Here is a 53524-nt window from a genome sequence, read left to right on the forward strand (position 1 = left end):
TCAAAATTAAAAAAATATTTTTCAATCAAGTCAATCAACAAGTGCCCACACAGATTGTCTGATAAATTGTTAAAGAACAAAAAGAAACGACGCACCGAATTCAACTTTTAAATGTTCACAACAGTGCGTCGTTGTGTGCTGCGTATTATAGGGAAAAACAAAAACAACGCAAGCGGTTTTTGTAAAAAATTTGAAAAAAGATCTTTTTTGCAGATATTTAATACAAAACGATCGTTTTATCGGCAAAATTTCTAATATTTGCAAATTTTCTTATAAATTCGACCGCTTGTTAGCATATTAAAAATGAAAAGACCATCTGCTTTATACAAGATGGTCTTTCTCATTTAAATCTGCACGACTGCGATGATTACTAGAATTGTGTATAAGATAGACAATCCGTAGAAAATCACATTACCTGCTGGCGTGTGAACTTTCAGGTCGTGTAATCCATGATGGATACGGTGCATTCCTGCCCACATAGGGAAAATCGCTAATACCATAATAGCGAGCTTGCCGATCCAAGTATGGGCAAAGGAAATGATATTATCTGGTGATACTAACCCGAATGGCAGTAATAAACCGATAATAAAGATTACCACAGGGAAAAATAATGCACTTACCATTCCCCCAGCACTAAAAAGCAACCATACCGGCGGTTCATTTGAACGTTTTGGGTTTTGATCAAGACTCATTTTCTTCCCCTTCTTAAATATAAACCAAGATTAATGCAATTACGCTAATTACGCCTGTTGCTGCCCAAAGAATATTTCTTCCAACCGAGACTGGTAAGTGTTTACCTTTAACCATCACGGACATGACGGCAGGTGTCATCACAAAAAGTGTTGCCGCATGATATAACATTGCTGCCAATGAAATTATGTTTAGGATAACAACTAACGGATTTTGTAAGAAATCCACAAAATCGGTAGCAAATGTTCCTTTACTTAACGCAACTGCTCCATAAAATAATACAATGCAGAACCAAACAGTTGGAAGACAGGTAGCTTCACGCACCATATACATTTTATAGAAGTCGAGTTTTTTCCACCAGCTGGCTTTCATTCCCCTTACATAAGGTCTACGTTTTGTTGCTGACATTTCTTCCTCCTATCTCGGTTTGATCATTGAGATAACATAATCTTTCGCACTTTCAAGTTTACCTTGGTTTACAGCCGAAGCAGGGCCGACGTGTTTCGGACAGACTTCCGAGCAGTAACCCACGAAAGTACAGCTCCAAACACCGTTTTTGCTGCTGAGTAGCTTCATACGCTCTTCACGACCATTATCACGGTTATCCAAGTTATAGCGGTGAGCCAATGTAATCGCAGCAGGTCCGATAAATTCAGGGTTCAAACCAAATTGTGGGCAAGCCGCATAACATAAACCGCAGTTGATACACATTGAGAATTGACGATATTTCTCTAATTGTGCCGGCGTTTGTTTAGTACGCTGTCCTTCCGGTGCTTTATTATCAATAATATAAGGTTTAATTGCCTCGATGCTATCAATAAAGTGGCTTAAATCCACTACTAAGTCACGCTCAATCGGGAAGTTCGCCAGCGGCTCAATTCGCATAAAACCGCTGTAATCACGCAGGAATGTTTTACAAGCTAACTTCGGCTTACCGTTTACCATCATTCCGCAAGAACCACAAATCGCCATACGGCAAGACCAGCGATAAGAAAGTTCCGGTTCTAATTCGTCTTTAATGAAGCCCAATGCATCTAAAAGTGAAGTTTGGCTGTCATACGGCACTTCATATCTGTCTAAATGTGGCTCGCTATCTGATTCAGGGTTGTAGCGTAGCACTTCGATGGTCATTTTATCTAAATTTGCCATTTTACTACTCCTTCTCTATTGTTGTGCTTGAGCTTCTGCTGCTTTTTTGACTTTTTCTTGGGCTTCAGCCTCTGCACCATACACACGTTTAGCCGGTTGTGATTTAGTGATTTTCACATCGCTGTATTTAATCGTCGGTGTACCCTCTGCATTGTAGTACGCTTGTGTGTGTTTTAAGTAGTTCACATCATCACGCTCAACATAGTCTAAACGTTGGTGAGCCCCACGAGATTCTTTACGCTCTACCGCAGAGCAAGCAATGGATTGAGCCACATCTAAAATGAAGCCTAATTCAATTTTGTAGAGTAAATCAGTGTTAAACACACTTGATTTATCTTTTACGCTGATGTTTTTATAACGCTCTTTTAGCTCTTGGATTTTGTTTACAGTCGCTTCCATACTTTCTTGGGTACGGTAAATACCACAACCTTCTTCCATCGCATCACCCATTTGGTTACGGATATCCGACCAAGATTCATTACCCTCTTGGTTCGCTAATGCGTGCAAGCGAGCCACCACATCTTTTGCTTGTGCATCAATTTGTGGCTGGTTGCGAGCAGTCACTTCTAACGCACGGCGAGCCGCATTTTCACCGGCAACTTTACCGAACACCACAAGCTCTGCTAATGAGTTAGAACCCAAACGGTTCGCACCGTGCAAGCCTGATGAAGCACATTCACCTACTGCGAATAAGCCTTTAATTGAGGTTTCCGCATTCATATCCACTTCAATACCACCCATCGTGTAGTGAACCACCGGGCGAACAGGAATCGGCGCTTTAGCCGGATCGACCCCTTCATAGGCTTTCGCTAATTCACAAATAAACGGTAAACGCTCAAGTAAATATTTTTCACCTAAATGGCGTAAATCTAAGTGAACTACGTCCACGCCTTTTGCGGTTTTTAAGGTGTTCCCTTTACGCCATTCTTGCCAGAATGCTTGTGAAACCTTATCACGAGGGCCTAATTCCATATATTTGTTTTCCGGTTTGCCGATTGGTGTTTCCGGTCCTAAACCATAATCTTGCAGGTAACGGTAGCCATCTTTATTAACTAAAATACCACCTTCACCACGACAACCTTCTGTCATCAAAATACCGGTATTTGGCAAACCTGTTGGGTGATATTGTACGAACTCCATATCACGCAAAGCCACACCGTGACGATACACCATTGATAAACCGTCGCCGGTTACAATACCGCCGTTAGTGTTAAAGCGATAAGTACGGCAGCCGCCACCGGTTGCAATCACAACTGCATTTGCATTGATTTGAACAAGTGTGCCTTCCATCATATTCATTGCCACACAACCACGAGCTTCACCGTTGTCGGTGAGAATATCCAGCACAAAATGCTCATCAAAACGCACAATATTCGGATATTTAATCGAAGTTTGGAACAAAGTATGCAAAATGTGGAAACCGGTTTTATCCGCCGCAAACCAAGTACGCTCAATTTTCATTCCTCCAAAACGGCGAACATTCACTTCACCGTCTTCACGACGACTCCAAGGGCAACCCCAGCGTTCTAATTGTGTCATTTCAATCGGCGAATGCTCTACAAAATACTCCACAATATCTTGCTCACATAACCAGTCACCACCACCGACGGTATCATTAAAGTGATTGTCGAAAGAGTCGGTATCTTTAATTACCGCCGCTGAACCACCTTCTGCTGCAACCGTATGGCTACGCATTGGGTAAACTTTTGAAATTAAAGCAATTTTTAGATTTGGATTTGCTTCAGCCGCCGCAATAGCAGCACGCAAGCCACCACCACCGGCACCTATAATCGCGACATCAAAATTAACACTTTGCATAATGCACTCCGAAAGTTAAATAACTTAATTCATTAAAAAGTAATCATATTGTGCCACTATTTGAGCAATGAGATAACCTATTTTTACAAATTTGTAACATAAAAAATGTAATTTTGTGATCTACCTCAAAAAAGGTAATAAAGCTTATAAAGGTATTGAGAATGGCTCTTAATTGGACAGTGATAGAAAGAAAATTTCTAATGTTTAAAATGAGAAAATTTAATTTGTTGCAAAAAAGTTAAAACCCTCTCTTTATTTTTCTTGATCGGTAACTAGGGCAACTCACTTTTTTAGGCTAAAATAGCCTCACATTTTCAAGCGGTCATTTTTTATGAACAATTTACAACTCGATAATATTGATTGGCAACCAACAGCCTCTATTCCTCACCTGATCCAACGTTCAAAAATCATTACGGAAATCCGCAAGTTCTTTACCGATCGAGGGCTTTTAGAGGTAGAAACCCCGATTTTAAGCGAATTTTCGGTGACAGACGTTCATCTTTCGACTTTCAATACGCAGTTTCAATCGCCTTTTTCCCCTGAGGCGAAAACACTCCATCTGATGACCAGCCCGGAATATCATATGAAGCGACTACTTGCTGCTGGGAGTGGACCGATTTTCCAACTGTGTAAAGTATTTCGCAACGAGGAAGCCGGTAAGCGACACAACCCTGAATTTACGATGCTGGAGTGGTATCGCCCGCATTTTGATATGTATCGCTTAATCAATGAAGTGGATGATTTACTGCAACAAATTTTGGACTGCGAACCGGCAGAATCATTCAGCTATCAATTTGTGTTCCAAACCTATGTCGGATTAGATCCGCTTTCTGCCACCAAAGCACAACTTGTGGAAAAAGCCCGAAAACACGGCTTGCAATGTGATGATGATGAACAGCGTGACACCTTGTTACAATTTTTATTCAGCGAGGTTGTCGAAGCCAATATCGGGCAAGAAAGACCAACTGCCGTTTATCATTTCCCTTCCACCCAAGCGGCATTAGCTCAAATTAGCTCGGAAGATCACCGTGTTGCCGAACGTTTTGAGTTTTACTACAAAGGCTTGGAACTCTGTAACGGCTTCCACGAATTAGACGATGCTGATGAGCAAATTCATCGCTTCGAGCAAGATAATCTGCAACGTGAAAAAATGGGGCTGGAGCCACAGCAACTAGATGTGCGTTTTCTTGCCGCACTCAAAGCGGGTTTTCCAAACTGCTCAGGTGTCGCCCTTGGGGTTGATAGGCTGTTAATGCTGGCAATGGATGCGGAAAAAATTGAAGAGGTTATTTCTTTCGGCATTGAAAAAGCCTAATTTTTTATGCCGTTTTGTGATTTGCAATTTGCAAAAAAATCGACAAATATGACCGCTTGTACACTCGTTTAGGAAAGCAAAATGAATATTTCAGGCAAATTACAGGGTTGGCACTATGCCCTACTGTGCTACTTAACTTGGGGAACCTTTCCGATTTATTGGTATCCGATCAACCAATCGGGAATGCCTGCCGAGCAAATTTTGGCTCAACGGGTGCTTTGGGCTGCCCTATTTGCTGTGTTTCTGCTGCTGATTTTCCAACAAGGGCGAGCGGTTATTAATGCCTTTAAACAGCCAAAGGTACTCGGGCTGTTCGTGCTTTCTTCTTTTATGATTGGCGTGAACTGGCTGGTTTACTTATGGGCAATCGTCAATGAGCATATTTTAGATGCCAGTCTAGGTTATTTTATCAACCCCATTTTCAACGTGTTTGTCGGTAGGCTTATTCTAAAAGAGCAACTGAATAAAGCCCAATTATTGGCTCTGCTGTTTGCAATTAGCGGCATTTTATGGCTTGCTATTCCTGCCGGACAAATTCCGTGGGTCGCATTGATTCTAGCCGCCAGTTTCTGTATTTACGGGCTGATTCGTAAACTTGCCCCAATGGAACCTTTGTCTGGTTTGGCGTTAGAAACTTTGCTGATGTCGCCTTTTGCCATCACCTATCTCTGCTTTTGTTACCACCAAAACATTTTGGTATTCAGTGAACTCAATCCTTTACAAATGGCAGTGCTACTCTGCTCCGGCATTGCCACTACCTTACCATTGCTATGGTTTGCAATGGGTGCAAGACGCATTTCAATGTCGCTACTCGGTATGCTGCAATATATTTCACCTACCCTGCAATTTTTATGCGGTGTGCTGATTTTTAATGAGACACTTTCCGCCGAACGTGCTGTAGGCTACATTCTGGTTTGGATTGGGGTGGGGGTTTTCTTATTGGGTATGAAAAAAGCTGGTGTCAAACGCTAAAAATAAAACGTTAAATATTTCGTTTTGGTAGCCCTAATGCAGCAAAACCAAGTAGTGGCAAATAGGCACAGGCTTTAAAAATACTCTCCAAGCCATATTCATCCGCCAAAAAACCCAATACGGCGGCACTTAAGCCGCCAATACCAAACATTAAACCGAACATTGTGCCGGAAATCAGCCCTACTCTGCCTGATACGGCTTCTTGAGCATAAACCACCATAGCGGAGAACGCTGATGACATAATAAAACCGGCAAAAATCGCACACACAATCGTCCAAAAGAGATCTGCGTGAAGCAACAACAAAGCAAAAGGTGCCATACCTAAGAAAGAGAACCAAATCACCGCATTTCGTCCAATCTTATCGCCAATCGGCCCGCCGACAAAAGTGCCTAAAGCAACTACACCTAAAAAGGTAAATAGAGAGAGCTGTGCCATTGCTATATTGAGTTGGAATTTTTCCATTAAATAAAAGGTGAAATAGTTACTGAGGCTCGCAATATAAATAAATTTCGCTAACATCAATAAAGCGATAATTAATAATGCTCTGGCTAATAATTTACCGTGTAAGCGTTGTTGAATATGGTTTGGTGAAATAATGAGCGGTTTGGCTTCATATTTCACCCAACGGCTTACTTTATATAAAACCCATCATAATGCCAATAATACAAATGCAACAACCCAAATCACCGCACTTTGCCCTAACGGCACAATAAATAATGCAACTAAGAGCGGACCTAACGCCGATCCACTGTTTCCACCTACTTGGAAAAGCGACTGAGCTGTACCAAATTTACCGCCCGATGCCATTCGAGCCACCCGAGAGGCTTCAGGGTGAAAAATGGCAGAGCCTATCCCCATTAACGCAGCGGCTATCAGTAACACGCCAAAATTCAGCGAAAAGGCAAGTAAAATCACGGAAAGAAGCGTAATCAGCATACTGACGGGCAATAAATTCGGTTTTGGGTATTTATCGGTATAAAGCCCAATACCCGGCTGAATAATAGATGCGGTAATTTGATAAATGAGTGAAATCATACCAATTTGAGCAAAACTCAGTTGGTAATTTTCTTTTAGCATTGGATAGATCGAAACCATTACTGCTTGAACTAAATCATTCAACAAATGAGAAAGGGAAATCAGCAGTAAAATGGGCAAAACCATTTTTTGAGCGTTATGTTGTGTGTGCATTCTTTATTCGTTTTTTATAAATGAAAAATATTCTACTCGCAAATAATGAATGTGCAAGCGGTCAAATTTCCCGATTTTTTTACCAAACCCATTAGGTTGCAATATTATTACCAATACGTCTTAAATTTGTTATTTTTATATCTTTTTGCTATATTCAAGCCTCTAACCATTCAAAAATAGAGGAAATAGCATTGGATTTAATCAAAAAATTAAACACAGGAAGTACCTTTAGGATACCGATTTTCCTACCGAGTTTACTCTTTGTCAGCTTTGTTGCCGTTTTCTGTATCATCTTTCCACAGCAAGCACAAACCTCACTTGATACCATCAAAAATAGTCTCTTCCAACATTTTAGCTGGTTCTATATTTTTGCAGGCTCTATCTTTTTCCTGTTTCTAATTTTTCTCTCTTTCAGCCGATTGGGTGATATTAAATTAGGGGCAGATACCGATGAGCCTGAATTTGGTTTTGGCTCTTGGATTGCGATGTTATTCGCCGCCGGAATGGGGATCGGGTTAATGTATTTTGGGGTAGCAGAACCTATTTTGCATTACCTTAAACCCGTCCAACAAAATTTAACTGAGCCGGAGCGTATGAAAGAAGCGATGATGACAACGTTCTATCATTGGGGTATTCACGCTTGGGCAATTTATGGTGTGATTGCCTTAGCTCTTGCTTATTTTGGCTTCAGATATAAGTTAGCACTCACTATTCGTTCCGGATTTTATCCCTTACTAAAACATCGTATTTCAGGCTTCTGGGGGCATTTAATTGATATTATTGCCCTTTGTAGCACGATTTTCGGTTTAACGACTACACTTGGCTTTGGGGTGATGCAGGTCAGTGCTGGCTTTAACAATCTAGGTTTAATTGAACAGAGCAATTTTACTGTTCTTGCGATTATCGTAACAGTAGCAATGGCTCTTGCCGTGTTATCTGCCGTTTCGGGCGTAGGCAAAGGGGTTAAAATCTTAAGTGAAATCAATCTCACATTAGCCGGATTGCTACTTATTTTTGTGATAATCACCGGCCCAACTCTATTACTTTTCTCAAGCTTCACCGAAAATTTAGGCTATTATTTTAGCTCGCTGCTTGAGATGAGTTTCCGTACCTTCGCTTATGAACCGGAACATCAAGGCTGGCTAAGCGGCTGGACGGTCCTTTATTGGGCATGGTGGGCATCTTGGGCGCCATTTGTTGGTTTGTTTATTGCCAAGATCTCTAAAGGCAGAACCATTCGTGAATTTATTTTAGGGGTGCTATTTGTTCCATCGCTGTTTAACATTTTATGGATGACCAGCTTCGGCAGCTCTGCCATTTGGTTCGAACAACAAACTGCCGGTGCTTTAGCTGAAGTCAGCGGCAATACCGAACAACTGTTATTTACCTTTTTTGAGCAATTACCGTTTGGCTCTATTGCCTCTTTCGTTGCCGTCATTGTTATCAGTATTTTCTTTATCACCTCTGCCGACTCGGGGATTTTTGTTCTCAACAGCATTGCTTCACAAGGCGAAGAAAATGCACCGAAATGGCAAAGCGTGCTTTGGGGAGCATTATTAGCCATCTTAGCGTTATCACTACTCTATTCGGGTGGCTTGGCTTCTCTGCAAACAATGACACTGATTATCGCCTTACCATTTACCTTCATTATGCTGATTCTCTGTATCGGCTTATGGAAAGGATTAATGGTAGATAACCAATACTTCAACAAAAAATTCTCGCAAGGTAGCCAACATTGGGCGGGTAAAGATTGGAAACAACGCTTGGAGAAAATCATCAACCCAAGCAATAAGCAAGATGTCCGTCACTTCTTTATTAAAGTTGCCAGACCGGCATTTTTAGAACTTATCGAGGAATTTGAAAGCTATGGCTTAATCGCTAAAATGAATTTCACCAACGAACAAAACCCGAAATTAGAGTTTGAAGTGGTGAAAGAAAATTTACGCAATTTCATTTACGGCATTGAAAGTGTGCCACGGGAATTATCGGATTTGGTGGTAGGTGACGACAACCTACCGAACATTGAGCAAAATACCATTTACGAGCCGATTACTTATTTCTTAGACGGGCGGAAAGGTTATGATGTGCAATATATGACCAAAGAAGAGTTGATTGCCGACGTGCTGCAACAGTATGAACGCTTTATCAATTTAGCGATGGACAACTCGCACGACTTAATGACGGCTGATTTCAATCACTAACCCCACAAGCGGTGAGATTTTCGGAAAAATTTGCAAATTTCCAACAAAATCTCACCGCTTGCATTTAAAGCCAACGCCTTACTTGGTTGCAATATTTGGCATAATGTGTGCCGAATTTTTGGGCTAAAATTTGCTCTTCCGGCTTGATTTGGAAATAGGTTATCAACCATACAAACAGCGGTAAAACCAGCCACGCCAACATTGCCCCCAACCATAATGCCCACGCAATCAAACCTAACAGTAACGAAAGATACATTGGGTTTCGGCTTTTGCGGTAAATGCCCCAAGTGACCAATTTAGCGGTATGTTGTGGTCGAAAAGGACTGTATGTCGTTTTCGCTTGGTGTATGACCCAAAGTGCCGAGACGGCAACCGCTCCGCCAATTATCGCCACAGCTAAACCGCTAAAAAATATGGCTGTATGCTGATAATTCGGCAAGCTCACCGGCACATATTGAGCTACCAGCCACATTAAAGCGGCACAAAGCAAGAACCAAGCCGGCGGCGGGATTTTCAGTTTTAATGATTTCATTTTATGCCGAGCGGAAATCTTTTTTACGAATGCCTAATACCAAAATAGAGGCAAAATAACTACCGCCGGCTAAGATCATCAGCCAAATCAGCCAATACACTTTCTGCCACATTGTCATTAATGCCCAAAGTTCAATCTCAGGCGTGAAATAGGCAACCAACGCCCCCATTACACAAGCGGCGATGAATAGTTTCAACACAAAAAGCACGGTTTTATGGCTTACTTTATAGTAACCATTTTTTGAGAGATTCACATACAGCAAGCTCACATTCACTAATGCCGAACACGCAGAAGCTAACGCTAAACCAATGTATCCCAAAAACGGAGCAAACGCCAAGCCAAAGCAAATATTACTTAAGGCGGCAATAATCCCAACTTTTACCGGTGTTTTGGTGTTTTGGTTGGCATAAAAACCGTTTGCCAGCACGCTAATCAACATATAGCTGTTTAACCCCAAGCACATTACCCAAAGTGGATAAGAGGTTGCCAGCACATCTTCAAAACCAAATTTACCCCGCATAAACATTGTCATAATAATCGGCTGAGCCAGCACTGCCATACCGATCATTGCCGGAATGCCGAGCAACAGCACCATTCTCACCCCCCAATCCATTGTGTTTTGAAAGTGTTCTCCACGTTGGATTTCAGTGAGTTCTTTGTTTTTCGCAATACGGGAAAGGCTTGGCAGCACGACGGTGGAAATCGCAATTCCAAATAAACCGAGCGGAAATTCAATTAAGCGGTCGGCATAATACATCCAACTAATCGAGCCGGTAATCAAAAACGAGGCAATCACTTGGTTTAGCAGTAAATTTAGCTGGGTAACGGAAACGCCAAATAAAGCCGGAATCATTAATTTACGGACTTTAGTGACACCTTCGTCTTTCCACGCCCATTTTGGCTTAACCAGTAAGCCCTCTTTTTTCATAAATGGAATTTGGAATAAAAATTGCAATAAGCCGCCTAAAAATACCCCCCACGCTAAGGCAATATCCGGGGAATCGAAATAATCTCTGCCCCATAACGCTACCGCAATAATCGCCACATTCAGCAACACCGGGGAAAATGCCATCACCCCAAACTTACCGATGGTATTTAACACCGCACCGGATAACGCCACAAAGGTAATAAACCACAAATAAGGGAAAGTGATTTTGAGCAAAAAAGAGGCTTGGGTGAATTTTTCGGCATTTGGCCCGTCGTAAAGCCAATCTAAAAACCAACCTGTACCAAAAAGAGCGGCAACCACAGGCGAGGCAATCATTGCCACAAGGGTAACAACAGTTACCAAACCTCCTAATGTACCCGATACTTTGGCAATAAATTCTCTCGTTTTGTTTGGATCATTATCCGCATTATATTCCGCCAACACCGGCACAAAGGCTTTAGAAAATGCCCCTTCGGCAAACAAACGGCGAAGAAAATTGGGAATACGGTTGGCAAACAGGAAAATATCGGCACTCACGCCTGTGCCTAAAATGGTTGCCACCACAATGTCTCGAATCAAGCCGAGTATGCGAGAAATTAAGGTCATAAAGCTTACGATCATTCCTGATCTTAAAAGTTTTTTGCTCATAATAAAGAGTAATATTAGTAAAATTATTGAAAAATCAGACCGTTTGTAGTCTGATCCTAAAAATCGATCATAATTTTAGCAGTTTGTTATAGGAAAATCAGAAAAAAACTGTTAAAATCTCGCCCTATCGTTTTCTATCAGAAAAACGGTGTTATTTTCAAGCACGTGTCTCGTTGAAAATGAATTAAAAACTATCGATAGGCAATATAAACAACGATTTTGTTTATATCTAATTTTTACACAGATATTTTAGGAGTTTGACCTTGGCTAATATCAAGTCAGCAAAAAAACGTGCGGTTCAATCTGAAAAACGCCGCCAACACAACGCAAGCCAACGCTCAATGATGCGTACATTCATCAAAAAAGTATATGCAGCAGTAACAGCAGGCGATAAAGCAGCAGCTCAAACGGCTTTCGTTGAAATGCAAAAAGTTGTAGACCGTATGGCATCTAAAAACTTAATCCACGCTAACAAAGCGGCTAACCACAAATCTAAATTAGCAGCGCAAATCAAAAAATTAGCGTAATATCGAACAGATATGAAAAAAACCGACTTTATGTCGGTTTTTTTCTTTTTAACCATAACACAAAGGGCTATTCTAGATATTCTAAAATAGCCCTTGTTTCAAAATCAGTTAATTATTTTTTCAATAAATCACGGATTTCAGTTAATAATTTCTCTTCCGCTGTTGGCTCTGCAGGAGCTTCTTCTACAACTGGAGCTTTTTTCAGTGAGTTAATCACTTTCACCATACCGAATACCGCAAGTGCGATAATTAAGAAATCAAATACGTTTTGGATAAATGCACCGTATTTTAACATCACTGCTTCCGCACCTTCTTTTGCCGGGGCGATTTCAATGGCTAAATCTTTGAAATCCACGCCACCGATTAACCAACCGATAGGTGGCATTACAACATCGCTAACTAATGAAGAAACAATTTTACCGAATGCACCGCCGATAATCACACCGACAGCCATATCAACAACATTACCTTTTACCGCAAATTCACGGAACTCTTTTAAAATACTCATAGGGGGCTTTCCTTTCATTCAATGATTAAACACGGTCTTCGCAAGAACGTGGGCTGGCGATTATAATCAAAATCTTTAAAATTTCTACAACATTTAAATAAATTTACATTTTTTTGATTTAGATCAGTTTGATTATAACTGATTGGCTAATAATTTGCCAAAATTCTCCACCTGCTGCCAATCGGTGTACTCATATTCTTTGGAGGTATCGGTTTCGCCTTTGGTAATTTTCATAATAAAGCGAATCATCAATCGGTCGAATGGCTTATAGCGTAGGTAAAGTAATGCCCCAGCAATTACCTCAATGTGGGTTGGTTTCCATTTCACTTTAGCTAAAAATTTACGCACATAAGTATTGGTTTCAGGCGTGTTTCGATTATCTTTGCGAGCGGTCAAATTCACACCGTAAAAGGCAGTTTTCTTGGCGTTTAATGCCGGATAATGCTGTTCCACAAACTGATAAACCAACGGGTTAAAATGCCCATAGCGAATTGAAGCACCGATGACAATTTGGTCGGCATTTGCAATTTTTTCGGCAAAATCGACCGCTTGATCTTTTAGCGAAATCAGCTCGACTTCGTGAGTAATCACGTCCGCCAATCGTTCGGCAATTTTTTTGGTTTGACCATCGGTCGTAAAATAGAGAATTAAGGTTTTCATTTAATCTTTCCAAAAAACAGGGCTTAAAATCACCAGCAAGGTAAACACTTCCAGACGTCCGCATACCATTGCAAAAGTCAGCACTAACTTGGCACTGTCCGGCACTTGGGTGAAATTGCTGCTCACGCTCCCTAATGCAGGACCTAGATTATTTAGTGAGGCAATTACCGCATTTAGAGCATCAAAGGTTTCCATTCCGCAAGCGATGGTAGCAAGCCAGCAGATCACGAAAACGAAAAAGTACGCCGAGAAAAACGCCCAAATACCATCAACCACCCGTTCCGATAAAACGTGGTTGCCTAATTTAATCGGTTGAATCACATTGGGGTGAATGTAGCGGTGGATTTCACGTTTACTTTGTAAATAAAGCAGCAACACCCGAATCACTTTCAAGCCGCCACCGGTTGAGCCGGCACAACCACCGATAAATGAAGACAGCACCAACAGCGTGGGTAAAAACGAACTCCATTGGCTAAAATCATTGGTAGTAAAGCCGGCCGTGGTGGAAATGGACACCGATTGAAACAACGCTTGCTCAATCGTAACAGAGGTATTATCGAAATAACCGTAACCCACTAACACCAAGGTACAAACCAAGAAAAGCCCTAACTGCACTATCAAGAAAAAACGAAACTCGTAATCGCCCCAATACAAGCGGCTTAAAATACCCCCTTTTTTGCGTGATTGTGCATCTCGTATGCGATCAATCACCGCAAAATGCAATGCAAAGTTGCAGGCAGAAAGTAGCAGGAAAAACACGGTAATATAGCTAATTGCCGCATTATTAAAATAGCCGATGCTGGCATCGTGGGTAGAAAATCCGCCAATCGAAACCGTGGAAAAGCTATGCGAAATGGCATCAAACACCGTCATTCCGGCGAGCCAAAATGCGACCGCACACAGAATCGTCAGGCTGAGATAAATCAGCCACAACGCTTTTGCCGTTTCCGCAATGCGAGGTCGCATTTTCTGCTCTTTGAGCGGTCCGGGCATTTCCGCACGGTAAAGTTGCATTCCACCAATGCCTAACAGCGGAATAATCGCAACCGCTAACACAATGATCCCCATTCCCCCTAGCCATTGCAAAAATTGGCGGTAGAATAAAATCGCTTTGGGCAAGCTATCTAAGCCGGTGATGACGGTTGCACCCGTTGTAGTTAAGCCGGAAAAGGATTCAAAAATGGATTCCGCCACGTTTAAATCGGGGTTTTCCAAAATAATAAAAGGCACAGCCCCGAGCAAACCCAGCACCACCCAAAACAGTACTACAATCAAAAAGCCCTCACGGGAACGTAGCTTGTTTTTGTTGTCACGGCACAGCCACCAAAGCAGCGTACCGACCATAAAATTCAGAGCGAAGGCTTCTAAAAACGCCCGCCCACCGCCATCGCCATAAATTAGGGCGACCGTTGCCGGCACAAGCATTGTGAATGAAAAACACATCACCAAAATGCCAACAATACGAATAATGGAAAAAAATTGCATAGACTAGATTTCTTCTTTTATTAATGCGAGCTTGCCCGAAAAGCGTTGGGTTAATTCATCTGCAAAGGCCTCAACCTCGCTCGGGTTAAATGCCAGCAACAAATCCACTTTATCGCTAAAAAGTTGCTCGACAATCACAATATCTTTCTCGCTAATGAGATGAGAAATGGTATTAAACTGCTCATATTCACATTGCAAGCGGTAGTTTTTTCGCAAAACTTTGCGAATCCGCTCCAACTGCAATAACGCCTGTTGCACCCCATTGCCATAGGCTTTCACCAAGCCGCCGGTGCCAAGCTGGATACCACCGTAGTAGCGAACCACCACCGCTGTAATTTCCCCCAAGCCTGATCCAAGCAAATAATTGAGCATTGGCTTACCTGCTGTACCGGACGGTTCTCCATCATCCGAAAAGCCGTATTGTTGCGAATCATTCGGCAAGCCTGCCACCGTTGCCCAACACCAATGGCGTGCGTGCGGATGCTGAATTTTCAGCTCCTGCCAAAATGCCTTGGCCTGCTCCATACCCTCAGTATGGCGAAGGTAGGTGATAAATCGGCTTTTTTTAATCTCTTCTTCAAAAATTGTATCCGCTTTGGGGATAAAAAATTCCATTGTTTGATTCTCTTATCTTGAATGTGGCAATGATACCATATTCAAGCCACTTTTTATTTGTGCTGTTTAATGGTTTAATAAGTCTTTCATTGATAACTTGAACGAATAAAAAATATGTCAAAACTCAATATTATTTTTGCCGGCACGCCTGATTTTGCCGCTCAACATTTACAAGCCTTATTAGATTCCGAGCATAACGTGATTGCGGTTTATACTCAGCCGGATAAACCTGCCGGGCGAGGCAAAAAACTGCAAGCCAGCCCGGTAAAACAGCTGGCCGAAGCTCACAACATTCCTGTTTACCAACCCAAATCCCTGCGTAAGGAAGAGGCTCAAGCTGAACTGAAAGCCCTAAATGCCGATGTGATGGTGGTGGTAGCTTACGGCTTAATTCTACCTGAAGCAGTATTGAATGCTCCTAAATATGGTTGCCTAAACGTACACGGTTCGCTACTACCTCGCTGGCGTGGAGCAGCTCCGATTCAGCGTTCGATTTGGGCAGGTGATACAGAAACCGGCGTAACCATTATGCTAATGGACGTTGGCTTAGACACCGGTGATATGTTACATAAAGTCACAACCCCGATTGAGCCGAATGAAACCTCCGCCTCCTTGTATGCCAAACTGGCAGAACTTGCCCCTCTGGCATTGCTTGAGGTGTTAAACGGTTTAGCCAACCACACATTCAAAGCGGAAAAACAAGATGAAGCACTGTCCAATTACGCCGAGAAACTTTCCAAAGAAGAAGCTAAATTGGATTGGCAACTCCCAGCCGTTCAACTGGAGCGCAATATCCGAGCTTTTAACCCTTGGCCGTTTAGTTTTTTAACCTTAACCGTTGATGGCGTTGAGCAAAGTATCAAAATTCACCAAGCCACGGTGTTACCTCACCAAGAAAAAGCAGCCGGCACGGTAATTAATGTGGATAAAACCGGGATTCAAATTGCCACCCAACAGGGCGTGCTGAATATTACCCAACTTCAACCGGCGAGTAAAAAACCAATGTCGGTGCAAGATTTCTTAAACGGTCGAGCGGATTGGTTCGTCAGCGGGACACAACTAAGTTAAAACGGGAAATATATGCAAACACAGCCTTCACTTACAATAACCAATGCCCGATTTTCACTGGTTAAACAACATAAACTCACGATTGACGCCTTACAGATCCAACCCAATGACTTTTGGGTGGTCGTAGGCGGAAACGGTTCAGGCAAAACAGCTTTTTCACTCGCTTTACAGGATAAAATCTCGCTCTATTCCGGCGACTATGGTAATTCGTTCCAACATATTCAGCTCCTCTCTTTCGAGCAACAACAAAAAATGTTGGATCAGATTTTCAAAGATCGGAACAACGATAGTGTCTCGCCCGATGATTTCGGCTTAACCGCACGACAAGTAATTTTAAATGGCAGTCCAAAAGAGGCATTATGTGAGGAATATGCCCACAAATTGCATATTCAACATCTGCTTGAACGCCCGTTTATGCACCTTTCCACCGGTGAAAGCCGCAAAGTGCTATTTTGCCAAATGTTAGTGAGCGAGCCGGATTTATTCATTTTAGACGAACCGTTTGAAGGGCTGGATCAGCAGTCGGTGCAATATTGGCAACAACTGATTGCCGAACTACAAAGCAAAATGGCGTTAGTGCTGATTGTAAATCGTTTTAACGATATTCCTGATGCTGCCAATCATATTGCGTTATTAGATAATTTATCATTAATTCTGCAAGGAGAGCGAGCAGAAATTGAACAACAAGCGGTCTATTCTCAGCTAAAATTTGCAGAACAGAATGTGAACGTTCCTTTGCCTGAAAGTGCCGCTCCACTGAACAGTCTGCCCGAAAACATCAATCCGTTTGAGCTGGAAAAGGTGACTATCCAATACGGCGAAAAGAAAATTTTAGACAACCTCAGTTGGACGGTTGAGCCAAAACAACATTGGTGGATTAAAGGCCCGAATGGAGCTGGGAAATCGACCTTGCTTTCGATTATCACCGGCGATCACCCACAATCTTATGCCAATAAAGTCCGACTATTTGGCAAACAACGGGGAAGCGGCGAAACCATTTGGGATATTAAGAAAAATATCGGCTATGTCAGCAGCCAGTTGCATATGGATTATCGGGTAAATTGCTCCGCAATGGAGGTCATTCTTTCTGGCTTTTTTGACAGCATCGGCGTGTATCAACAAGTGCCGAATGCCTTGCAATTAAAAGCAATGGAATGGTTGGAACGCCTCAATTTAAGCAATGTTGCCAAAAAGCCGTTTCGCTCTCTCTCGTGGGGGCAACAACGCTTACTTTTGATTACCCGAGCAATGGTGAAACACCCATCAATTCTGATTCTAGACGAACCGTTACAAGGTTTAGACGGCATTAACCGCAAATTAGTCAAACAGTTCATTGAACAATTAGTGACTAACAGCCAAACGCAACTGCTTTTTGTTTCGCACCAAGACAGCGATGCTCCAAATTGCATTACGCATTTATTTGAGTTTGTACCGAAAGGAGAAACCAACGAGTTTGGGTTTGAGTATCACCAAACTGCACTTGGAGCATAAATGAATTTTCTTACCCATTCGCTGATTTCACTTGAAATTGACACCCAAACCAAGCAACAGACCCTATATGGCAACTTTGCCGGTGATTTCTATAAAGGTTTAATTCCGCATCTCAATTTAGCGGATAACTTAAAAAGCGGTGTGGTGTTACACCGCTCGATTGATAAGATTTCGGACCGACCGGACAGCCTCACAACCCAATTACTCCAAGGCACATTCGGGCGTTATAAAGGCATTGTGTCGGATATTATGATCGACCATTTTCTCGCTAAACATTTCCAACGGTTATTTGCTAAAGATTTAAATGAGGTACAAGCACAGATCTTTCAGCAAATCGAACAACAACGCACGATTTTTCCTGAACAATTTGTGCCGATGTTTAACTGGTTACAGTCACGAAAAGCATTAACTCATTATGCCGATTTAGATTTCTTAGAACAGGTATTCTTGGGAATGTCATCAAGAGTTAAGAAAGGTGAGATTTTAAGAAATGCTGTAACCGAAATTTGGCAGAATTATACTCTTTTAGAAGAAGCCGCTATTCAGGAGTTTTTTACTGTAAAAGACAGGGCTACTCAAGAACTTAGTTGAATACTTTAGTCGGTATCTTGGATATTCTTGAATTTATCGATCTTTTCTCTTATCCTGTCTGATAATAATTCTCAAACATTACATTTTTATGCAAACAACGCTCTCTCCCCAACAAATAGCTAAAAAGCACCGAACTATTGAAAAGAACGCAGTTTTTTATTACTCTTTTTCTTACTCATTTGTTTACTCAGCCTCATTTTCGATATTATGACAGGCCCTTCCCTGCTTCCGTTTAATGAAGTTTGGAAAGCCTTATTCCAATTAGGCGAAATTGAAGAAACCACCAAAGTGATTGTCTATGAGCTACGCTTACCAATGGCAATAATGGCATTGGTGGTTGGAGCAGCACTTGGTGTTGGCGGAGCTGAAATTCAAACTTTGCTTAATAATCCAATGGCAAGCCCTTATACATTGGGTTTAGCAGCTGCAGCCGGCTTTGGTGCTTCGATTGTGATTGCCTTTGGTGGATTTGGTTTACCCACCGAAATTTCTGTACCTGTCGGGGCTTTTGTGATGACACTATTTTCTTCCGCCATTTTATTTGCCTTTTCCTCTTTAGGACGTTTTAGCTCGGCAATATTAGTGCTGGTAGGAATTGCCTTATTGTTTTTATTTCAGTCTTTACTGTCATTGGTGCAATTTATTTCTGCACCTGAGGTATCCCAACAAATTCTGTTTTGGCTATTCGGTAATTTAACTAAAGCTACTTGGCAGACTATCTCAATTGCCTTTGGCGTAACTACAGTCTGTATTTTATTATTATTCAAAGATGCGTGGAAATTAACTGCCTTGCGTTTGGGCGAAGCTCGAGCATTGAGCTTAGGCATTAACTTAACTTGGTTACGAATGAAAACATTGCTGATTGTGTCTGTAATGACAGCCACCTGCATTAGCTTTGTAGGCATTATCGGCTTTATTGGCTTAGTTGCCCCGCATATTGCCCGAATGTTGCTAGGCGAAGACCAACGCTTTTTCCTGCCCGGTTCAATGTTAGTGGGTGCGGCATTTTTATCGATGTCATCCGTGCTATCAAAAAGCCTTGTGCCGGGCGCATTATTTCCGGTCGGTATTATTACGGCATTAGTCGGTGTGCCGTTCTTTTTCTGGATTGTATTGGCGAAACGATAAGGATTTTCTATGCTCAACTTAAACGATGTAACTATTAAGCGTGGAAACTTAGTGGTGGCTGATAAAATCAATCTACATTTTGAACAAGGCAAGATCTATACTTTACTTGGCCCAAATGGTGCGGGTAAATCTTCTCTCCTTAAAACTCTATTTGGGGAAATTGCTCATCAAGGCACAATTGATTTTGACGGTAATAAATTAACCTCAAGCCACTTGCATAGTTGGCGTAAAGAAATTGGCTATATGCCACAAGACACACAGGTAGAGGCCTCACTCAGTGCCTTAGAGGTTATTTTATTAGGGCAACTTGATAGCCTGAATATGTATATTAGCGATGAATTACTCAATGAAGCCGTTGATATTATGGATAAACTCGGTATTTCACATCTAGCTCATCAAGATATTATGCGGCTAAGTGGCGGGCAACGGCAAATGGTAATGTTCGCACAAGTATTGCTACGTAAACCACACATTCTGCTGCTAGATGAGCCTGTCAGTGCGTTGGATATGTATCATCAAATCAACTTACTTGAATATGTGAATGCCTACACTCGAGCGAATAACCTAATTACAATTATGGTGCTGCACGATTTAAGCCTTGCGGCTCAAGTGTGATGCTATTAAGCGAGGGGAAAATTCACGCACAAGGCAGAGCTTGTGATGTGTTGGAATGCGATATTATTCAGAGACTCTATAATGTCAATATTGAGATTTTATATGATGGAAACGGCTCGCCGATTATCCGCCCGCTTCGCAAATGTTTAAATATTGATTGCTGTTTGAACCGCAAATAGTAAAAGCGAATACAAGCGGTCATTTTGCAAAATAAATCTGCAAAATGATCGCTTGTTGTTTTTATTTCAGTTGCATAAAGAATGTGCCTTTTGGCGTAATTGGTAAGTAGTTGTTGTGGAAATCCAAATACGTTTTTTCAGGATCGATATCTTTAAACAATTCAGGATAAAGTGCTTTTGCCATAAATTGAGCACTCGCTAAATCTGAAATTGAGCGAGAAGCTGTATGATATAAACCATAAACACGCCCTGATTTTACCGCAGGTAACTCTTTCCAACCTGTACGCTCAATAAAGCCTTTTAAGCGTTTTTGAGCATCGGCTTCTTCAATATTAATCCCCATCGACATAATCTCAGGGTTAGTGTCGTTGCCTAGTTCCGTACCTGAAATCATAATCACATCAGGTTTAGAAACTAACACCTGCTCAGGGTTAATCTGCCCCCAGTTTTCTACAAACGGGGCACTAATGTTATCGCCTCGCACCGTTTCGGCAATCGCTCCCCACATATTTTTACCAAAGGTAAAACTATGCTCTTTCGGGCCTTTATTACCAAATTCAGCATAGATTTTCGGCTTACTTACTTTTGCATTATCAATACAGCTCTGAATATCAGCAATGCCCTCTTCATACTCTTTGGCAATTTTCTCCGCTCTCTCTTCAGTGCCTGTAAGCTGACCGAAAACTCTCACGCTTTTTGTATGGTTTTCAACAGTTTGCTTGTTGAAATCTACTACTACAACAGGAATGCCAGCTTGCTCAATGCGTGGAATTTCACTAGCTAACGCTTGATATTGAATTTCAGGTAGCACTAACACATCTGGTTTTAATGCGATGGTTTTTTCTGTTGAAAAAGTACCACTATTCACATAGCCAAGATCGGCAATGTTTTTTAGATTTGGCATTTTTTCTGCAAATAATGCCCAACTGCCTGGGTTGAACTTTTCCCAAAACTCTCGTGAAATCCCTACTACCTTATCGAAATTTTCAACACCGGTTACCGCAATATAGTCAGGGTAATAGAAAGTCAGTGCAACACGTTTAGCAGGCACATCAACTTTGACCTCACGCCCTAATACATCAGTGATGGTTTTAATTTCGGCATTGGCAGTTGCACCAAAAGCAAGCAATGTGGCAGCAAATACGCTGTTTAATAGTAATTTTTTCATTGGAACTCCAAAAAGAAATGGAAAGTTGAATTGTAACTTTCTATAACAAATAGTCAATGAAAATAATTCGCAACAACGAAATTATCTATAGAAGAGTAAATTAGAAGAGATTACAAGCGGTTTAATTTTGCTAAAACTTTGCAAACCACAAAAACAAAGGGCAAATAATATTCGCCCTTATCGATTTTATTTCACCAATTCGCCTTTCGCTTGTAAATCCGCGTGGTAAGAAGAACGCACGAACGGTCCGCAGGCTGCGTGTTCAAAGCCCATTTTTTCAGCTTCCTCACGGAACATATCAAACTCTGCCGGTGGCACATAACGTTCCACTTTTAAGTGGTGGCGGCTTGGTTGTAAGTATTGCCCGATGGTGAGCATCGTCACGCCGTGGTCTCGTAAATCTTGCATTACTTCCAAGATTTCTTCGTTGGTTTCACCTAAGCCTACCATTAAGCCGGATTTGGTCGGAATATGCGGGAACTCTTGCTTGAAGATTTTCAATAATTCCAACGACCATTTGTAATCCGCTCCCGGACGAACTTCACGATAGAGACGTGGCACATTTTCTAGGTTGTGGTTAAAGACATCAGGTGGATTTTCTTTGAGAATTGCCACCGCTTGCTCCACACGTCCACGGAAATCAGGCACTAAAATTTCAACCTTACAATGCGGATTTAAGGCTTTGATTTCACGCACGGTCGCAGAGAAATGAGCCGCACCACGGTCGGGCAAATCATCACGATCCACTGAGGTAATCACCACATATTTGAGTTTCATATCTTGCACCGTTTCTGCCACTTTGCGAGGTTCGTCCGGGTCAAGCGGAAGCGGTTTGCCGTGTGCCACATCACAGAACGGGCAACGACGGGTACAGATTGCCCCCATAATCATAAAGGTTGCAGTACCGTGGTTAAAACATTCGTGTAAATTCGGGCAAGAGGCTTCCTCGCATACCGAGTGCAAGCCGTGGCGACGCATACCGTTTTTAATGCTATCAATTTTTGCCGAATTTGCCGGCAGTTTGATTTTCATCCACTCCGGTTTTTTTAAGAGTTCTTGATCCGGGTCGATATTACGCACCTGAATCACAGAGGTTTTGGCGGCATCACGATATTTCACCCCTTTTTCCATTTTGAAAGGGCTCATTTTTTTCACTGTAGCAGTTGCCGTCGTTTGAGCTGTCGATGTAGCCATTACTGTGTTTTATCCTAATTGTTAATAATTTGTTGGTTATTATAGCCTAAAATTGTGCTGAAATGAGCCACTAATTTTGGAGCAACCTCTTCGCAACGCAAATCAGGGCGATGAACCAGTTCACTTAATTGGCACATTTCCAGCCCTGCATAACCGCACGGATTGATGTTTTGAAAAGGCGTTAAGTCCATATTGATATTTAATGCCAAACCGTGGAAAGAGCAACCTTTTCGAATTCGTAAACCAAGTGAGCAGATTTTCTTGCCGTCCACATACACCCCGGGTGCATCGGCTTTTGGATAACTTTCTATGCCATATTCTGCCAACGTTTGTACCACGGTTTGCTCAAGGGCAGTCACTAAATCTCGAACCGACACTTCTTTACCCAAGGATTTCAGCCGTTTGATATCAATCAGCACATACATAATTTGCTGCCCCTCGCCGTGGTAAGTAATTTGACCGCCACGGTCGCTTTGCACCACCGGAATATTGGTTGGATTTAACAAATGCTCCGGTTTGCCTGCCGATCCTTGCGTAAACACAGCCGGGTGCTGAACCAGCCAGATCTCATCATCGGTATTCTCATCACGGCTATCTGTGAAAGATTGCATTTGGTGCCAAATTTCTTCATAAGGCTGAATGCCTAGTTGGCGAATTATTAATTTCATTTTCTATTTTCCAACATCGCTTTATTGAAAAATTGAGGGCGAATGTCATTCGCCCCTCGCATTATAATACCATTCTTACGCCATTAATTTTGGCAAGTTCCGTGTAGAGAGTTTCTACTTGCTCAATATTTTCCGCCACAATATCAATCGAAACGGAATTATAGGTACCTTTTGAGCTTTTTTGCTGACGTGGATTGTAATCGCCTTTGGCATATTTTTGCGTGACCACTACCACATCATCAACCAAATCTTCTCGGTTTGCTCCCACCACTTTGAACGTGAAATGACACGGAAACTCTAGCAGATCTTTTAATTTGGCTTGAGGTAAATCTTGTAAGTTTATCGCTTTGGGTTGAGACATTTTTGATCCTTATTCTATTCTTTCTTCGGGGGGCGAAAAATTTTTCGCCACTACACTTTTTATACATTCATATCTAAAACGGTAAGCGGTGAAATTTTGCAAATTTTTTGCAAAATCACACCGCTTGCATTGCTCCCTAGATGGGGATAAAAAGGCAAATAACAAGATTAATCGAACAAGCTCTTCACAGTAAGGGCAATCCAATCCCACGCTTTGCCGAAAATACCGGCTTCCGGTACATCTTGTAAGACTTGTAAGTTAGTGCTTGCAACATCTTTGCCGTCAAGTTGGTAGATCATTTTACCCACTACCTGCCCTTTTGCTAAAGGAGCTTCGAGGTTTTTCTTCTCTAACTCATAACGGGCTTTTAAATCTGCCGAGCGACCTTTCGGGATAGTCACAAAGCTATCTTGCACCGAGCCTAATTGTACTTTATTGACTTCACCGTAATAGACACTTTGCTCTGCCACCGATTGAGCTGCCGGAATAGATTTAATGGTTTCAAAGTTCGCAAAGCCCCATTGCAGTAATTTCTTACTTTCCACTTCACGCCCTTTATAAGTTGGCACGCCCATCACTACAGAAATTAAACGTGTATTCGGGTTAATTGCTGATGCGACTAAGTTATAGCCGGCTTTATCAGTATGCCCTGTTTTCATACCATCAACTTGAATGGTTTTATCCCACAATAATCCGTTGCGGTTTGGTTGTGGTTTTTTGATGTTATATTGGAACTCTTTTTCCGCATAAATTTTATACTCTTCCGGCTGATCACGAATAATATGCGAACCAATAATCGCCATATCACGAGCAGAAGAATATTGCTCAGGGTCATCTAAACCGTGAACAGTGGTAAAGTGAGTATTCTTTAAGCCAAACTGTTGGGCATATTTGTTCATTTCATTAATGAACGCCGCTTGTGAGCCTGAAACATGTTCAGCAAGCGCCACAGAGGCATCATTACCCGAGACGATAATCAGCCCTTTCATCAACTCACCTACTGAAACTTTGCTGTTTAAATCTAAAAACATTAATGAAGAGCCGGGGAATTTTTGCGCCCACGAATTTTCGGTGACTATCACCATATCACTGTTTTGCACTTTTCCCGATTTTAGGGCTTCACCAACTACGTAGCTAGTCATCATTTTGGTCAATGATGCAGGATATTGACGTTGATCCGGATTTAGGCTCACTAAAACTTCACCGGAGTTGTAATCCATCAAAATATAGGTTTGTGCGTTGATCTGGGGCGCCGATAAATTGAAGTTAGTGTTTAAATCCGCATAGGCAATGCTTGAAACCGCAAAACCTACCACGCTCATCGCTTTCACTAATGTTTTTTTCATATTCCCTCTTAAATTAATTCATTACATAAAACTGATTAGTCGATCCCAATTTTGACTTATCAACAATCGCAATTTTCACTCTTGCCGTCCCCGAATGGTGCATACCGATTTTTTTCGCTGCGGCTGATGATAAATCCAAGACCCGTGCGTGAGCATAAGGTCCGCGATCATTTACACGCACCACCACAGAACGACCATTTCGTAAATTCGTCACTTCAATTAAAGTACCAAATGGTAAAGTTCGATGTGCAGCCGTCATTTTTGCGTTATTGAAAGTCTCCCCATTAGCGGTTCGGCGACCATTAAAGTAATTTGCATAATAGCTGGCAACACCAGTCTGGAAATGTTTTTTGACCAGTGGCTTATGCTGCTTTTTTACCAATTTTTTCTTAGCGGTTACCGTTTTCTTGACAACCTTGCGAGCCAGCTTTTTTGTAGATTTAATCGGCTTAGTTGTAACAGTAGAAATTGTTTTCTTTTTTGTAGCTTTAGCCACTACTTCTTTTTTCTTAACTTTAGAAATACCTACTTTTTTTATTGCTTTAGAAGTTGCTTGCTTCTTGGCTAAAATACTCGATTTAGCTTTTGTATTCTTTGTCGCAGCCAAAGAATTTAATGAACTAAATGTCAGAAATCCAGCTAACAACAGGGTTACAATTTTACCTAATCTCATATAAGTTTTTTCCTCTATGTGGATGTCGTTATTGTTTGTAACGATGATCGTTTCACTGCTTTTTGATACCGCAAAAAAGCAAAAGTTTAATTTATTTCAGTTTATCATAAGGATTATTACTACCTACACGCTTACGGTGAACATAGGTTGACATCATCAAACCAAATGCCGCCATCAGCGTCACATAGGAGGTTCCGCCGTAACTGAAAAGCGGTAATGGTACACCGACTACGGGTAAAATACCACTCACCATACCAATATTTACAAAAACGTAAACAAAAAATAGAAGGGCTGTACCACCTGATAATATACGCCCGAAAGCAGAATCCGATTTTGTGCCAATCACTAAACCTCGGGCAATAATAAACAAATAAATCGCTAATAAAATCAGCACACCTATCATACCATGCTCTTCGCTTAACACTGCAAAAATAAAATCGGTATGCGGTTCAGGTAAAAATTCAAGCTGGGATTGCGTTCCTTCCATCCAGCCTTTTCCATTAATGCCACCAGAGCCTATCGCAATTTTGGATTGAATAATATGATAGCCGGCACCCAACGGGTCTTTATTAGGATCAATTAAGGTCATCACCCGGGTTTTTTGATAATCGTGCATTAAGAAAAACCACATTATCGGGATAAAACCGGCTAAAAACACCACACCTGCGCCAATTAATTTCCAACTTAGCCCTGCCAAAAATAAAACAAAAATACCGGCAGAACACACTAAAATAGATGTTCCCAAATCGGGCTGAATTGCCACCAATAAGGTTGGCACAATAATAATGGCTAAGGCGATAAAAGTATCTTTAAAACTCGGAGGAAGCGGCCGCTTACCTAAATAAGTGGCTACCATCAGTGGCACAGCGAGCTTGGCAATCTCAGAAGGCTGAAAGCGAACAAATCCTAAATTCAACCAACGTTGCGCTCCTTTACTGGTTTCGCCGACCAAATCCACCAAAATCAATAATATCAGACAGAAAATATACAGATAAGGCGAAACTTTTTGATAAAAGCGAGGAGGTACCATTGCCATTATCAACATTAGCCCAAGCCCTAGCGAAACTTGAATCAGTCTACTGGTAAACATCCGCTCATTTGCACCGCTTGCGCTATATAGTACTAATAAACCATAACCGGTAATAGCTAATAATCCTGATAATAAAAGGAGATCGAGTGAAAAAATTTTCCAGAAAAGTTTTTTAAAGCCACTATTCATGATGTTCCTCTGTGACAAGCGGTTTATTTTGCTCAGAATTTTGCGAATCCGGCTGTTCACCAATGCCTTTTCTCAAAGCATAATCCATAATCTGACGAGCAACAGGAGCCGCGGCACTACCACCACCGCCTGCATTTTCTAAAATTAATGCCACCACTATTTTAGGTTGTTCATAAGGAGCATAGCCGATAAACCAAGCGTGGTCGTGCAACTCTTTTTTAATCGCATTTTTATCGTAATTTTTACCGTTTAAGTTAAACACCTGAGCCGTACCGGTTTTCCCTGCTGAATGATAAAATGCACCGGCAAACACTTTTCGTGCCGTACCGTTTGCGGCGTGGTTTACGTTATACATTCCCTGTTTTGCTAAATTCCAATAGACATCCGGCACGCCTTTAATATCTTCATACAACAATGGGTCTTGATACGGCGTAACCGAATTACTGCTTTGCACTTCAAGCATTAAATGCGGTGTATTCACCCGCCCGTTGTTGATTAACACCGCCGTGGCTTTCGCCAACTGTAACGGGGTCGAAATCCAGTAGCCCTGCCCAATCCCAACCGGAATAGTATCGCCCTGCACCCAAGGTTTTTTATAGCGTTTTTGTTTCCATTCACGGGTTGGCATTACCCCTGCGGATTCCTCAAAAATATCGATACCGGTTTTCACTCCGAAACCGAATTTTTTCATCCAATCCGACATTTTATCAATCCCCATTTTATAGGCTAATTGATAGAAAAAGGTATCAGACGATTCGGTAATTGCTTTATTCACATTAGTTGCACCGTGTCCGCTACGTTTCCAATCTCGATAACGTTGTGTAGTGCCGGGCAAAATCCAATAGCCGGGGTCTGAAATGGTGGTAGAAGGGGTAATCATTCCCTCTTCCAAACCTGCCACCGCCATAAATGGCTTAATAGTTGAAGCCGGTGGATAAGTGCCTTGTGTAGTACGGCTATAAAGTGGTCGGGTTGGATCGTCCAATAATGCTTTATAATCCTGCCCTGAAATACCGCCCACAAATAAATTATTGTCATAACTTGGGTTTGAGACCATCGCTAAAATACTGCTATCACGAGGGTCAAGCACCACCACCGCCCCTTTATGCTTAGCAATTAACGACATCACATATTGCTGTAATTCCACATCAATACTCAAGCGAATACTGCTACCGGCAACCCCTGCTTGGTCACGCAATTTACGGATTACTTTCCCTCGGTTATTAATTTCTACCTCTTCAAAACCGGTGACACCGTGGAGCTGATCTTCATAGAATTTTTCAATCCCCAATTTCCCCATATCGTGCGAACCGGCATAATTGCCGAATTTCCCGGCTTCTTGCAGCTTTTTCTTATCGTTTTCGTTAATTTTCGCCACATAACCGATAATATGGGTTAAAAGCTCGCCGTAAGGATAATTCCGCTTATAATACGCCTGCACATCTAAACTTGGAAAACGGTATTGGTTCACCGCAAAACGAGCCATCTGAGCCTCATTCAAATTGCCTTTGAGCATAATTGGGGTATAGCGAGAACTGCGTTTTTTCTCTTTATGATAATTCTCGATATCTTCGTCCGTCAGCCCAACAATATCCTTCAACTCGGTTAAAGTCTGCTCAATGTTTTCCGTCTTTTCAGGCACAATAAACAGCCCGAAATAGGTTAAATTTTCCGCCAATACTTTACCGTTACGGTCATAAATTAAGCCTCGAGCCGGTGGCACAGGCAACAATTTAATGCGGTTACCGTTTGAACGGGTTTGGTAGTCCTCATAATTCACCACTTGCAAGTGATACAAGTTGGTTAATAAAACACCACTTAACGCCAACACCCCCAGAAACGCAACTAAGGCACGGCGGGCATACAGATTGCTTTCTGCCTGCCCGTCTCGCACCTTTTCTCGCTGGTTTGAAGCTGTGAATTTTGCTAATTTACCAAACATATAACACTATCTAAAATGACTCACTACTCTCGATGATAAGGGTGATTAATGGTAACCGACCACGCCCGATACAAACTTTCCGCCACCACCACCCGCACCAGTGGGTGAGGTAAGGTTAAAGGCGACAACGACCAACTCTGCTCGGCAGCGGCTTTGCATTCCGGTGATAATCCTTCCGGGCCGCCAATCAATAACGCTACATCTCGCCCATCGTTTTTCCAGCCCTCTAACTGAGTGGCTAACTGCTCGGTTGTCCACGCTTTGCCCGGAATATCCAAAGTCACGATTTTTGCCTTGCCCGCTGCCGCCAACATTGCTTTGCCTTCAAGCTCAAGAATGCGTTTAGTATCAGCATTCTTGCCCCGTTTTCCTGCCGGAATTTCCACCAACTCAAACGGCATCTCTTTCGGAAAACGGCGTTGATACTCTTCAAACCCTGTCGTTACCCACGCCGGCATTTTAGTGCCAACCGCAATTAATTGAATTTTCATCTCTCTTTCACTTACAAGCGGTTTAATTTGCAAAAAATGTTGCAAAAATCACCGCTTGTCGTTCCTTATTGAACTGCTACGCCCAAAGTTTCTCTAATTGGTACATCTCACGGCTATCGGATTGCAACAAGTGAACCATTGCCTTCCCAAAATCGACCACGATCCAATCGGCAACTGCTTTACCTTCATCTCCAAATACCTCGAACCCAGCCTGTTTTGCTTCCGTAATTAAACGCTCTGCCGTTGAAGCAACGTGACGGCTCGATGTACCGGTGGCTAAAATCATCGTATCAGTAATGCTAGATTTCCCTTTCACATCAATGGCTAAAATATCTTGTGCCTTTAAATCATCTAAGGTTTTGGTTAAAAATTCGACTAAATTCTGTTCCACGTTTCTCTCTCTCATCTTATAAAAACGTAGAATTTTAACATAGATTGAACGGATAAAAGAAAGAAAGCGGTCATTTTTGCAAGATTTTTTGCAAAAATGACCGCTTGTTACTTACTCTAAAATGCCTAACTGCTTCCAATACTATGGCATATTTGCTTTTGTTTTACCTATTTTTTGAGTCGTAGAATAGGGAGTCGATAAATAATCAATGCTATCAAAATCAGGCTGCAACCTAGCCATTTTGTCGCACTAAGTTGTTCCCCCAATAACATCACGCTCAATAACAATGTCCAAACCGGCTCAAGTAACATAATGAGTGCAGAAGTACCAATATGGCAATATTTTTGCCCCAGTGTTTGCATTAAAAAACGTAAATTTGTCGCAATCAATACACTTGCGGCAAACCAGAGCCACACTTCGGTGGGAATCGGGAAATGCCAACTTTCCATAAAATAGGAATACAAGCTACAGACCGCACCGACTATCGCCAATTGGATAGTAATTAATGGAAACAATGAGACTTGTTTGGCGTATTGATTATTTAACACAAAATATAACGCCCCAAACACTGATGACACCAGAAAAATCGTACTGCCTAAGGAAAAATGAAAGATGCCTTTCTCCGCAGAAAGAAAGTAAAGCCCACTTAATGCAATGGGTAAGGCTAACCAAAAAATCTTCGGTGGCGTATGTTTGAATATCAACCAAGAGAGCAAAGGAGCAATCAGCATCGCAAGGCTCACCAAAAAAGCCCCTTCACCAAACACTGTACTAAAAGCCAGCCCCAATACCCAAAAAATAGTATAAATTCCGTAAGTAAGACCGGTAATCACCGAATATTTAACTTGAACCTTATCTAAACGATACAGCTCTCGGTAAGAAAAAGGCAGAAGAATCAAAGAGGCTAATATAAAACGCCCTCCCATAAAGCCAATAGGCGGTAATCCAACTAAAGCGTGTTTAGAGAAAAACCACCCCGCTGCAGCAATAAAGGTAACGAGAAAAAGGATTATTTCGCCGAAATATTTTTTGAACATATCAAACTATAAAATGCCCTCTACAGTAGAGGGCATTATAATAAATAAGGCTAATCGTTAAAATAGACTTTCTTAAGTGCCAACTCCAATCCACGGAACTCCGCTAATCCTCTTAAACGACCAATCGCAGAATAGCCTGGGTTGGTTTTTTTCTTCAGATCATCGAGCATTTGATGGCCGTGATCCGGACGCATTGGAATTAAGCGGTGATCGCCATTTGCCTTGCGGCGATACTCTTCGGTAAGTAATGCTTTCACCACGCCAAACATATCGACATCACCGGCAAGATGATCCGCTTCGTGGAAACTTTGTGGATTTTCTTCACGTTGGGTAGCTCGTAAGTGAGCAAAATAAATGCGATCTGCAAACTGCTCTGCCATTTTGACCAAATCATTCTCGGCTAATACGCCGTATGAACCGGTACAGAACGTGAAGCCATTGGCTGCAAGCGGTTGAGTTTCCACAAACCATTGCATATCTTCTATGGTTGAAACAATGCGTGGCAAGCCTAAAATCGGGCGAGGCGGATCGTCAGGGTGAATCGCCATACGAATGCCCACCTCTTGTGCAACCGGCACAATCTCATTTAAGAAATAGGCTAAATGGGTACGGAATTTTTCAGCCGAGAGCCCTTGATAGCGGTCAAGCTGTGCTTGGAATTCTTCGAGCGTATAGCCTTCCTCAGACCCCGGCAAACCGGCAATGATATTTTTGGTTAATTTTGCAATATCAGCGTCACTCATCTGCTCAAAATAGGCTTTGGCTTCGGCTTGTTCTGCTGATGAGTAAGTGGCTTCCGCTCCCGGGCGTTTTAAGATATATAACTCAAACGCCGCAAACGCCACTTGGTCAAAACGCAATGCTTTTGAGCCGTCAGGCATTTCATACTCCAGATCGGTACGAGTCCAATCTAACACCGGCATAAAGTTATAGCACACCGTATCAATGCCGCAGCTTGCCAAATTACGCAAGGTTTGCTTATAGTTATCAATCCATTGCTGATAGTTGCCGGTTTGAGTCTTGATTTCTTCGTGAACAGGCACACTTTCTACCACCGACCAAGCCAGCCCTTTTTCAGCTAATAATGCCTTACGTTTATTAATTTCCTCAACCGACCACACCTGCCCATTAGGAATATGGTGCAACGCTGTCACAATCCCCGTTGCCCCTGCTTGTCTTACATCATCTAAAGATACTGGATCGTTTGGTCCATACCAACGCCATGCTTGTTCCATAGTAAACTCCTCATCTAATTAAAAATTAACAGCCAAAGGGCTAACATTAAACAGATAACCATCAAAATTCGGATCGTCTAAATCCGATAATTCAAACAGCTTTTGTTTTACATTTTCCAAATGCTGCCACATCATTTTTCGAGCCAATACAGGATCTTTTCGCTGTATTGCCGCAATAATATTTTCGTGATCTTTTAACCATAACGTGCGGTAACTTTGATCGGGAATATGTGAATGTAACCCTTTCCACATCGGACTATTGGTTCGATACTCCCATAAATCTTTTTGCATACGGATAATCACTTCATTTTGCGTTATTTCAGCAATCGCTTTATGAAAATCTTCATCTGCAACATAATCTTCATCACCGTGTTCTAAGGTCCTGCGTTCACGCTCTAAAATCTCTTTTAAGTGTAAAACATCTGCCCGAGTGGCTTGAATAGCAGCAAACTCGGCAATACTACTTTCTAATAGCTGCCTTGCTTGCAACAGTTCAAAAGGACCAACATCAGGCAACTCTTCTGTTTCCTCAGCATTTGATTTGGGTAAATTAATCACATAAACACCGGAGCCTTTACGCACTTCAATTAAATTTTCCAGCTCAAGCATAATCAGTGCTTCACGAATAACGGTACGGCTGACATTAAAGTAATTAGATAAATCACGCTCCGGCGGTAATTTATCCCCTACTTTGTATGCACCACTTAATAATTCTGCTTTTAATTCTTGCCCGATTTTTTTATAAGAGCGTAGATCTTCCGCTGCCATTATTTTGTTTCTCTATAGTATTTTAAAAAGGTTTACCAAAATAGCACATTACATACTAAAAGACCAAGAAACAACAGTAAATTAAAGCATATTTTAGTTAAATTTAACAAGAGGTAAACCAGTGTGTCGTGATTTTGTGATCTATATCACAAAATTACTAACAATTGGTTTACCAGTTGTAAAAGTGGTAGTATATTTGCCATACTTTAATCACCCCTGATAGGAGATAAGCAATATGAATGTTTCAAAAAACCATAATTTCAAAGATAAAGTTGTCGTTATTACGGGAGCTGGAGGTGTGCTCTGTGCATTTTTTGCACAAGAAATAGCAAAAACGGGTGCTAAAGTAGCTCTATTAGATATTAACCTTGAATCAGCAGAAAAATATGCACAGGCTATTGTGCAAAATGGAGGAGCAGCCAAAGCTTATAAAACCAATGTGCTTGATTTAGAAAGTATTCAGCAAACTCGCAATGCCATCAACAAAGACTTTGGTACTTGTGACACATTAATTAATGGTGCAGGAGGTAATAGTCCTAAAGCCACCACCGATAATGAATTTCATGAATTTAACTTAACTGATAGTACAAAATCATTCTTTGAATTAGATAAAAGTGGCATTGAATTCGTATTTAATCTCAACTATTTAGGTACATTGCTACCTACTCAGGTATTTGCAAAAGATATGATTGGTAAAAAAGGAGCCAGTATCATCAATGTATCAAGCATGAATGCCTACACCCCTCTTACTAAAATTCCTGCTTACTCTGGAGCTAAAGCAGCCATCAGTAATTTTACTCAGTGGCTTGCCGTTTATTTCTCTAGGGTAGGAATCCGCTGTAATGCAATTGCCCCTGGCTTTCTAGTTAGCAACCAAAATAGAGGGTTACTTTTCGATAATGAAGGAAACCCTACTCCTAGAGCGAATAAAATTTTAACTAATACCCCAATGGGACGTTTTGGTGAAGCGAATGAATTGATTGGGGGAATTTTATTCTTAATGGATGAAAATTATTCCAGCTTCATAAATGGTGTGGTATTACCGATTGATGGAGGTTTCTCCGCTTATAGTGGAGTATAGGAGAATCTCATGACAATATTTACACCTAAGCACAACTTTATTGTATGCATTGATTCGGATGGATGTGCAATGGATACAATGAACATTAAGCATGAGGAGTGTTTTGGCCCCTCTGCTGTTAAAGTTTTTGACATTACCGATAGAGATCGTTTTATTGAAATTTGGGATAGAATCAATCTGTACTCTCAAACACGCGGCATCAACCGATTTAAAGGGTTGGTTATTTCTCTGGAAGAGTATGGGTATGACAAAAATTTCAGCCAATTAAAACATTGGGTAAATACAACTTCTGAATTATCTAACCGCTCGCTTATTCAAGCTATACAAGAGCACCCTTCTCATGATCTTCAACTTGCATTGATGTGGTCAGAAAAAGTCAATATTGGGATTAAAACTCTACATACACAAGATAGACCATTTCGTTTAGTAAAACGCTCTCTTGCTATTATTAAAGAATTTGCTGATATCGCCGTAGTAAGTTCTGCAAATAATGAAGCAATTATTGATGAGTGGACACGGCATGGTTTACTGCCTTTTGTTGATCTTGTTTATGGGCAAGATGAAGGAACAAAAACTCACTGTTTAAACCAATTATCACAATATGGATATCAGCCAAATCATATTTTAATGGTTGGAGATTCTCCTGGGGATTTAAATAGTGCCAATGAAGCTGGGGTCAATTTCTTCCCTATATTATGTGGAGATGAAGATAACTCCTGGAATCAGTTGGTATTAGAGACATTAGGAAAATTGGTTTACCAAAAATTCACTCTTCAATATCAATCTCAATTAATTGCAAAATTCAATGCGAATCTAACCGCTTGATCCCGTATTTCACGGTTTTGAAGCGTAAATAGGAGAAATTATGTCTGTTGATTTAACAAAAAAACCTTATTACTTAAAAGATGAAGACATTCAATGGGTAAACAGCACTATCGCTAATATGACTCTAGAAGAAAAAATAGGACAACTTTTTGTGAATATGGGATCGAGTAGAACAGAGGAATATCTCACTGATATTTTAAACCGCTACCATATTGGTGCAGTACGTTATAACCCAGGTCCGGCTGAAGAAGTTTATAACCAAAACTATATTTTACAAACCAAAAGCAAAATCCCTCTATTAATTGCGGCTAACACTGAAGCTGGAGGTAACGGTGCTTGTAGTGATGGAACGGAAATTGGTTTACAGGTCAAAATTGGTGCAACAGGTGATGCCAAATATGCTTATGAAATGGGGCGTGTAGCAGGTATTGAGGCAGCCGCTATTGGCTGTAACTGGAGTTTTGCACCTATCGTTGATATTAGCTATAACTGGAGAAATCCAATTATTTCTAACCGGGTTTTTGGCTCTAATCCAGATAAAGTACTGGAAATGTCCTTAGCTTATATGAAAGGCATTCAAGAAAGCGGAATTGCGCCAACAGCCAAACATTTCCCTGGAGATGGGGTCGATGAAAGAGATCAACACCTTTCTTTTAGCGTAAACAGCTTCAGTTGTGAAGAGTGGGATAACTCTTTTGGAAAAGTCTATCAAGGTCTAATTGATGCCGGTTTACCCTCAATAATGGCTGGTCATATCCATCTACCAGCTTACGAGCAACATTTTAACCCTAATTTATCGTATGAAGACTGTTTACCCGCAACACTTTCAAAGCCAATTTTAACTGATTTATTACGAGGTAAATTAGGTTTTAACGGGGTTGTTGTAACAGATGCAAGTCATATGGTTGCAATGACATCCGCTATGAAACGCAGTGAAATGCTGCCGAAAGCGATTGCAGCTGGTTGCGATTTATTCCTTTTCTTTAATGATCCTGATGAAGATTTTGATTATATGATGGCCGGCTATAAAAACGGCATTATTACAGAAGAACGTCTAAACGATGCTCTTACCCGTATTCTAGGATTAAAAGCAAAATTAGGATTACATAATCGCCCGAAAGAAACATTACTTGAACCTAAAGAACAAGCACTGGCAAAAATAGGTTTACCAGAACATAAAGTGATCTTCCGTGATGTCGCAGATAAAGCAATCACATTAGTGAAGAATAAACAAGATATTTTACCTATTAATGTTGAGCGTTTTCCAAGAGTCTTACTTGTGAATGTCAAAGGCACAGATGGTGGATTCGGTAAAATGGTTGCAGGTAGCCAACGTAGCGCAACAGAAATCCTAAAAGAAAAACTGGCAGAAAAAGGGTTTACGGTCTCTATTTATACATCACCTATGGATAATATCCTCAAAATGTCAGATGAAGAGCAAGTGAATACCATCCGTAATGAATACTCGCAAAAACGCCCAATTACAACATTAACCGATCACTATGATCTCATTATCAATGTTGCAAATGTTCAAATGAGTACTGTTCAGCGTATTGTATGGCAAGCTACCAAAGGAACACCTGATATTCCATTTTATGTGCATGAAGTACCTACAATTTTCGTTTCCGTACAATGCCCATTCCATTTAGTTGATGTTCCACAAGTAAAAACTTACATCAATGCTTATGATGGTAAAGAGCCAACAATAGAACTGCTAGTCGAAAAATTAATGGGTAATTCTGAGTTTAAAGGCGTTAGCCCAGTTGATGCATTCTGTGGTTATAAAGATACCCATATTTAATCCATTATTCCTAATAAGGAGTTCTTCATGAGTTCAGTACAAAGACCTTTTGGTCTAAAGGATAAACTTGCTTATATGGCAGGAGATATTGCCAATGACCTCAGCTTTATGATGTCTGCATTCTTCTTAATGCTGTTTTATACCAATGTATTACAAATCGAAGGCTATGTTATCGGTATTTTATTTTTAGTCTCTCGTATCATCGATGCTTTTACTGATGTTGGTATGGGGCGATTGGTTGATACAATTAAGCCTTTCAAAGAAGGGCGGTTCAGAGGGCTGTTACGCAGAACATCGCCATTTGTTTGTATCTTTGGCTTTTTAATGTTTTTACACGTCGTGAAAGATTGGGCATATGAAGCAAAACTTATCTATGTATGTGTGACCTACATTATTTGGGGAAGCTTTGCATATACAGCAGTAAATATTCCTTATGGCTCAATGGCCACTGTTATCAGCAACAAACCAGAAGATCGCGCATCACTTTCCGTATTTCGTGCAATAGGTGCTAACATTGCCCTACTATTTATCTCATTGTGTATCCCATTGGTAATTTACCAAGAAGTTGATGGTAAACAGGTCATTCAGCCTGAAATGTTTACTATTGTGATGGGAGTGTTTATGGTGATCGCATTTCTCCTCTATCAATACTGCTGGCTCAATACCTGTGAACGGGTGCAGTTACCTGAAAAGGAAGGAAGACGCCACAACAATGCTGATTGTTTATCCGATGTAAAGAGTATCTTTACCAGCCTATTTAGTAATAGACCGTTAATGATCTTCATTTTAGTTGCGATTATTCTGTTATTGGCAAATCTACTGATCGGCACAATGAATCCCTATCTCTACGTTGATTACTTTAATAACAAACTCGGATTATCTATCGGAGGAATGCTGCCTGTGATCGCCTCATTTGTAGTAGCCCCCTTTGCTCAACGTATTGTCAAACGCTTTGGCAAAAAAGAGTCTGCCGCAATCGCGCTACTCTTCACCGGTGTAGTTTATCTCGCTCTCTTTTTCCTAAAATTGGAAAATGTTTGGATCTATTTAGCTACCGCTCTGATTGCATTGCTGGGTTTAAACTACTTTATGGTTGTGATCTGGGCTTTCATTACGGATATTATTGATGCGCAATATCTTAAAACAAATAAACGAGAAGACGGTACGATTTATGCGGTTTACTCGTTTGCACGCAAAATCGGGCAAGCGCTTGCTGGTGGTCTCGGTGGTTTCGCATTAAGTTATGTCGGCTATGTCGCCAAAGCACCAAGCCAAAGTCAGGAGACTTTAAATGCGGTCTATAATGTTGCCACACTAGTGCCGGCAATCTCTTGTATTATTATTTTCCTGCTGCTGAAATTTGTTTATCCACTCTCCAAAGAAGTGGTCGATAACAATGTCGCAGAATTAGAAAAACGTCACCATTAACCTATTGGGGTAGGCAATAACACCTACCCCTACTTTGTTACCAATCAATCTCGAGCTAAATATGAAACAATTTTTATGTGAAGACTTTTTACTCTCAACTCCAACGGCACAAAAGCTCTATCACGACTATGCCAAAGATCAGCCGATTTTTGACTACCACTGCCATTTAAACCCAAAAGAAATTGCGGAAAATCGCCAATTTAATGATTTAGCCGAAATCTGGCTGGAAGGCGATCACTACAAATGGCGGGCAATGCGTTCTGCCGGTGTGGAAGAGCGTTTAATTACAGGCGATGCTGATAAATACAGTAAATACTTAGCCTTTGCACAAACTGTGCCAAAATGTATCGGCAACCCGATTTACCATTGGACGCATTTAGAACTTCGCCGTCCGTTTGGGATTACTGACACGCTGTTTTCGCCACAAACTGCAGAAAAAATTTGGCATCAAGGCAAAGCATTACTGCAACAGCCTGAATTTTCCGCCCGTGGCATTATGCAACAGATGAATGTGAAATTAGTCGGAACTACTGATGACCCGATTGATTCTTTGGAATACCACAAAGCGATTGCGGAAGATAGCACCTTTGACATTGAGGTTGTGCCAAGTTTCCGACCTGACCGAGCATTTAAAATCGAACTGCCGCTGTTTAATGACTACATTGAGCAGCTCGGTAACGTTGCGGATATTGAAATCAACAGCTTCGATCAATTAAAGCAAGCACTACTAAAACGGATTGAACATTTCGATCAGCAGGGGTGTAAATCCGCCGATCACGGCATTGAAATCGTACGTTTTGCCGCTATTCCTGATGAAACAAAACTTACCCATATTTTGCAAAAAAGATTGCAAAATCAACCGCTTGCAGAAGAGGAAATCGCACAATTCAGCACGGCATTATTAGTCTGGTTAGGCACGGAATACCACAAACGCAACTGGGTGATGCAAATGCACATTGGGGCAATCCGCAATAATAACAGCCGTATGTTTAAGTTACTCGGGGCAGACAGCGGATTTGACTCCATTGGCGACCGCACCTTTGCCGAGCCACTCTCCCGTTTATTAGACAGTATGGATCAAACTGATCAACTTCCGAAAACCATTTTATATTGCTTAAATCCGCGTGATAACGAAATGCTCGGTAGTATGATCGGCAATTTCCAAACCGGCGGCATTGCTGGCAAAATCCAATTGGGTTCAGGCTGGTGGTTCAATGATCAGAAAGATGGAATGGAACGCCAACTGCAACAGCTTTCACAATTAGGTTTGCTTAGCCAATTTGTCGGTATGCTAACCGATTCCCGTAGTTTCTTATCTTACACCCGCCACGAATACTTCCGCCGTATTCTTTGCGAAATGATTGGTGGCTGGGTTGAACGGGGTGAAGCACCGAACGATCTGAATTTACTTGGCAATATGGTAAAAGGTATTTGCTACGGTAATGCAAAACGTTATTTCAAATAGGAGATAACAATGAAAAAAATCGCTCTAATTGGCGAATGTATGATCGAACTCAACGGCGAACCCTTTGGCAATATGCGACAAACCTACGGCGGTGATTCTCTCAACACCGCTACCTATTTGGCTCGGGTGAGTTCGCCTGAACAGATTGAGGTGCGTTATATTTCTGCTCTTGGTACGGATAAACTCAGTCAAGGTATGTTGGCAGCGTGACAAGCACCGCCAGCCGGGGCTGTATCTGATTCAGTTGGATAAGCAGGGCGAGCGGACATTCCTGTATTGGCGAAATCAATCTGCCGCCCGTTATTTGTTGCAACACCCCGACTATTCAAAAGCACTCTCGGCGTTACACGAGGTGGATATGGTTTACTTGAGCGGTATCAGCCTTGCCATCTTGCCGGAAAACGACCGCACTTTGCTGATTGCACAGTTGCGTGAGCTCAAAACACAAGGGGTGAAAATCGCCTTTGACAGCAATTACCGGCCGAAACTGTGGGAAAGTGTGGCTGCTGCCCAAGCTCACTATGCCGAGCTGTTGCAATTAGTCGATTTAGCTCTCGTGACCTTTGATGACGAGCAACTGCTTTGGGGCGATATGAATGAGCAAGCCACCTTTGACCGTCTGGCTCAATATGGCATTCATACCATTGTGGTGAAACAAGGCTCTCTGGGGGCAACGGTGTTGCAAAACGGGGAGCGTACTTTTGTGCCAACTGTTGCGGTAGAGAAGGTGGTCGATACCACTTCCGCCGGCGATTCCTTTAATGCCGGCTTCCTTAACGGTTACTTATTGGGTAAAGATGTCGTTACCTGTTGCCAACAAGGAAATGCCGTTGCCGGTATCGTCATTCAGCACAAAGGGGCGATTATTGCCAAATCCGCCACTACTCATTTGAAATCGCAGTTTGAACAATCCATTTAGACCAACAATAGCACAACGACAAGCGGTTAAATTTGCAAAATTTTTTACAAAAGCGACCGCTTGCAATACAACATAATGAGGCTAGAAATGCGTTACACCACCGAACAAATCATTGAAAAATTAAGACAACTGAAAGTTGTTCCCGTGATTGCTTTGGATAAAGCAGAAGATATTTTACCGCTGGCGAAAACCCTTTCCGAAAACGGTTTGCCGGTGGTGGAAATCACTTTCCGCTCAGAAGCAGCTGAAGAGGCAATTAAATTAGTGAAAGCCAACTATCCGGAAGTATTGATTGCAGCAGGCACAGTGCTGACCAAAGAGCAAGTCTTAACTGCCAAAAACGCTGGAGCGGATTGCATTGTGACTCCGGGTTTTAATCCGACTATCGTTAAGTATTGCCAAGTGTTAGGTTTGCCTGTTACACCGGGTGTGAACAACCCGATGGCGATTGAAGCCGCCCTCGAACTTGGCATACAAGCAGTTAAATTTTTCCCTGCCGAAGCCAGTGGCGGCGTGAAAATGATTAAAGCCCTGCTCGGCCCTTACGGCAACTTACAGATTATGCCGACCGGCGGCATCTCGCCACAAAACATCAACGACTACCTCGCCATTCCCAACGTAGTCGCCTGCGGCGGCTCTTGGTTTGTGGAGAAATCCCTGATTAAGGAACAGAAGTGGGAGGAGATTGGGAAATTGACGAAGGAAGTGGTTGAGTTGGTGAAATAACCATTTAAAGTTCCAAGCAATGAGCTATTTTCTACCCAAAATAGATCTCTTTCCTCTTATTTACAAAGCATAACAAATATTGCATACTTTATTTAGTAGCATATAGTAGGTATATTTAAAGCTATATATTTAACTTAATGAAAAATATAGCAAAACAACCTCAAAACTCTTAACTAAAGGCTATTGAAAAATAGCCTTTTCTATTCAAATAAAAGATAGCTTTATGAAAAAAATAGTCTCAACGCTTTTAATCCTTACCTCAAACCTGGCATTTGCGGAAACCATACCGGCTCAACTTCAAGAAAAAATGGATAACCAGCGAATGCAGGAAAACCCTACATTAGAAAAGCCTGAACCTCAAGCCAAACCACAAGCGGTTAATGCACAGGCTCACCGGCAATCGATCTCTATTTCAAGCCAACAGCTGCTTCAACAGCCTGAGTTGCTCAACTCGGCAATGCTAACTGCGTTGGTCACTAACCACACTGAGAATGTTCAATTCTTACTGCCTATTTATCAACAATTACCCGCCAGTGAACAAAACAGCGAAGTTGTACAATGGGCGGAGGCAGTTAATGCCAAAGCAAAACAAAATTATTCAGAGGCAATAAAAGGCTACCGTCAGCTACTGGCAAAATACCCTGAAAATCAGCCAATCCGTATGCAATTAGCGGTTGCATTGTTTGAAAATCGGGAAAATGAAGCCGCAGAGGCTCAATTTTATAAGTTACAAGCGGGCAAATTACCGCAAGAAATTGCAAATGCGGTCAATAGCTATTTGGAGGCGATTGGCAAGCAAGATCAATGGAGTTTTCAAGGCGGCTTAACCTATTTGAATGACCCGAATATCAACAATGCTCCAAATGCAGGCACGACCTATGGCAACTGGACTGCACCGAAAAAAGAATCCGCCCAAGGGGTCGGCTTTCACTTTGAGGCGGATAAAAAGTGGTCTTGGGGCAATGGTTTCTTCCACGAGTTTCGTTTAAACGGAAACGGCAAATATTACTGGAATAACAAAAAATATAACGAATATTCGCTCAGAGAAAGCCTCGGCTTGGGTTATCAAAATGCAAAACAAAAAATCACCTTGTTGCCGTTTTTTGAGCAGATGTGGTATGCCGGTGGCTCAAGCCAAACCGAAAGCACCAAACGCTACTCCAACGCAGGCGGTGTGAATGCCCGCTGGCAATATTGGATTACTCCACAGTGGCAATCTGCAATCAGCTACGAATATGCGGAACAGCGTTACACTCGCCGCCAACATTTAGACGGCAATTATCATTTTATTGCCCCGAGCCTCTATTTTTACCCTAACAGCCGGCAATATTGGTTTGTGGGGGCGAATTTTAACCGCACCAGCCCCCGTGATTTAGATGATAGCTTTATTCGCCGAGGTGTTTCTATTGGTTGGGGACAAGAGTGGAAAAACGGGCTTTCAACCCAATTAAGTGCCAGCTACGCCCGCAAACAATACCGAGCCCCAATGCCGATTTTCCAAATTACACAACGTAACAGTGAATATGGTGTGCAAGCCAGCATCTGGCACAGAGCCTTGCATTTTAAGGGTATTACCCCTCGCTTAACGTGGCAATATAACAAGGTAAAAAGCAATCATAGCTTCTATAGTTATGACAAAAACCGTGTCTATATTGAGTTTTCACATACGTTCTAAACAAAAACGCCCCTTAAACGGGGCGATTTCTTAGTTATTTTTTCAATTTACCCCAACAATTTTTTCAAGCGATACAACTCGTCCAAAGCCTGTCTTGGGGTAAGTTCATCAGGCTGAAGGGCTTTCAGGGCTTTTTCAACTTCATTTTCTACTACAAGCGGTTGAATTGCTTCATTTTTTTGCAAATCAAAACCATCGGAAAACAACAAATCCGCCTGTGGATGTTCGTTTGCTTGTTTGGTTTGGTGGGAAATTTCCTCCAAATGTGCCAAACGCTGCTTTGCCAGTTGAATCACTTGCTTTGGCACACCCGCCAAGGCTGCCACCGCCAAGCCGTAACTTTTGCTGGCGGCCCCCTCTTGCACCGAGTGCATAAACACAATACTGTCTTGATGTTCACGCGCGTCTAAATGCACATTTGCCACCCCTTTGAGCTGATTCGGCAAGCCGGTAAGTTCAAAATAGTGGGTTGCAAACAAAGTGAGTGACTGGGTTTTCTTCGCCAGCCATTCGGCACACGCCCACGCTAGCGATAAACCGTCATAGGTTGAAGTGCCTCGCCCGATTTCATCAATCAACACCAAGCTGTTTTCCGTAGCTTGGTGCAGAATATTTGCCATTTCGGTCATTTCCACCATAAAGGTTGAGCGACCAGAGGCTAAATCATCGCTTGCCCCAATACGGGTGAAAATGCGGTCAATCGGGCCGATTTCCGCACTTTCTGCCGGCACAAAACTGCCGATATAAGCCATCAGCGTAATCAGGGCAATTTGTCGCATATAGGTGCTTTTACCGCCCATATTCGGGCCGGTTACAATCAATAAATGCCGTTGGGCATTTAAAAACACCGGATTGGCAATAAACGGTTCGGTTAAAACCTGCTCCACCACCGGGTGTCTGCCGCCTTTGATATTCACCATTCGCATCGGGCTAAAGCTCGGGCAAACATAGCCTAAACTATCAGCTCGCTCGGCAAGGTTGGTTAAGACATCAAGTTCAGACAGCATCATCGCCGCTAATTGCAATTCGCCTAAGCGAGGCATTAACACATCAAACAGTTCATCATAAAGCTGTTTTTCAAGGGCAAGCGATGCCCCTTTTGCTTTCAGCACTTTGTCTTCGTAAGTTTTCAGCTCAGGGATAATATACCGCTCCGCATTTTTGAGCGTTTGGCGGCGAACATAGTGAATCGGGGCTTTGTGTGCTTGCCCTTGGCTGATCTGAATGTAATAGCCGTGAACCGCATTAAAGCCGATTTTCAGCGAATCAATGCCGGTGCTTTCACGTTCTCTGATCTCCAAATTTTCCAGATATTGCGTTGCCCCGTCCGAAAGTTGCCGCCATTCGTCAAGCTCGGCATTATAACCTTCTGCAATCACCCCACCATCACGAATGAGTTGTGGTGGGTTTTCGATAATCGCCCGCTCCAGCAAATCGTGTAACGGGCTGAAATCCGCCAGTTGAGCCAAAAGCTGATCGATACTAGCGGTCAGATTTTGTGAATTTTTTGCAATTTCCGGTAACTGAGCCAATGCAGTGCGTAGTCGGGTGAGGTCACGAGGGCGAGCCGTACGCAACGCCACTCGGGCGAGAATCCGCTCCATATCGCCGACTTGTTGTAATAACGGCTGTAAATCCGACATTCGCTCATATTGTATCAATGCTGTTATCGCCTTTTGTCGGGCTTGTAATTTACCACAATCTCGAATCGGCTGATGAATCCAACGCTTGAGCAGACGGCTCCCCATTGGGGTCACACATTTATCTAACACCGCCGCCAGCGTGTTTTCCGTGCCACCCGCTAAGTTTTGGGTCAGCTCTAAATTGCGACGAGTAGCTGCATCGAGCAAAATAGTATCGCTATGTTGTGCCAAATGAATTGCGTTAATGTGCGGTAAAGCGGTGCGTTGCGTTTCTTGGGCATAATGCAAGACACAGCCGGCAGCACAAAGTGCCACCACCGCTTTTTCCACCCCAAATCCGGCAAGTGTTTGCGTGCCGAATTGGCGATTTAGCAGCTGAATCGCCGTTACCAGCTCAAATTCCCACACCGGACGGCGGCGTAACCCTTTGTAATTCGTTAAAATTGAGGCAGCGGAAAAATCTTCCGCATACAGAATTTCTGCCGGTTGTACACGTTGTAACTCGGCGGATAGAGCCTCTTTGCTAGCAAGTTCACTGATTAAAAACCGCCCGGAGGTCATATCTAGCGTAGCAATCGCAAATGTGCCTTTTTCTTCGTAAACTGCCGCCACCAAGTTATCTTGGCGTTCGGGTAACAATGCCTCATCGCTAACTGTTCCCGGCGTAACAATCCGTACCACTTTGCGTTCTACCGGCCCTTTTGAGGTTGCTGGGTCGCCAATCTGTTCACAAATTGCTACCGATTCCCCCAACGCCACCAATTTCGCCAAATACCCCTCCACTGCGTGATAAGGCACACCCGCCATCGGAATCGGCTCACCGGCAGATTGCCCTCGCTTGGTGAGCGAAATATCCAACAATGCTGCCGCTCGTTTCGCATCATCATAAAACAGCTCATAAAAATCCCCCATTCGGTAAAACAATAGTATGTCCGGATTTTGAGCTTTGAGTTGCAAATATTGTTGCATCATTGGCGTATGGGTGGAGAAATCTTGTGTCATCAGTCTATTTATTGTGAGAAATCATTGCTGATAGTTTAACAGATTCAGCCAAGGGATAAAAACAAGCGGTCATTTTTCGCAGAAAATTTGCAATGGTCAGCCGCTGTTTTTTTGTTACAATGCACCAAATTTTTAAAACAGAGGTCAGAATGTTAAGAAAAATAGTGCTACTTTCTACAGGCTTATTATTGGCGGCTTGTAGCAGCAATGAACCGCAACAACCGGAAGCATTCCCGGGCGAATTTGCCAATGCCGATTATGTGCTTTCGGAAGAAAATGCTCAAAAATGGGTAATTGCCAGCGAACAGGCAAAACAGTGTATCTACCCCAATTTAACCCGTATTCAGCAAGAGCATTTTTCCAAAGAAGATTCTTATATTTTCTCACAATATGTATTTTTCTATCCGCTTGAAGAGATTATCGGGGAGCAGTATGTAAAAATCATTCAAAATGATGAAAAATCAATGGGTTACGCTCAATATTTATTCAAAAAACTGAAAAATAACGAAGCGGTTGAAGCGTTACCGAAAAAACAATGTGCGACCTTACGCACCAATGCAAAAAATGATTTGGCAGTGGTAAAAGGGCAGTATCAAAGCGGTATGATCGAAGAAACCAATAGCCAAGAAGGGAAATCAGGCGATAAAGTTGCCACCAATGATAATAAATTCTTCTTCGATATTATCAAATGGGGCAGTATGTTACTTCTCTAGTGAGCCTCAATACTCGGTTGTTTTAACCACAACCGAGCCATTTATACCTACCGATTGAACTTTTATCTAAAGCCTCAGTCTTAAAATACAGTTTTTTTCAATTATTTTCCCTCTTTTATATTTAAGGATTTTCAATAAAAGCATTAAAAACATTATTAGCATTGGGCGTGGCAATGGCTGTTTCAGCTACTTCATTTGCACAAACCACTCAACCTACTGCGGCTGAACAAATGAACGCAGTTAAAGCCTCTGTTGCCGAAAAAGCAACTGTGGCTAAAGAAGCAACAAAAGAGAAAGCAGCGGAGTTAAAAGCCGGTTCTGCGGAAAAAATGGCGACAGCAAAAGCCAAAACCGAATCATTTAAAGATTCCGCTAAAAACAAAATGGACGCAGTAAAAGCCACCACAGCAGAAAAAACGGACGTGATTAAAGCGAAAGCCGCATCTGCAAGCGACACAATGAAAGTGAAAGCTCAGGAAGCAAAAGCCGCCACCGCAGAGAAAGCTGCAACTGCTCATGAAACCTTAAATTCAGCCAAAACCGCAACCGCTGAAAAAGCGGCCCCAATGAAAGCAGCTGCAACAGAAAAAATGTCAGCAGTGAAAAAATCACAAAAAGTGAATATCAACACTGCCAACGAAGAGCAATTACAATCGCTTACCGGCATTGGTGAAGCAAAAGCCAAAGCGATTGTAGAATACCGCAAAAAACACGGTAAAATCAAAAATGCAGCAGAACTGGCGAACATTCCCGGCATTGGCGATGCAACCATTGAGAAAGTTGCTCCATATTTAACTTTCTAATGTTCTGCAAGCGGTTATTTTGTTGCAAAATTTTGCAGAAAAATAACCGCTTGTTCATTTCACACCTTGTATTCTTAAATTTCACCCCCATTAAGTGAATCGTATTTCTTTCAATACAGTATTCAATAAACTCAAAAGGAACAGAAAATGGCATTAGATTTCAATTCAGTTGGATTAGATTCAGTAGAAGCAAAAGGCGGTTACGGCATCGGTTTACAAATTGGTCAGCAACTTTTAGGCAGCGGAATGGACGTAAACGCAGAAGCCGTTGCCCGTGGTATTTATGATGTGTTAAACAACAATGAGCCGGCAATCGACATCAATGAAGTGACCGCTGCATTACAAGAATTAGGTCAGCGTGCGGAAGCGGCTCAAGCAGAAGCATTCAAAGCGATTGATGCCGAAAACAAAGCGTTCTTGGAAGAGAATAAAAAAGCAAACGGTGTAATCGTTACCGACAGCGGTTTACAATATGAAATTTTAACCGAAGGCACAGGCGAAAAACCGACTGCGACTTCAACCGTGCGTGTTCACTACACCGGTTCATTAATTGACGGCACCGTGTTTGACAGCTCGGTAAAACGCGGTCAGCCGGCAGAATTCCCGGTAAACGGAGTAATTCGTGGTTGGACAGAAGCATTGCAATTAATGCCGGTTGGCTCAAAATGGCGTTTAACCATTCCACAAGAATTAGCCTACGGCGAACGTGGTGCAGGAGCATCAATTCCACCATTTGCGACCTTAGTGTTTGAAGTGGAATTGCTTGATATTCTCTAATCAAACTCAAATAAAAAACCTGTGAAGGCATTTCACAGGTTTTTGCTATTTAAGATAACTATATTATGCAGAAAAAATCACTCATATCTCGCTTACTTAAAAATATTTTCCTCTACGGCAGCCTGTTTATCATTATTAGCCTGGTGGTTGATTGGTATCGCTCGCCCTCCGCTCCGGCACAATTTGAGCAAACCGTGCATTATGATATTCAACACCAGCCGAAAGTAATCGCCCAATTAAGCCACGAGAAGCCGATGCTACTCTATTTTTGGGGAAGTTGGTGCCACTATTGCCAAGTGGTTTCGCCGAATATCCAACAATTAGCGAATGACGGCACGGAAGTTTTAGGTGTTGCCCTGAAATCCGGCGATGAAAATGACGTACAAGCCTATCTCAATGAAAATGGCTACACTTTCGCTACTTTGAATGACCCAAGCGGTGATTTCTCTCGAGGTTGGAACATTCAAGCCACCCCAACCATCTTGATTATCAAAGACGGTAAAATCGCCCACCACACCACCGGCTACACTAGCTATTTGAGCTTAAAATTCAGACTATGGCTGGCAGACGTGTTGTATTAAACGATTCCTTTCATTTGCAAAAAAATCCACTAAATCCGACCGCTTGTTTACACCAAAAAGACAAGCGGTACTAAATTCATTGTCATCATTGTGGTGATCGATAAAATCAGCCTCGATGAGCCAAAAATAAAGCCTCGGTTTTTGCCGTTGTCGAATTTCACCAGTAAATTTGCCATTGCTGTGAGGGCGTACACTTCCACCACCGTAAAAATCACGGTGTAAATATAGGCAGCGGTCAGAGTTGCGACTTTTACCGCAATAAACCAAGGGGCAATAATCGCCACCGCTAATAACGGCGAAATCCAAATTAATTGCTGTTTGGTGAGGTTGATTTTACGAGAAAAAGTCGATTGCAAACTGACGGTTAAAACACCGTTGATGAATAACGCAATCGGCGAATGCTCCGGTGCGTGCAGGACATTGTCGAATAAATACGGAAAAATAATAAAATAGGACGATGCCACACTCAGTGGCACAAATAGCATTAAGTGAGCGAACAAAAACTCTTTGTTGATGATTTCCTTAATTTGTGCGAAACGAAATTTCACGCCGCCATTCACGCCTTCCACCGAATAAAACGGCTTGACCATAAACGCAAACAAGCCGGCTTCCAAAATAAAGCAGATCCAAATCAGCGTTTCAATCATCTCAAACCTAATAAACGGAATAATAATCAGCGGGGCGAGCATTGAAGACATACTGGTGACTTTTAGATATTTGCCTTGTAAACGGGTTTTAGCAGCATATTCATCGCCGGCAATCGCCAGTAAACAGGCTCTGGCATTAGTGCCGAATAAGCAACTCCCCAACCCAAAGCAAGTGGTTGCCAACAATAAAATGAGGTAATTATCCGCTGCTAAAAACAGCATATAGGCAACCACATCTAATAAACAGCCCAATAACATCATTTTTGCCAAGCCGTAGCGATCCCCCCAAATGCCGGCTAAAATTGCCAATGCCTGATTACAAAACAACAGCAATGAAAGGAAAAAAGCGATTTGGGCGTTATCTAGCTTAAATAAAAGAAAAACACGCTTTGCATTGAAAAAAAGGCGGTGGTGGAAATAAAACGGCGTAGGAGTAATAGTTTTTCTAAAGACATTCAGAATGGTTGAATTGGTTAAATAAAGAGCGGTTATTCTACCTTTTAAGTCAACCCCAATCAATCGGCTTTTGTTTTACCTTTGGCGTGGGTTTCGGTATGATAAGCGATATGTAGTGGCGGGTCCTGTGCCCGCCTAAATACCAATGATAACTTGCGGGCGAGCACAGGACTCGCCCCTACGATAAACAAGAAAATGAAAGACACCATTGTTGCTCAAGCAACACCGATTGGCAGAGGCGGTGTGGGGATTCTGCGAGTTTCCGGTCCGCTTGCCGAAACCGTTGCTCAAGCCGTATTAGGCAAAACATTGCCACCCCGTATCGCAAATTATTTGCCGTTTAAAGACGAAGATGGCACTGTGTTGGATCAAGGCATCGCCTTATTTTTTAAAGCTCCCAACTCCTTTACCGGCGAAGATGTGCTTGAACTTCAAGGACACGGTGGGCAGGTTATTTTAGATTTACTGCTCAAACGCATTTTACAAGTTAAGGGGCTACGCATTGCCCGAGCAGGTGAATTTTCCGAACAGGCATTTTTAAACGATAAGCTCGACCTTGCCCAAGCTGAAGCGATTGCGGATTTAATCGACGCCACCAGCGAGCAAGCCGCTCGTTCAGCCCTGAAATCACTACAGGGCGAATTTTCTAATAAAATCAATGCGTTAGTTGATTCAGTAATTTATTTACGCACTTATGTGGAAGCGGCGATTGACTTCCCCGATGAGGAAATTGACTTTCTGGCAGACGGTAAAATCGAGGCAAAATTAAATGAGATTATCGCTCAATTAGACGGTGTTCGCCGTGAAGCGAAACAAGGCTCGATTCTGCGTGAAGGAATGAAAGTAGTGATCGCCGGTCGCCCGAATGCAGGGAAATCAAGCTTGCTTAACGCCTTAGCCGGACGAGAGGCGGCGATTGTAACCAATATTGCTGGCACAACCCGTGATGTGTTGCGTGAACATATTCACATTGACGGAATGCCGTTGCATATTATCGACACCGCCGGTCTCCGTGATGCCAGTGATGAGGTGGAACGTATCGGCATTCAGCGTGCTTGGGAAGAAATCGCCCAAGCCGACCACGTTTTATTAATGATTGACAGCACCGAGCAACAAGCCGATCAGTTCCGACAAGAGTGGGCGGAATTTCTAGCCAAACTGCCGGCAAATATGCCTGTGACCGTAATTCGCAACAAAGTCGATTTATCCGGCGAGCAGGAAGGCTTAATTCAGGTGGACGATTTCACGATGATTCGCCTCTCTGCCCAAACCAAAGTCGGCGTTGATTTATTGCGTGAACACTTGAAGAAATCAATGGGCTACCAAAGTTCTACGGAAGGCGGATTCTTGGCTCGCCGCCGTCATCTGCAAGCATTGGAAACCGCTGCCGAGCATTTAGAGCGAGGGCATATCCAGCTTACTCAATTCTTAGCCGGCGAATTGTTAGCGGAAGAGTTGCGTATGGTGCAAAATGCCTTAAGTGAAATTACCGGCCAGTTCACCTCTGATGACTTATTAGGCAACATTTTCAGCTCATTTTGCATCGGTAAATAAATGACACTTTTTAACCGCTTTCAAACCCAGTGTGCAACGCATTTGCCGAACCAAACCGCCTTTTTAATCGGCTTAAGCGGTGGGGTGGATTCGGTGGTACTACTCCACCTTTTTGCCCGCACCTCATTTCACGTTAGGGCAATTTATGTCCACCACGGGCTAAGCCCAAATGCGGACGACTGGGCAGCCTTTTGCGAACAATATTGCAAGCGGTTAAATATTCCCTTTATTTTACAAAAGGTCAGAGTGGATAGCTCAAACGGCGTTGAAAACGGGGCGAGAGAAGCTCGTTACCAAGCCATTCAACAACAGCTTAAGCCCAATGAAGTGTTCGCCACCGCCCACCATTTAGATGACCAAGCCGAAACTTTTTTGCTCGCCCTCAAGCGAGGCAGTGGAGTCAAAGGATTATCGGCGATGCAAGCGGTCACTTTTTTGCAAAATTTTACCGTTTTTCGACCGCTACTCACTTTTACTAAGTCAGATTTGATGGGTTATGCCGTTCAACATCAGCTAGGTTGGATTGAGGACGAAAGCAATGCCGATAACCGTTACGACCGTAATTTCCTTCGCAATAGCATCTTGCCACTACTCAATCAACGTTGGCAGCACTTCAGCCAAATGGTTGCCCGTTCCGCTCAGCATTGTGCAGAACAGCAAGCCTTGATAGAAGAGCTATTAAGCGATGAACTCAAGTCAAGAACAGGGGAAAAACAACAACTCAACATTAACGGCTTTGGGCAATTTTCACTTGCCAAGCAACAGCAACTTAGCCGCCTTTGGCTGGAACAAAACGGAGTGAGAATGCCAAGCCAAGCCCAGCTACAAGCGGTCATTTCTGAACTGATTTTTGCAAAAGCCGATAAAAACCCACAGGTTAAAGTCGGCGAAAATATTATCAGACGCTATCAACAAGCTATTTACGTTACCGAAGAGATCGCCGACATTCCGCCATTTGAGGTAGTACTTCCCACAGAAACCAAAGTGGAATTACTCTATCAGCTCGGTACTATTATTCGCCAACAACAAGAGATCATTTGCAAAAAAAACGGGAAAAATCACCGCTTGCAACTGCCCCAAGAGCTGGCTCAATCAACTATTTCTATTAAAATCGGGCAACTAGGCAAAGTAAAATGCTACGGCAAGGCTCAACGGGAAGAAATGAAAAAGATTTGGCAAAATCACGGCATACCTGTTTGGGAACGCAACCGTACACCGCTGATTTTTTGGCAAGACGAATTAGTTGGCCTATTACCTATCCTCTAGGGTGAAATTGCTGATGAAGCGATTTCAAACGGGCTTTTGCCACTTGAGTGTAAATCTGGGTGGTCGATAAATCACTATGCCCCAGCAACATCTGTACCACTCGCAAATCAGCCCCATGATTGACCAAATGGGTCGCAAAGGCGTGGCGAAGCACGTGAGGCGAGAGTTTATCTGCATCAATACCTGCAAGCACGGCATAGTGCTTAATCCGATGCCAAAACGTCTGCCTTGTCATCTGCTGCCCTCGCCGGCTCGGAAATACAACATCAGACTGCTGATTATTCAGCAAAATAGGGCGACCGTACTGGAAAAACTCCTGTATCCAATAATTCGCCTCCTCGCCCAATGGCACTAACCGCTCTTTATCCCCTTTACCGATAATTCTCACCCCCCCTTGTTTGAGGCTGATATTATCCATCGAAAGCGACACCAGCTCCGTTACCCGCAGACCGGTGGCATACAGCAGCTCCAGCATTGCTTTATCCCGTAACTCTATCGGATCTAACGTATTCGGGGCATCTAGCAAATCCATTACCTGATCTTCACTTAAGGATTTGGGTAAAGAAGCACCCCGTTTAGGGGAAGAAAGGGTTAAAGTCGGGTCATCTTGGCGATAATGCTCAAGGCATAAAAAACGGAAAAATTTCCTTAAACAACTCAACATTCTGGCAGAGCTTGTCGCCTTATAGCCTTGCTCCAAACGCTCGCCGAGAAAACCTTGTAAGTCGATATGATCGAGAGACAGAAATGCTTTAGGTTCAGAAAAATAATCGGAAAAACGCTCTAAGTCAGAACGATAAGAGGCAACGGTATTTTCAGACAAACCGTGTTCTTGCCATAGTGTATCGAGAAATTGTTCAATAATAGGGTCAAGCTCAGCCATACAAGCGGGTATATTTTCAGGAAATTTTGCAAATTTTAACAGAATTAAATCTATAAAAATACAAAAGCGATAGAAAAGAAAAAACCGATTAGCTTATGCTAATCGGTTTAAATTATTGGCGGAACGGACGGGACTCGAACCCGCGACCCCCTGCGTGACAGGCAGGTATTCTAACCAGCTGAACTACCGCTCCTAAATTAATAGATTGATAATGCCCTACTCTCACATGGCGAATCACCACACTACCATCGGCGTTACTGCGTTTTACTTCTGAGTTCGGAATGGAGTCAGGTAGAGCCACAGCACTCTGGTTATCAATCAAATTCTTTCATTTAGTCAGTTTACTAAAATATAGTTTATACTTTCTAATAAACTCACTAAATAAATTAAAACCCGACGATGCTCTACTCTCACATGGCGAATCACCACACTACCATCGACGTTACTGCGTTTTACTTCTGAGTTCGGTATGGGGTC

47 protein-coding genes, 1 tRNA gene, 2 rRNA genes and 4 pseudogenes are annotated in these 53524 nt (G+C 42.3%); 23 read left to right on the plus strand and 31 right to left on the minus strand.

Features of this window, described 5'->3' with window-relative positions; all coding sequences use genetic code 11:
• Positions 1-344: 344 nt before the first annotated feature.
• Genes frdD through frdA form a run of 4 tightly spaced genes read right to left on the minus strand, consistent with a single transcriptional unit; the run spans position 345 to position 3657 of the window.
• Positions 345-692, minus strand: coding sequence for a fumarate reductase subunit FrdD (gene frdD / locus EDC41_RS08280; RefSeq protein WP_006249863.1), 348 nt, complete (start codon positions 690-692; stop codon positions 345-347).
• Between the two features lie 13 nt (positions 693-705).
• On the minus strand, positions 706-1098 hold the full coding sequence (gene frdC, locus EDC41_RS08285) for a fumarate reductase subunit FrdC (RefSeq protein ID WP_032844922.1): 393 nt from the start codon (positions 1096-1098) through the stop codon (positions 706-708).
• A 9-nt stretch (positions 1099-1107) separates the two neighbouring features.
• Entirely contained in the window at positions 1108-1839 is a 732-nt protein-coding gene (locus tag EDC41_RS08290; RefSeq protein WP_006251158.1) for a succinate dehydrogenase/fumarate reductase iron-sulfur subunit, read from the minus strand.
• Positions 1840-1854: 15 nt separating this feature from the next.
• Positions 1855-3657: a fumarate reductase (quinol) flavoprotein subunit gene (frdA, locus tag EDC41_RS08295; RefSeq protein WP_006251157.1), complete on the minus strand. Its 1803-nt coding sequence runs from the start codon at positions 3655-3657 to the stop codon at positions 1855-1857.
• 331 nt (positions 3658-3988) lie between these two features.
• On the opposite strand from frdA, the gene epmA reads away from it, so the two are divergent.
• Both epmA and rarD read left to right on the plus strand, forming a co-directional pair.
• Complete coding sequence (gene epmA, locus EDC41_RS08300) at positions 3989-4972, plus strand: elongation factor P--(R)-beta-lysine ligase (RefSeq protein WP_006251156.1); 984 nt, start codon at positions 3989-3991, stop codon at positions 4970-4972.
• An 81-nt stretch (positions 4973-5053) separates the two neighbouring features.
• On the plus strand, positions 5054-5944 hold the full coding sequence (gene rarD / locus EDC41_RS08305) for an EamA family transporter RarD (RefSeq protein WP_006251155.1): 891 nt from the start codon (positions 5054-5056) through the stop codon (positions 5942-5944).
• Between the two features lie 10 nt (positions 5945-5954).
• Here rarD and EDC41_RS08310 read toward each other — a convergent pair whose 3' ends face one another.
• Positions 5955-6566: an MFS transporter gene (locus EDC41_RS08310; protein WP_006251154.1), complete on the minus strand. Its 612-nt coding sequence runs from the start codon at positions 6564-6566 to the stop codon at positions 5955-5957.
• Positions 6567-6593: 27 nt separating this feature from the next.
• Positions 6594-7133 carry an MFS transporter gene (locus tag EDC41_RS08315; protein WP_006251153.1) on the minus strand — a complete coding sequence of 180 codons (540 nt, stop codon included), beginning with the start codon at positions 7131-7133 and terminating at the stop codon, positions 6594-6596.
• 191 nt (positions 7134-7324) lie between these two features.
• Here EDC41_RS08315 and EDC41_RS08320 point away from each other — a divergent pair, with 191 nt between their 5' ends.
• Complete coding sequence (locus EDC41_RS08320; RefSeq protein ID WP_006251151.1) at positions 7325-9334, plus strand: BCCT family transporter; 2010 nt, start codon at positions 7325-7327, stop codon at positions 9332-9334.
• A 64-nt stretch (positions 9335-9398) separates the two neighbouring features.
• Here EDC41_RS08320 and EDC41_RS08325 read toward each other — a convergent pair whose 3' ends face one another.
• Together EDC41_RS08325 and murJ are read right to left on the minus strand one after the other, a co-directional pair.
• Positions 9399-9866: a methyltransferase family protein gene (locus tag EDC41_RS08325; protein WP_006249805.1), complete on the minus strand. Its 468-nt coding sequence runs from the start codon at positions 9864-9866 to the stop codon at positions 9399-9401.
• A gap of 1 nt (position 9867) precedes the next feature.
• The gene (gene murJ / locus EDC41_RS08330; protein WP_006251150.1) at positions 9868-11442 is read right to left on the minus strand and encodes a murein biosynthesis integral membrane protein MurJ; all 1575 of its coding nucleotides are present in this window, start codon (positions 11440-11442) and stop codon (positions 9868-9870) included.
• Between the two features lie 263 nt (positions 11443-11705).
• Here murJ and rpsT point away from each other — a divergent pair, with 263 nt between their 5' ends.
• Entirely contained in the window at positions 11706-11969 is a 264-nt protein-coding gene (rpsT, locus tag EDC41_RS08335) for a 30S ribosomal protein S20 (RefSeq protein ID WP_020830970.1), read from the plus strand.
• A gap of 112 nt (positions 11970-12081) precedes the next feature.
• Here the strand turns inward: rpsT and mscL are convergent, their stop codons facing one another.
• The 4 genes from mscL to EDC41_RS08355 all read right to left on the minus strand — a co-directional run bounded on the left by mscL (position 12082) and on the right by EDC41_RS08355 (position 15237).
• The gene (gene mscL, locus EDC41_RS08340; RefSeq protein ID WP_006251148.1) at positions 12082-12477 is read right to left on the minus strand and encodes a large-conductance mechanosensitive channel protein MscL; all 396 of its coding nucleotides are present in this window, start codon (positions 12475-12477) and stop codon (positions 12082-12084) included.
• 132 nt (positions 12478-12609) lie between these two features.
• Entirely contained in the window at positions 12610-13137 is a 528-nt protein-coding gene (gene hemG / locus EDC41_RS08345; protein WP_006248218.1) for a menaquinone-dependent protoporphyrinogen IX dehydrogenase, read from the minus strand.
• Complete coding sequence (locus EDC41_RS08350; protein ID WP_006251147.1) at positions 13138-14622, minus strand: TrkH family potassium uptake protein; 1485 nt, start codon at positions 14620-14622, stop codon at positions 13138-13140.
• A 3-nt stretch (positions 14623-14625) separates the two neighbouring features.
• A complete protein-coding gene (locus EDC41_RS08355; RefSeq protein ID WP_006248220.1) occupies positions 14626-15237 on the minus strand; it encodes a YigZ family protein in 612 nt (203 codons plus the stop codon).
• Between the two features lie 114 nt (positions 15238-15351).
• On the opposite strand from EDC41_RS08355, the gene fmt reads away from it, so the two are divergent.
• The 5 genes and pseudogenes from fmt (at position 15352) to EDC41_RS08380 (ending at position 20309) form a co-directional block, all read left to right on the plus strand.
• Complete coding sequence (gene fmt / locus EDC41_RS08360; RefSeq protein ID WP_006251146.1) at positions 15352-16305, plus strand: methionyl-tRNA formyltransferase; 954 nt, start codon at positions 15352-15354, stop codon at positions 16303-16305.
• Positions 16306-16317: 12 nt separating this feature from the next.
• The gene (gene modF / locus EDC41_RS08365) at positions 16318-17796 is read left to right on the plus strand and encodes a molybdate ABC transporter ATP-binding protein ModF (protein ID WP_006251145.1); all 1479 of its coding nucleotides are present in this window, start codon (positions 16318-16320) and stop codon (positions 17794-17796) included.
• Entirely contained in the window at positions 17797-18387 is a 591-nt protein-coding gene (locus tag EDC41_RS08370) for an acyl carrier protein phosphodiesterase (RefSeq protein WP_006251144.1), read from the plus strand.
• Between the two features lie 88 nt (positions 18388-18475).
• Positions 18476-19515 (plus strand): annotated as a pseudogene (locus EDC41_RS08375) (FecCD family ABC transporter permease).
• Between the two features lie 9 nt (positions 19516-19524).
• Positions 19525-20309 (plus strand): annotated as a pseudogene (locus tag EDC41_RS08380) (ABC transporter ATP-binding protein).
• Positions 20310-20370: 61 nt separating this feature from the next.
• Here EDC41_RS08380 and EDC41_RS08390 read toward each other — a convergent pair.
• The 13 genes from EDC41_RS08390 to EDC41_RS08450 form a co-directional block, all read right to left on the minus strand.
• Positions 20371-21477 (minus strand): ABC transporter substrate-binding protein, encoded by a 1107-nt coding sequence (locus EDC41_RS08390; protein ID WP_006251140.1) that lies wholly within the window; start codon positions 21475-21477, stop codon positions 20371-20373.
• Between the two features lie 186 nt (positions 21478-21663).
• A complete protein-coding gene (lipA, locus tag EDC41_RS08395) occupies positions 21664-22671 on the minus strand; it encodes a lipoyl synthase (RefSeq protein WP_006248226.1) in 1008 nt (335 codons plus the stop codon).
• A 14-nt stretch (positions 22672-22685) separates the two neighbouring features.
• Positions 22686-23339 (minus strand): lipoyl(octanoyl) transferase LipB, encoded by a 654-nt coding sequence (gene lipB, locus EDC41_RS08400; protein ID WP_020830971.1) that lies wholly within the window; start codon positions 23337-23339, stop codon positions 22686-22688.
• A gap of 61 nt (positions 23340-23400) precedes the next feature.
• Positions 23401-23700, minus strand: coding sequence for a DUF493 family protein YbeD (ybeD, locus tag EDC41_RS08405; RefSeq protein WP_006248228.1), 300 nt, complete (start codon positions 23698-23700; stop codon positions 23401-23403).
• 167 nt (positions 23701-23867) lie between these two features.
• Positions 23868-25046 carry a serine hydrolase gene (locus EDC41_RS08410; protein WP_006248229.1) on the minus strand — a complete coding sequence of 393 codons (1179 nt, stop codon included), beginning with the start codon at positions 25044-25046 and terminating at the stop codon, positions 23868-23870.
• 13 nt (positions 25047-25059) lie between these two features.
• Positions 25060-25719 (minus strand): septal ring lytic transglycosylase RlpA family protein, encoded by a 660-nt coding sequence (locus tag EDC41_RS08415; protein ID WP_006248230.1) that lies wholly within the window; start codon positions 25717-25719, stop codon positions 25060-25062.
• A gap of 91 nt (positions 25720-25810) precedes the next feature.
• The gene (gene rodA, locus EDC41_RS08420; protein WP_006248231.1) at positions 25811-26938 is read right to left on the minus strand and encodes a rod shape-determining protein RodA; all 1128 of its coding nucleotides are present in this window, start codon (positions 26936-26938) and stop codon (positions 25811-25813) included.
• Positions 26931-28880, minus strand: a complete 1950-nt coding sequence (mrdA, locus tag EDC41_RS08425) for a penicillin-binding protein 2 (RefSeq protein WP_006248232.1) — start codon at positions 28878-28880, stop codon at positions 26931-26933. The genes rodA and mrdA overlap by 8 nt, the downstream gene beginning before the upstream one ends.
• A 23-nt stretch (positions 28881-28903) precedes the next feature.
• Positions 28904-29371, minus strand: coding sequence for a 23S rRNA (pseudouridine(1915)-N(3))-methyltransferase RlmH (gene rlmH / locus EDC41_RS08430; protein WP_006248233.1), 468 nt, complete (start codon positions 29369-29371; stop codon positions 28904-28906).
• Positions 29372-29447: 76 nt separating this feature from the next.
• Positions 29448-29762, minus strand: a complete 315-nt coding sequence (gene rsfS, locus EDC41_RS08435; RefSeq protein ID WP_006253161.1) for a ribosome silencing factor — start codon at positions 29760-29762, stop codon at positions 29448-29450.
• 167 nt (positions 29763-29929) lie between these two features.
• The gene (locus EDC41_RS08440) at positions 29930-30799 is read right to left on the minus strand and encodes a DMT family transporter (RefSeq protein WP_006251133.1); all 870 of its coding nucleotides are present in this window, start codon (positions 30797-30799) and stop codon (positions 29930-29932) included.
• 50 nt (positions 30800-30849) lie between these two features.
• A complete protein-coding gene (gene uxuA / locus EDC41_RS08445) occupies positions 30850-32034 on the minus strand; it encodes a mannonate dehydratase (protein WP_006253160.1) in 1185 nt (394 codons plus the stop codon).
• Positions 32035-32052: 18 nt separating this feature from the next.
• A complete protein-coding gene (locus EDC41_RS08450) occupies positions 32053-32802 on the minus strand; it encodes an FCD domain-containing protein (protein WP_006251132.1) in 750 nt (249 codons plus the stop codon).
• Positions 32803-33037: 235 nt separating this feature from the next.
• On the opposite strand from EDC41_RS08450, the gene EDC41_RS08455 reads away from it, so the two are divergent.
• From EDC41_RS08455 to EDC41_RS08490, 8 genes and pseudogenes are all read left to right on the plus strand, one after another.
• Complete coding sequence (locus EDC41_RS08455; RefSeq protein WP_006253159.1) at positions 33038-33883, plus strand: SDR family oxidoreductase; 846 nt, start codon at positions 33038-33040, stop codon at positions 33881-33883.
• Positions 33884-33952: 69 nt separating this feature from the next.
• Positions 33953-34708, plus strand: a complete 756-nt coding sequence (locus EDC41_RS08460) for an HAD family hydrolase (protein WP_006253158.1) — start codon at positions 33953-33955, stop codon at positions 34706-34708.
• 40 nt (positions 34709-34748) lie between these two features.
• On the plus strand, positions 34749-36509 hold the full coding sequence (locus EDC41_RS08465; RefSeq protein ID WP_006253157.1) for a glycoside hydrolase family 3 protein: 1761 nt from the start codon (positions 34749-34751) through the stop codon (positions 36507-36509).
• A gap of 27 nt (positions 36510-36536) precedes the next feature.
• Positions 36537-37937: an MFS transporter gene (locus tag EDC41_RS08470; RefSeq protein ID WP_032844920.1), complete on the plus strand. Its 1401-nt coding sequence runs from the start codon at positions 36537-36539 to the stop codon at positions 37935-37937.
• Positions 37938-37998: 61 nt separating this feature from the next.
• Positions 37999-39402, plus strand: coding sequence for a glucuronate isomerase (gene uxaC, locus EDC41_RS08475; RefSeq protein ID WP_006253154.1), 1404 nt, complete (start codon positions 37999-38001; stop codon positions 39400-39402).
• Positions 39403-39411: 9 nt separating this feature from the next.
• Positions 39412-40321 (plus strand): annotated as a pseudogene (locus EDC41_RS08480) (sugar kinase).
• A gap of 87 nt (positions 40322-40408) precedes the next feature.
• A complete protein-coding gene (locus EDC41_RS08485) occupies positions 40409-41047 on the plus strand; it encodes a bifunctional 4-hydroxy-2-oxoglutarate aldolase/2-dehydro-3-deoxy-phosphogluconate aldolase (protein ID WP_006251124.1) in 639 nt (212 codons plus the stop codon).
• Positions 41048-41270: 223 nt separating this feature from the next.
• Positions 41271-42722: a surface lipoprotein assembly modifier gene (locus tag EDC41_RS08490; protein WP_115262470.1), complete on the plus strand. Its 1452-nt coding sequence runs from the start codon at positions 41271-41273 to the stop codon at positions 42720-42722.
• A 47-nt stretch (positions 42723-42769) separates the two neighbouring features.
• Here EDC41_RS08490 and mutS read toward each other — a convergent pair whose 3' ends face one another.
• Positions 42770-45367 (minus strand): DNA mismatch repair protein MutS, encoded by a 2598-nt coding sequence (gene mutS / locus EDC41_RS08495; RefSeq protein WP_006251122.1) that lies wholly within the window; start codon positions 45365-45367, stop codon positions 42770-42772.
• A 149-nt stretch (positions 45368-45516) separates the two neighbouring features.
• Between mutS and EDC41_RS08500 the strand changes: the two genes are divergently transcribed.
• The 4 genes from EDC41_RS08500 (at position 45517) to EDC41_RS08515 (ending at position 48241) form a co-directional block, all read left to right on the plus strand.
• Complete coding sequence (locus tag EDC41_RS08500) at positions 45517-46080, plus strand: DUF5358 domain-containing protein (protein WP_006248248.1); 564 nt, start codon at positions 45517-45519, stop codon at positions 46078-46080.
• A gap of 173 nt (positions 46081-46253) precedes the next feature.
• Positions 46254-46883, plus strand: coding sequence for a ComEA family DNA-binding protein (locus EDC41_RS08505; protein ID WP_080651061.1), 630 nt, complete (start codon positions 46254-46256; stop codon positions 46881-46883).
• Positions 46884-47030: 147 nt separating this feature from the next.
• Positions 47031-47660 (plus strand): BamJ family beta-barrel-assembly machinery protein, encoded by a 630-nt coding sequence (gene bamJ, locus EDC41_RS08510; protein WP_006251119.1) that lies wholly within the window; start codon positions 47031-47033, stop codon positions 47658-47660.
• Positions 47661-47725: 65 nt separating this feature from the next.
• Complete coding sequence (locus EDC41_RS08515; protein WP_006248251.1) at positions 47726-48241, plus strand: protein disulfide oxidoreductase; 516 nt, start codon at positions 47726-47728, stop codon at positions 48239-48241.
• Positions 48242-48288: 47 nt separating this feature from the next.
• Here the strand turns inward: EDC41_RS08515 and EDC41_RS08520 are convergent.
• A pseudogene (locus EDC41_RS08520) lies at positions 48289-49343 on the minus strand (MFS transporter).
• Positions 49344-49539: 196 nt separating this feature from the next.
• Here EDC41_RS08520 and mnmE point away from each other — a divergent pair.
• Together mnmE and tilS are read left to right on the plus strand one after the other, a co-directional pair.
• A complete protein-coding gene (gene mnmE, locus EDC41_RS08525) occupies positions 49540-50898 on the plus strand; it encodes a tRNA uridine-5-carboxymethylaminomethyl(34) synthesis GTPase MnmE (RefSeq protein ID WP_006248255.1) in 1359 nt (452 codons plus the stop codon).
• On the plus strand, positions 50899-52164 hold the full coding sequence (gene tilS / locus EDC41_RS08530; RefSeq protein WP_020830977.1) for a tRNA lysidine(34) synthetase TilS: 1266 nt from the start codon (positions 50899-50901) through the stop codon (positions 52162-52164). It begins immediately after the preceding gene.
• Here the strand turns inward: tilS and xerD are convergent.
• The 4 genes from xerD to rrf (EDC41_RS14130) form a co-directional block, all read right to left on the minus strand.
• Entirely contained in the window at positions 52154-53047 is an 894-nt protein-coding gene (gene xerD / locus EDC41_RS08535) for a site-specific tyrosine recombinase XerD (RefSeq protein WP_020830978.1), read from the minus strand. The genes tilS and xerD overlap by 11 nt on opposite strands.
• Before the next feature lie 116 nt (positions 53048-53163).
• Positions 53164-53240 (minus strand) — tRNA-Asp (locus EDC41_RS08540).
• 10 nt (positions 53241-53250) lie between these two features.
• Positions 53251-53366, minus strand: a 5S ribosomal RNA gene (gene rrf / locus EDC41_RS08545).
• Between the two features lie 72 nt (positions 53367-53438).
• Positions 53439-53524, minus strand: a 5S ribosomal RNA gene (rrf, locus tag EDC41_RS14130); the annotation flags it as partial.

The organism is Mannheimia haemolytica, from assembly GCF_004342115.1.
Lineage (GTDB): Bacteria > Pseudomonadota > Gammaproteobacteria > Enterobacterales > Pasteurellaceae > Mannheimia > Mannheimia haemolytica.

Bases quoted from the DNA above. Each gene is read 5' to 3' on its own strand.
- frdD (WP_006249863.1), bottom strand. From the start codon at position 692: ATGAGTCTTGATCAAAACCCAAAACGTTCAAATGAACCGCCGGTATGG.
- frdC (WP_032844922.1), bottom strand. From the start codon at position 1,098: ATGTCAGCAACAAAACGTAGACCTTATGTAAGGGGAATGAAAGCCAGC.
- EDC41_RS08290 (WP_006251158.1), bottom strand. From the start codon at position 1,839: ATGGCAAATTTAGATAAAATGACCATCGAAGTGCTACGCTACAACCCT.
- frdA (WP_006251157.1), bottom strand. From the start codon at position 3,657: ATGCAAAGTGTTAATTTTGATGTCGCGATTATAGGTGCCGGTGGTGGT.
- epmA (WP_006251156.1), top strand. From the start codon at position 3,989: ATGAACAATTTACAACTCGATAATATTGATTGGCAACCAACAGCCTCT.
- rarD (WP_006251155.1), top strand. From the start codon at position 5,054: ATGAATATTTCAGGCAAATTACAGGGTTGGCACTATGCCCTACTGTGC.
- EDC41_RS08315 (WP_006251153.1), bottom strand. From the start codon at position 7,133: ATGCACACACAACATAACGCTCAAAAAATGGTTTTGCCCATTTTACTG.
- EDC41_RS08325 (WP_006249805.1), bottom strand. From the start codon at position 9,866: ATGAAATCATTAAAACTGAAAATCCCGCCGCCGGCTTGGTTCTTGCTT.
- murJ (WP_006251150.1), bottom strand. From the start codon at position 11,442: ATGAGCAAAAAACTTTTAAGATCAGGAATGATCGTAAGCTTTATGACC.
- mscL (WP_006251148.1), bottom strand. From the start codon at position 12,477: ATGAGTATTTTAAAAGAGTTCCGTGAATTTGCGGTAAAAGGTAATGTT.
- hemG (WP_006248218.1), bottom strand. From the start codon at position 13,137: ATGAAAACCTTAATTCTCTATTTTACGACCGATGGTCAAACCAAAAAA.
- EDC41_RS08350 (WP_006251147.1), bottom strand. From the start codon at position 14,622: ATGCAATTTTTTTCCATTATTCGTATTGTTGGCATTTTGGTGATGTGT.
- EDC41_RS08355 (WP_006248220.1), bottom strand. From the start codon at position 15,237: ATGGAATTTTTTATCCCCAAAGCGGATACAATTTTTGAAGAAGAGATT.
- fmt (WP_006251146.1), top strand. From the start codon at position 15,352: ATGTCAAAACTCAATATTATTTTTGCCGGCACGCCTGATTTTGCCGCT.
- modF (WP_006251145.1), top strand. From the start codon at position 16,318: ATGCAAACACAGCCTTCACTTACAATAACCAATGCCCGATTTTCACTG.
- EDC41_RS08370 (WP_006251144.1), top strand. From the start codon at position 17,797: ATGAATTTTCTTACCCATTCGCTGATTTCACTTGAAATTGACACCCAA.
- EDC41_RS08390 (WP_006251140.1), bottom strand. From the start codon at position 21,477: ATGAAAAAATTACTATTAAACAGCGTATTTGCTGCCACATTGCTTGCT.
- lipA (WP_006248226.1), bottom strand. From the start codon at position 22,671: ATGGCTACATCGACAGCTCAAACGACGGCAACTGCTACAGTGAAAAAA.
- lipB (WP_020830971.1), bottom strand. From the start codon at position 23,339: ATGAAATTAATAATTCGCCAACTAGGCATTCAGCCTTATGAAGAAATT.
- ybeD (WP_006248228.1), bottom strand. From the start codon at position 23,700: ATGTCTCAACCCAAAGCGATAAACTTACAAGATTTACCTCAAGCCAAA.
- EDC41_RS08410 (WP_006248229.1), bottom strand. From the start codon at position 25,046: ATGAAAAAAACATTAGTGAAAGCGATGAGCGTGGTAGGTTTTGCGGTT.
- EDC41_RS08415 (WP_006248230.1), bottom strand. From the start codon at position 25,719: ATGAGATTAGGTAAAATTGTAACCCTGTTGTTAGCTGGATTTCTGACA.
- rodA (WP_006248231.1), bottom strand. From the start codon at position 26,938: ATGAATAGTGGCTTTAAAAAACTTTTCTGGAAAATTTTTTCACTCGAT.
- mrdA (WP_006248232.1), bottom strand. From the start codon at position 28,880: ATGTTTGGTAAATTAGCAAAATTCACAGCTTCAAACCAGCGAGAAAAG.
- rlmH (WP_006248233.1), bottom strand. From the start codon at position 29,371: ATGAAAATTCAATTAATTGCGGTTGGCACTAAAATGCCGGCGTGGGTA.
- EDC41_RS08440 (WP_006251133.1), bottom strand. From the start codon at position 30,799: ATGTTCAAAAAATATTTCGGCGAAATAATCCTTTTTCTCGTTACCTTT.
- uxuA (WP_006253160.1), bottom strand. From the start codon at position 32,034: ATGGAACAAGCATGGCGTTGGTATGGACCAAACGATCCAGTATCTTTA.
- EDC41_RS08450 (WP_006251132.1), bottom strand. From the start codon at position 32,802: ATGGCAGCGGAAGATCTACGCTCTTATAAAAAAATCGGGCAAGAATTA.
- EDC41_RS08455 (WP_006253159.1), top strand. From the start codon at position 33,038: ATGAATGTTTCAAAAAACCATAATTTCAAAGATAAAGTTGTCGTTATT.
- EDC41_RS08460 (WP_006253158.1), top strand. From the start codon at position 33,953: ATGGATACAATGAACATTAAGCATGAGGAGTGTTTTGGCCCCTCTGCT.
- EDC41_RS08465 (WP_006253157.1), top strand. From the start codon at position 34,749: ATGTCTGTTGATTTAACAAAAAAACCTTATTACTTAAAAGATGAAGAC.
- EDC41_RS08470 (WP_032844920.1), top strand. From the start codon at position 36,537: ATGAGTTCAGTACAAAGACCTTTTGGTCTAAAGGATAAACTTGCTTAT.
- uxaC (WP_006253154.1), top strand. From the start codon at position 37,999: ATGAAACAATTTTTATGTGAAGACTTTTTACTCTCAACTCCAACGGCA.
- EDC41_RS08485 (WP_006251124.1), top strand. From the start codon at position 40,409: ATGCGTTACACCACCGAACAAATCATTGAAAAATTAAGACAACTGAAA.
- EDC41_RS08490 (WP_115262470.1), top strand. From the start codon at position 41,271: ATGAAAAAAATAGTCTCAACGCTTTTAATCCTTACCTCAAACCTGGCA.
- mutS (WP_006251122.1), bottom strand. From the start codon at position 45,367: ATGACACAAGATTTCTCCACCCATACGCCAATGATGCAACAATATTTG.
- EDC41_RS08500 (WP_006248248.1), top strand. From the start codon at position 45,517: ATGTTAAGAAAAATAGTGCTACTTTCTACAGGCTTATTATTGGCGGCT.
- EDC41_RS08505 (WP_080651061.1), top strand. From the start codon at position 46,254: ATGGCTGTTTCAGCTACTTCATTTGCACAAACCACTCAACCTACTGCG.
- bamJ (WP_006251119.1), top strand. From the start codon at position 47,031: ATGGCATTAGATTTCAATTCAGTTGGATTAGATTCAGTAGAAGCAAAA.
- EDC41_RS08515 (WP_006248251.1), top strand. From the start codon at position 47,726: ATGCAGAAAAAATCACTCATATCTCGCTTACTTAAAAATATTTTCCTC.
- mnmE (WP_006248255.1), top strand. From the start codon at position 49,540: ATGAAAGACACCATTGTTGCTCAAGCAACACCGATTGGCAGAGGCGGT.
- tilS (WP_020830977.1), top strand. From the start codon at position 50,899: ATGACACTTTTTAACCGCTTTCAAACCCAGTGTGCAACGCATTTGCCG.
- xerD (WP_020830978.1), bottom strand. From the start codon at position 53,047: ATGGCTGAGCTTGACCCTATTATTGAACAATTTCTCGATACACTATGG.